A 55,277-nucleotide genomic window follows, 5' to 3' on the forward strand; every position below is an offset into this window, starting at 1 on the left:
CCGCTCCCTGGCCCTGGACACGCGGGACTACCGGGATCATCTGCTGCGCGTCGGGGCGCGCGTGCAGCGGGTCGCCGTCCAGGCCCCCCGGACGGAGCCGGAACCGGCGTCGTGAGCGGAACCGGAGTCTGAGCCTCCGGCGGCGGTCACGTGGCGGGGGCCGGGACACTCCGGCCCCGCCTCCCGTTCCACCCCACGCCCACGCCCACGCCACGGTGACCGTCGGCGGAATTCACCAACCGCCCATAAGCCATCTTCCGGGCTACGGTGGGTGGATGTGCCACTACTGCGGCTGCCGCGAGACCCCGCTGATCAAGGAGTTCATCGCGGAGCACGAGTCCGTCACCGACACGGCGGGCGATGCCCTGCGCGCCCTGGACCAGGGTGACCGCGCGCTGGCCGGAGAGCTGGTCGTGCGCATGGAGCGTGAGCTGGGCGCCCATTGGCAGGGCGAGGAGGCGGGGCTCTTCGCGGTGATGAGCGGCGATCCGGAGTACGCCGGCTACATCGACGCCCTCGTACGGGAACACCGCGAGCTCGCCGCGTTCCTCGGCCGTGTCGATCTGGGCCGCACCGAGGACGTCGTACGCCTGCGAGCGGCGGTGGACGAGTTGCACCACCACATCGCCAAGGAGGAGGACGGCCTCTTCCCGGCCTCGCTCACCGCGCTGTCCGGGGACGAGTGGGACCTCTCGATGGCGGCGTGGCGGACCGCGCACCCTGACGCCCCTGGGGACCTGGGACGGCGGTGACCGCGCCTCGGCCGTGCGGCGGCGTGTCCGCCAGCCGCGTCCGGGCCGCACGGTCGGCCGGACGGCCCGGCCGCCCCCGTGACCCGGCGCACCGGGTCACGGCAGCAGATACCCCCGAAGGGCGGCCACGCCACGGCCGGTCGGCAGCGGCACGGACCGCAGCCCTTCGGCGGGTGGGCCGTCCCCCTCCAGGACCAGGACCGCCGTGGGGACGTCACGCGCGGCGGCGCGCAGGGAGGCGGGGGTCGTGCTCGCGTCGTGGCCGGAGGTCTGGCGTGAGACACAGCCCGCGTAGTACGCGACCGGGACGGCCTGTTCCCCGCTGACCACGCACGGAGGGCGCACCCCCGCCCGGTTCAGCGCCCGTGCCACGGCGGCGAAGTCCGAGGTCGTGGCATGGCTCGTGCGGATCACATGGCTGAGGACGAGGAGCTGGACGGTGAGATGAGCCGTCAGGGTCAGGGCGAGCAGGGCGAGTCCCGCCGGTCTGCGGGCGCGGCGCGCGCGGGTGACGAGGTGGGTGACGCACTCGGCGGCCGGCACGGCCAGGAGCGCGTAGGCGGGGAGGAGGAAGCGTGGCGCGGCGTATCCGACCAGGAAAAGGTAGGGCAGCGCCGTCGAGACCCCGACGACGACCGCCGCCAGTGCGGCGGCACCTCGGCCCGCCCTTCGGGCCGCGACGACCCCACCGGCCGTCAGCAGGGGCAGCGCGGCCCACCAGAGCGCCATGGCGGGGCTCTCCCAGCCGATGTCGCAGGGGCGGCACAGGGTTCGTCCGGCGAGGGCCCGCAGATGGTCGTCGACGGCGATGTTCCATCCCAGTCCGCCCTGGATCTCACCGGCCCTGTGCAGCCGGGTGGCGACGCCCCCGTAGTGGGCGTACGCCTCGGCGGCCCAGGGGGCGCAGCCCGCCACCAGCCCGGCGAGAACCGCGGCGCACAGGCCCGGCCGCCGCCGTCCGGGCAGCGCGACGGCCACCAGGGCCGTCGGCAGTGCGAGCCAGAATCCGTCGGCGGGCCGCATCAGGGCGACCAGTGCCACCGCCGCTCCGGCACCCCTCGTCTCCGCTCCGCCGGTGCCGTCGCGCAGCGCCCTCACGACCCAGCCGGTCGCGGCCAGGGCTCCCAGCGCGCACCACAGGTTGGGCATCGCCGCCGGGCCGTAGAACAGCGTCGGCCACAGGCCGGCGAACAGAGCTCCTGCCCCCACCAGGACGGGCGGGGGCAGGACCTTGCGCCAGATCCACAGGGCGGCGAACAGCCCGGCGGCCGACAGGAGAGCCAGGTAGATCCGCAGCATCGTGGTCGAGTCGGTGAACGCGGCCACGGGGGCCACCAGATAGGTGATCCCCCGGGCGCGCGGGGCGCTGAAGAAGGCGGGCGGGGCGTTGCCACCGACCTGGCTGACGTAGACCGTCTCGTCCCAGGACAGCCCCGATCCCGGTACGACGAAACAGAGTTGCACGGCGGCGAAGACCACGGCGATCCCGGCCGGCCACCGCAGCAGGACTGTTCCCCGCCCCGCCGGGTTGCGAGGGACGGACGTCCGGACGCCCGCCTGCCCGGCGGACTCCGGGACGCCGGAGCCCGGGGCCCCGGAGTCCCGGCCCTCGGATTCCGGGCGTACCCGCGGGGACACGTGCATGACCGCTCCTCACCCCGCCGCACGACAGACGGCGGCCTTGGTCAACGAGGAGAGGTTCCCGAGGTCACGCGGCCTGCCGCTCCGTACGGGCCCGGCCTGCTCCACGGCCGTGGGGTAGGGCTGTCCCCCCACTCCACTCCGGGGTCCACCCCCCAGAAAAGTAGGGGTCTGACCGCCTCGTGGGGTGGACGCGCGGGCTCCAGACTGTCAGGTGGAATCAGAACACCGTTCCGCACTCCGACCGGAGGCCCTTCCAGTGACCGCCCCAGCGCACCGGCCCGCACCGCGCACCACCCATCCGCTCGTCGCGGCCTTCGTACGCTTCGTCGTCTGCGGCGGTGGCGTGGGCCTGGCCTCCAGCGGTGCGCTGGTGCTGCTCGCCGGTCACCTTCCGCTGGTCGTCGCCAACGCGGTCGTCACCGTCGTCTCCACGGTGGTCGCGACGGAACTGCACAGCCGTGTCTCCTTCCGCAGCGACCAGCGGGGGTGGCGGGTCCATCTGCAGTCCGGGCTCACGGTCGCGGTCAGCTACGTCTTCACCACCGCGGCCCTGCTCGTGCTGCACGCCGTGCAGTCCGCCCCCTCGGCCCTGGTGGAGCAGAGCGTGTACCTGTCCGCCTCCGCGGTGGCCGGGGTCGGACGCTTCGCGTTGCTGCGGGTCGTGGTCTTCGCCCCGGCCGCGATGCCGGTGAGCGCCCAGGCACTGACCAAGCCGGCGCTCACCGTGGCGGCCTGACTGGAGGTCAGGTCGCCGTGGGGCGCGCCCCTCACGCCGCCCCGTGCAGGTGGAGCGCCCAGAGCAGGGTGCCGAGGGACAGGGTGTGCAGGACGGCGCGGACGGTGTTCCACCGGGCCCATCGGTCCTCGAACGCCGCACGCGCCTCCCCGAGACGGTCGGCGGACGCGTCCGGCGGCACCTTGTCGAGCGCCTCGTTGAGCGGGACGTTCCGCGTACCGGTGACCAGGAACGCCACCACGTACGCGGCCAGTGCCGCGATGATCCACGGCAGGGCGCCCGGACTGTGTCCCCTCGCGGCCAGGACGGTCGCCAGCACGAGCAGCGGCAGGGGCAGCAGGAAGGGCACCAGGAACCAGCCGTTGACGATGACCCGGTTGATGTTCTGCATGCTCCGCACGAAGGCGCGGTCGTCGGTGCGGGCCAGGCCCGGCATGACGGCGTACGCGAAGGCGCAGAACAGTCCGGCCATCAGGGCGGAGCCCAGGGCCGACGCGAGGAGCGCCACGGTTTGCAACGTTCTCATGTCAGGTTCCTCATCCCTTCCGCGGGACGCACGGGAGATGCCTGCGCGCGTGCGCCGCTCCCGGTGCGGTGGTGACAGCTGTGGTGGTCACGGGCTCGGCTTCCTTCGGCTCGGGCGGGTGCGGGCGCCCGGCGTTCCCGGCACGGTGCTCGGAACGCCTGTGCGCGCGCCGAGTTGGACTACGGGACCCTAGCCGCCTCGAAGCCCCCTGCGCCGACCACCGACGCGGTTCACACATGCGGAATCCCCTCCCCCAGGGGAGGCCGCCCCTGCGACCACAGCCCCGATGCCGCCATTCACTCAAGGATGTCAGTCATTGACTCAGTTCACAAGAAAATTTCACGGCGGCCCTTTTCCACCTTCTGGCTGGTCAGCGCGGGTGTGGACGATCTCCGCGCTGACCTCCGGACATGACCTGAACACAGCAATGTCGCATCCATGCCATACGATGCGCACACCTGTTCACAGATCTTCCGTTGTTTGAGGATGCCCCAGCCATGTTTCTCGGTGTCACGTCTCGCTCCGCACGCGGCATATCCGCCCTTGTAGCCCTTATCGCCGTCGGTGCGGTGGGCTGCTCCGACGCCATCGACAGCGCCACCGCCGGCGCCAAGAAGGTCGTCCGTCAGCGCTCCGTCTTCTCGCTCACCACCGGCGACTGCTACAACCCGAACAGCGGGGCGACCGAGAGCCAGGAGTTCAGCGTCGAGATCGTCCCCTGCGCGGAGGCTCACGAGGGCCAGGTCGTCGGCGAGTTCTCGATCGAGGGCGAGTCGAAGTACCCCGGCGACGAGGGCGCGTCCAAGATCGCCGACGAGCGGTGCCCGGCCGAGTCGCTGAAGTTCATCTCCGACACCTGGGCGGTTCCGGAGGGCGTCGAGCTCTTCTACTACTACCCCACGGCCGAGAGCTGGGCGACCGGCGACCGGTCCGTGAGCTGCACGTACGCCAAGGAGAACGGCACGTTCACGGACTCGCTGAAGAACGAGTCCCTGAACGACGACCAGCTCGCCTACCTCAAGGGTGCGAACGCCGTCTACGAAGCCCTGTGGGCGAACCAGCCGGAGGCGGAGCAGATCGAGGACGACCTGGCCGGCTACAAGAAGCAGGCCAAGGCCGTCTCCACGGCGCTGGACGCCCATCTCGCGAACCTCAAGGGCATCGTCAAGCCGGAGACCGTCAAGCTCACCGAGCAGCTGGAGAAGACCGCCGGTTCGTGGAAGGACGCCGCGTCGGCCGCCGACACGGACGCCTTCTACATCGCGTACGACGTGGCCTTCACCGGCATCGACCCGAACAAGACGGTCGGCGCCCGCAAGGAGCTCAAGCTCGCCACCACCGTCCCCGCCGACGACGCCGAGGTCTGGGCCGGCTGATCCGCCTCCGCCCCGCGCGGGCCGGCCGGGAACGCCGGCCGGCCCGCGCGGCTGCGTGCCCCCTCCCCCACACCTCCCTCGACCTACGGGAGGCATGGCGTCAGCTCAGCCGCACCTCCGCCCAGACGGTCTTCGTCCAGGCGTCGAGGGTCGAGCAGCCCCAGCGGTCCGCGTACGCCTCGACGAGCAACAGCCCGCGCCCGGAGTCGGCCTCCGGGCACCGCGGTCCGGCCGGGGGAACCGGTGGAAGACGTTCCGGACGGGTGTCCGTGACCTCGATCCGCACGCTTCGTGTGCGCAACCGCAGCGTCAACCGGAAGTCGCGCCCCGGCAGGCGGCCGTGCGTGATCGCGTTGGACGCGAGCTCGGCCGTGACGAGGGCGACCGCCCTGACCGCGTCCGTGTCGTAGGGGCCACCGCACCACTCGGCCACGTGCTGCACGGCCAGCGTGCGCGCGAGGCGCGCACCTCGTGGCGTGCCGCTGAGCCGGAGACTGAACCCGGCGTCGGGGAATGAGGTCTCACGTCCGTCCTCCTGTTGCTTCACGGACCTCATCCTTTGCCGCGAGAACCGCCCCGACCAGGCACGTCGCCCGTACGAGGTGGCGCGGTACGGACGGTGCCCTCCGCGCTCCGGCCCTGTTGTACGGGTCTTGTACGGGTCCTCCAGGAGTGGCGGCCGTGTCCCGGGAAACGACCCACCCGTTGAACCTCATCCCGACGGGGCGAATCGGGAATCGGCGCGGGGCGTGCGGAGGACGAGCGGTGGCGGAGAGCGGCATGACGGCGATGCGGGACCCCCGGAGCGGGCGCGCGACCAAGGCGAGGGCCCGGGAGGACGGCGAACTGCCCGGCGTGTGGGTGGCCTACGGCAGGCTCCTCCAGCACCTGCGCCGACGCGCGGGGTTGAACCAGCAGAGCCTCGGCGAGGCCATCGGTTACTCGCTGGAGCAGGTGGCCTCCGTCGAGCAGGGCCGGCGGCCCGCGAAGGAGGCGTTCACCGAGGCCGCCGACCGGGTGCTGGGCGCGTCCGGGGTCCTGTCCGTGCTGCAGGACGACGTGGACCGGGCGAAACTGCCGCAGTTCTTCCGCAACTTCGCGCTCATCGAGGCCGAGGTGGTGAGCCGGTTCTCCTACGATCCGCTGCTGGTTCCTGGGCTGTTGCAGACGGAAGCGTACGCACGGGCGGTCTTCGCGGGACATTGCCCGCCGCTGAGCGAGGAGATCGTCGACCAGCACACGGAGGCGCGGCTGAGCAGGCAGAAACTGCTGACGCGCGTGCCGTTGGCGGAGTTGTCGTTCATCGTGAGCGAGGAGGCGCTGCGCAATCCCGTGGGTGAGGCCGATGTCATGCGGGGCCAGTGGCGCCGTCTCCTGGAGGTGGGCCGGACGCGCAACGTGGAGGTACAGGTCATGCCCGCCGCATCGGGCTTCCACGCGGGCCTGAACGGGCCGTTCGTGGTGCTGGAGACGGAGGAGCACGTGCACCTCGGATACATCGAGTCGCAGGAAGTCGGTTGCCTCGTCCGGGAACCAGCTCAGGTCAGCGCGTTCGGCATGCGTTATGGCAAGCTGCGATCGCAGGCCCTGAACGGCGTGGAGTCTGCGCGGCTCATCGAACGGCTGGTGGGAGAGACATGAGCGTGGAGCGGGTACCCCGGTACACGGACGAACCGGCCTGGTTCAAGAGCAGTTACAGCGGGTCCGGTGGCGGCGACTGCGTCGAGGTCGCGGCCGGTCCCGGCGCGGTGTTCGTGCGGGACACGAAGACCGGGTGCGACGGTCCGGTGCTGAGGGTCGGACGCTCGGGATGGGCGGCGTTCGTGGCGTCGGCCGCCGGCTAGGACGACGGCCCGGCATACGGCGGAACAGCCGCCCGGGGAACGGACGGAGGGGCACGGGAAGTCCTGTGGTCCCTGCTCGATCCGCGCGCACGCCCTCATCGCGCTGTGAACAAAGTCAACGGCGTAGTAGCGTGCCCCCCACAGTGGCTTCCCTTGTCATGCCTTCCAGCACCTTGGAGATCCGATGACGTCCCCCGACGCCGTGCCGGTCAGCCTGGCCGAGATCGCACGGATCGCCGGAGTCGGCCGGGCGGCGGTGAGCAACTGGCGGCGGCGTCACGACTCCTTCCCGGCGCCGGTCGGCGGGAGCGACGTCAAACCGCAGTTCGCCCTGGCCGAGGTGGAGCAGTGGCTCAGGGACAACGGCAAGCTGAAACAGGCCGGGGGGCGCGAGCTGCTGTGGCCACGGTTCGAGACGCTGGCGGGCCGGGACGAGTCGGGCCTGGCCATCGCCGAGGCCGCCTACCGCATGCGCGGCGCGGCTCCCGGGCCGGGCGCCCCGCTCCTCTCCGCACAGGCCCGCGCGCTCGTCACCGAGACCGCTGAGATCGGTGGACGCGAAGGGCCCTCGGAGACCTTCGACTTCCTGCTCCACCGCTGGCTGGACGCCCACGTCCGCCAGATCAGTGCGACACCGCCCCGGCTCGCCTCCCTGATGGCGCGTATCGCGTGGGGCGCCCGGTCGGCACAGGGGCGGGACGGCACCCTGACGGTGTTCGACCCCGCGTGCGGCTCGGCGAACCTTCTCGCGGCAGCCGCCTCGGTGGGGAGCGGGAGCCGTTACGAACTCCTGGGCTGCGAGGCAGACGCCACGCTTGCGGCACTGGGGGCTGCGCGCCTGGAGTTCACCGGGGACGCCCGGGACGTACGGGCGAGGATCGCCACCGGTGATTCCCTGCGCGTCGACCCGTATCCGGACCTGCGCGCCGACATCGCCCTGTGCAACCCGCCGTTCAACGAGCGCGACTGGGGATACGAGGAGCTGGCGACCGACCCGCGCTGGGTCCACGGGCTCCCTCCGCGCACGGAGCCCGAACTCGCCTGGGTGCAGCACCTGCTGGCCCATCTGCGGCCCGGGGGCGCCGCCGTCGTGGTCCTCCCGCCGGCCGTGGCCTCGCGCCGCGCGGGCCGCCGTATCCGTGGTTCACTCCTCCGCCACGGCCTGCTGCGCGCCGTGGTGGCTCTGCCGCAGGGCTGTGCCCAGCCCCACAGCGTGTCGCTCCAGCTCTGGGTTCTGTGTGCGCCGGACGGCGGCTCGGGGCGTGGCGTCGCCGACGCCCTGCTGGTCGACGGTTCGCGGCACGCGAGGCCCGGCGGGCGTGGGCCGGACTGGAGGGCGACCGAGGACCTGGTGCTGTCGGCGCTGGAGAGCCTGGACCGTCCGGCAGCCGCCCTGCCGCACGGAGCGGTCCGTGTCCCGCTGCTGGATCTCCTGGACGACGACGTCGACGTGACGCCCGGCAGGTACGTGGCGGCGGGCCCCGAGGTCCTCGGAAGGGAATCGGTCGCACGCTGGAGCGAACTGGACGCCGTCCTGTCGTCCCTGCGCGAACTGGGCGCGGCTCTCGCCCCTCTGGACGCCGCGATTCCCGCCCAGGGGCGCCACTCCACGGTGACGGTCGGCGAACTGGTCAGGGCGGGCGCGGTCACCCTGAGACCGGGAACGCATCCCCCGGAGTCGGCGGAGGTCTTCCGGGACCCCCGGGAGCAGTCGGTCCCGCTGCTCACGGTGCCCGACCTCCTGCTGGACGGTTCGCCGAGCGCCTGGCTGTCCGGCGACGGGCACCCCTCGGTCGCCGAGGAGGGCGACGTGATCGTGGCGGGTGTGGTCAGGGCCTTCGACGCCTGGGTCCACCAGGGCCCGCCGGTCGCCCTGGGAGCGCAGCTCTTCGCCCTGCGCGTGGATCCGGGAAAGCTGGACGCCCACTTCCTCGCCGGGTGCCTCCGGGCTCCGGCGAACGGCCGCCATGCCGGGACCCACGCGTCGAGTTCGGCCCGCGTGGACGTACGGCGCCTCTCGGTGCTCCAGCTCCCGCTGGAGGACCAGGTCCCCTACAGCGAGACGTTCCGCCGTATCACGTCGTTCGAGCGTCACCTGTCCAGGGCGCGGTCTCTGGGTTCCGCCCTGGCCCATGACCTCAACGACCGGCTCGCCTCGGGCGGTCCGGGCGCGGTCGGCTGAGCCCGGCCGGCCCGCACGAGCCCGTCCTCCGCCCCCTCAGCCGTACAAGGACCTCCTGGTGAGACCCGAACCCCTCCCGTTCCGGCTCGTGCCCGGCGCCGCCGTGTCGCCCGTGCTGCTGCATGTTCCCCACTCCTCCCGGGTCGTGCCACAGCATGTGCGTGACGCCCTCGTGCTCGACGACGCGGCGCTCGCGGCCGAGCTCGACCACATCACCGACGCCCACACCGCCGAACTGGCGGCGCGAGCCTGCGGGACGGGAGCGGTGACCCCCTGGCGGTTCGTCAACGGACTGTCGCGGCTGGTCGTGGACCCCGAGCGCTTCCCCGACGACCGGGAGGAGATGCTGGCCGTGGGGATGGGCGCGGTCTACACACGCACCACCCACGGTGAGCCGCTCCGCGCGCCCGGGGAGGATCCCCGTCCGCTGCTCGACCGCTACTTCCACCCTTACGCACGGGCGATGACCGCGGCGGTCGACGAACGGCTGGACGCCACGGGGCGGGCGATCGTGATCGACGTCCACTCCTACCCCTCCGCGGCGCTCCCCTACGAACTGCACGGTGCCGGGCCCCGCCCTCCCGTCTGTCTGGGCACCGACGGCTTCCACACCCCGCCCGGGCTCCTGGCCCGGGCGGAGGCGGCGTTCGCCGGCTTCGGCGGAACGGGGCTGAACAGCCCCTTTCCCGGTACGTACGTCCCGCTGAAGCACTACGGGAAGGACAGGCGGGTCAGCGCGCTGATGATCGAGATCCGGCGCGACCTCTACATGACCGAGCCCGGCGGGCCGGCCGGCCCGGGGCTCGACGCGCTGGCCTCGGCTCTGGCCGCTCTGGTGGACGGCCTCACGGAGGGCGTCCGCGCGCAGGGCCCCGCCTGGGGGACCTCAGCGTGAGCGGCCTCCGCCTCGCCGGGCCGACGCGAGCGGTTCAGCGGGGCCGGGCGTAGGGCCTCGTCATGATCTCCATGTTGTGGCCGTCCGGGTCCTCGAAGTAGGCACCCCGGCCCCCGAAGAGCCGGTTGATCCGGCCCGGTTCACCGTGCCGGGGGTCCGCGTAGTAGGTGACTCCCAGCGCGACGAGCCGGGCGATCATGGTGTCGAACTGCGCGTCGGGCACGAGGAAGGCGTAGTGCTGCGGCTGCACGGGCTCGTCGCGCAGCTCGTAGTAGTCCAGGGTGACGCCGTTCCCCAGGTCGAGGGGGAGGAACGGCCCGAACGGCCGGCCCACCTCCAGGCCGAGGACGGTGGCGATGAACTCCGCCGACAGGCTTCGGTCCTTGGCGTGGACGGCGTGGTGGTCCAGGTGGACGGCATCGACCCCTTGCCGGGTCTCCTGCGCGTCCGGGTGCTGTGTGTGAGGCATGACTGACGTGTCTCCGTGTCGTGGGTGTCCGCTGGGACGGGGCGACGCACCAGGGCGCCGGCGGGAAGGGCACGACGGGACGGGCGGGGCTCGGGCCCGCCACGCGCTCACGCGTCGGCCGGGCGCCTTACTCGTACATGGCCCATGGCCGACCCGGCAGTCACGCGCGAAGCGTAGCAAGCACACGGGCCGAGAGGGGCGCGTTCGGGGCGCACGTGGGGCGCATGGGGGGCGCCTCGTACGGCAGGGTCTCCGGCGGCACGCCAGAGCGCATAACGTTCTGTGACACGTGAGTTCGAGCGATGCGGAACGGGGAATCGTTCAGTCGGCGGGGGGAGCTGGATGGCCGACGACAGAGCCGGAAGATCGGAACGGGACATCGCCGTGCGCCGGCGCGTGGCCGACATCCTCAGCAGGCAGCAGGGCCCGTTGCGCCCGCTGCCCGCCCTGATGCTGCTGGGGCCGAGAGGGAGCGGCAAGACCGCGCTCACCGGCCATCTGAGCCGCTGGGCCCAGCGGGTCCCGCTGGCGAGCATCGACCTGGAACCCGTGGGCGAGCGGGGCGGGACCCCCATCGACGTGCTGATCGAGCTGGCGTTCCAGCTCGGCGCCCGGCACGACGGCATCCCCCAGCTGGGCTTCCCGGCCCTGGGTTCGCTGATCGCCGCGGTCGGTACCGCCGTGGACGCGCGCAGCCGGGAGCAGGCCGTGCGCGAGATGGCGGAGGCCCTGCGGGCGGGGCGCGCGCGGGAGCACTCGTACGAGGAGCTGCAAGGCATCGTCGACGGGGTCGCCCAGCTCGCGGGCATCGGGCTGCCCGGCTGGAGTTCGGTCGTGATGCCGCTCGTCCAGGGCGGCATACGCATGCGGCTGGGGGTGCGGCTGCGCCGGCGGCTGGCCGACACGTCCGCGTCGGGGCCGGGGCGCGGGGCGACGGCGGATTTCCTCGTCGGCGTGAACCGGCTGTACCACGGCTACCCCGCCCAGCGGGCCGAGGCCGAACGGGTCCTGCTCGACTCCTTCCTGGCCGACCTTCGCGGCGCGTACGCCTCGGGCCGCGCCGACCGGTTACGGACCACGCACTGCCTCGCCCTGCTGGACAACGTCGACTCGGCGGTCGGCGAGGCCTTTCTCACCCTGCTGCTGGAGTCCCGGGAGCGCTCCGGCCGCCCGGATCCGCTCCTCGTCGTGACGACGGCCCGCAAGCGCCCGGAGACGCTGGTCCGCGCGGAGACCGGCAGTGGGCGCCGCCCCGACTACCGCGAGAGCTGGCCGCAGCCGTCCCACTTCCGGCCGCTGTCCGCCGGACCACTGATCGCGGCGGGCCAGTTGCGCGATCTCAGCCGCCGCGAGGTCGAGGCGCACGCGGCGGCCGTGCTGGACACCCTCCCGCCCGGCTCGGTGCTGCCACGCACCGACAACGCGGTGCAGTGGCTCGGCTGGATCGTGTACGAGATCACCCGGGGCCATCCCGCGGGCACCGCGGCCGTGCTCGACCATCTGCGGCGCATGCCCGCGGACCTGCCGTGGGACGACCGCGTGCGCCGGTGCCTCGCTCCGGCCGACGGCAGTGTCCAGCCGGTGCCCTCCCTGTCGGCGGCCCCACGTCTGCTGGACCTGCTGCTCAAGGACTGCTCCTCGCAGCTGGCCCGGCTGATGCCCCGGGCCGCCGCCGGTGTCACCCTCGGCCGGGCGGAGACGTGCGAATCACTCTGGGAGGGTCAGGAACCGGTGCTGCGCGAGTTCGTCGGCTACTGCGCGGACGACCTGCGGACGGTACCGGAACCGGACGGCGGGCTCCCCGCCCTTCACCGGCTCACCCGCTTCCTGCTGCTGCGCCGCCTGGACGGCGCCCCGGACGACGGAGGGCCCGGCTCGTGGAACGGGGCCCACCGGGCGCTGCGCGCGGCAGCCGTCGCCCGGGGCGACCTGCGGGCGGTGGCGTACCACGATCTGGCCCTGGACGACCTGGGTTCCGCCGTCGACTATCTGCGGGACCGCTTCGACGAGGTGGGCGCGGACGAGTGGTGCGCGGACCTGGCCTGGCTCCAGCGGGCCCCGTGCCGCTGGGACGGGGCGCTGCCGGAGGCGGCCCGCGACCGGTACGAACGCCTGGTAGGTGTCGCCGGCGGCGACGCCGCACGGCGCGCGATCACCCGGCTGCTGGCGGCCGGCTGGATCACCCCCCATCCCCGGCCCGACGGGACGGCGCAGCCCTACGGCGATCCGCTGGGTGATCCGTACGCGGAGCTGTATCCCGACATCGTCGAGGAGTTCCTGACGCTCCGTCGGCCCATCGGTGACGAACACGACCGCCATGTGCTGCTGCGTATGGCCCAGCGCTACGAGAGGAAGCCGTGGTGGTAGCCCTCGACGACGACGACACGTTCGTCCCCCCGCGTCCGCCCCGGCCGAAGGCGCCGTGGGTCGTGGCCGGTGTGCTCGTGCTCGCGGGCGCGGTGTGGGGCGGCGTGGAGGCGTACCAGGCCTGGCAGCACAACAAGGTGGAGTGCGCTCCGGGCATCCTCAAGAAAGGCGTCCGCGAGGAGTGCATCGGCGTCACCGACGGCTCGTTCGCCTTCGACCCCTCCCTGACCGAGGTCATGGACAAGATCGAGGCGGAGAACGAGCGCGTCGAGAAGTCCGGCAAGAAGTACGTCTCCATCGCCTACGTCGAGCCGCTGACCACGGTCAAGGGCGAGGAGGAGGCCAAGTACGGGCTGCGCGGTGAGCTGATCGGCGCCTATCTCGCGCAACGGGAGCTCAACGACCCGGACCTGGGTGCCGGACGCGGCGACCTTCCGCAGATCCGTCTGCTCGTCGGCAATCTCGGGCTGCGCTCCGAGCAGTGGCGGACGCTCACCGACGACCTCGTCGCCCTGTCGAAGGACGACAACCGCCTGGTCGCCGTCGCCGGCTTCGGCCAGAGCCGGGGAGGCACCCGGGACGCGGTGGACGCCCTGCGTGACGCGGGCATCCCCATGATGGGGGCGACGGTGACGGCCGACGGTCTCTCCGACGCGGCCCGTCCCGGCTTCTTCCGCACCTCGGCGCCCAACCGCGACCAGGCCAGGGCCGCCGTCAACTACCTCCGCAAGCGGCAGGAGGCGGATCCCGGCTTCAAGGTCGCGGTCATCCGCGACCGCAACGAGGACGACATCTACAACACCTCGATGTCGACGGCCTTCGCCTCGGCGGCGGCCGAGCGGGGTCTGAAGACCGAGGGGGCCCCGCTGGAGTTCCTCTCCGGTGTGGACGGGGTGTCCAACGCCTTCTCGTCCGTCGCCGACAAGGTGTGCGATCTGCGGCCGGACGCGGTGTTCTTCGCCGGGCGGGGCGTCAACGTCCGCAACTTCATCTACTCGATGTCGGCCCCCGACCGACGGTGCCCGGTCACCCTGGTCACCGGGGACGACGCGGTCGGCACGTACTACGGCTCGCTGGAGAGCGAGGCCAAGCGCGAGAAGTTCCGTACGGAGTGGACGGACAGCCGGGTGACCGTCCTGTACACCTCCCTCGGGCATCCCGCCCTCGCGGGTCAGGTCTACGCCGCGCCGAACAACCCGCTGCCCGACTTCCTCTCCCTGTACCGGACGGAGTTCGGCGGGGCCTCCGACACCACGATGCAGGTGCTCCAGGACGGGCAGATCATCCTGGGCCATGACGCGCTGTGGACCCTGGGCGTGGCCGTACGCAACGCGGCGGGCCCCGACGGGAAGGGGCAGGTCAACACGGGTGCCACGCTGCAGATGCTGCTCCAGCTCAGCGGCAGGGAGGCCGTGTCGGGCCTGAGCGGCCCCATCTCCTTCGCCTCCGACGGCAATCCGGACGGGAAGCCGATGGCGCTGGTGCGGATGGAACCGTCGGGCGTCTACACCTTCCGGGAGGTGCTGAAGCCGTAGGCGCACCGGTGCGGCGGCCGGCACCGGGGAGTCGCGGCGGCACGGGTGTTCGGTCCGCGTGCGCACCCGTGACCGCCGCGAGTGCACCCGTCCAGCCCGACCGTTGCCCCCTCCTCCCTAGGTCCGGCATGGCCGCTCGGCCTCGGTACGGGTTACGGCCCCCTGTGGTTGCCGGAGGAACCGGCCCGGGACCTCGATCGGGGCCCGGGAGGAACTGCGGCCGTTCTCACCGAGGCGGGGCGCGACCGGGCGGAGGCCTTACGGGCCCAGCCAGGCGCCCTCCCCTTCGGGCTCACTCGAAGGCGGCGGCGTTGCGCTGCGCCCACGCCGCGAACGTACGGGCCGGGCGGCCGAGGAGCTTCTCCACGTCCGGAGAGACCTCTTGCTCCCCGGGCAGCGGAGCGCCCAGGGTGTCGAGGGTGCTCTCCACGACCTGCTCGGGCATGAAGTGCAGCATCTGCTCCCTCGCCTGGGCCCGGCTCTGTTCCACGAAGTGGATCGTCTCGCCCAGCGCCTGCGCGAGGGCTTCCGTCTGCTGCCGCGGCGTGACGGGCGCCGGCCCGGTCAGTTCGTAGGTCCTGCCCTCGTGCCCCGCTTCCAGCAGGGTGACGGCGGCCACCTCCGCGATGTCGGCGGGGTCCACGACCGGCAGCGCGACATCACCGAAGGGTGCCACGACCGCCCGTCGCGTCCGGATCGTCCCCGCCCACCGGAAGGTGTTGGAGCTGAAGCCGCCCGGCCGCAGCATCGTCCACCCCAGTCCGGACCGCTTGATCGCGTCCTCCAGTACCGGCGGGTGGCGGCGCGTGGCCACCCCCTGGGAGGACAGATGGACGATCCGCCGTACCCCGGCGGACCGTGCGGCGTCGAGGATGCCCTCGGGACCGGCGGACGAGGACATCCAGTCCCCCGTCACCAGGAGGAACAGCGTCCGCGCCCCCTCGAAGGACGGCCCGAGGCTCGCGGGATCGGTGAGGTCGGCCGACCGGTGCCGTACGCCGGCCGGGAGTGCCTCGGCGCCCTCTCGCGGCAGGCTCCGCGAGAGGGCCGTCACCCGCTCGCCGGCTGCGGCGAGTGCCCGCACAAGTGGCCTGCCGACATTGCCCGTCGCCCCTGTCACCACGATCATGATCGCTCCCCTGTTCTCGTTCGCTGTGGACGGGTGAGAAGCTACCGGCGCCGGGATAGTAGGTACCTAGAGGAAAGTAATGGGGAGAGGGGCCTCGTGTGACCGACGCCACACTCCGGACACGGCCGGAGCCCGTACCCGAACTGGCCTGTCCGATCGCGCCGGTGGTCGACATCGTGTTCAGCCGGTGGACCACACCGATCCTTTGGGCCCTGCACACATATGGACGGCAGCGGTTCGTCGAGCTCGAACGCCGTCTGGCCACCATCACCCCGAAGGTGCTGACGCAACGGCTGCGCCAGCTGGAGCGCGACGGCCTCGTCCTGCGCACCTACCACGCCGAGGTCCCTCCCCGGGTGGAGTACGAGATCACCGAACTGGGGGGCAGTCTGGCCCCGTTGTTCGCGACGCTCGCCGAGTGGGCCGCGGACCGGCTGCCCGAGGTCGACCGGGCCAGGGCGGACTACGACGCGAGGGAACAGGGTCCCGGCCGCCGCGCATGACGGCCGCCTGCGCCTGACGGCGGCCGGGCGCGCGGTCAGAAGAAGACGCCGCACCTGAGCAGCACGTTGGCGTGGGGCCGCGCCTCCCCGGTCCGCACCACCAGGCGCGCGGACGCCGTCAGCGCCTTCAGCCGCTCGTGGGGGACGAGGGTCAGGTCCGGGAGGCGGTCGGCCAGGAGGCGGGCGGCTTCCGGGTTGGTCCGCCGCGTCTCCTCCGCCGCGGTCGCCGACTCCACGACCAGTTCGGCGAGCAGGCCGTCCAGGACCTCCGCGAACGCCGGGACTCCGGCGCGGAAGGCCAGGTCCACGACGCGGGGGCCCGGCGGGATCGGCATGCCGGCGTCGCAGATAAGGACGCCGTCGCCGTGGCCCAACTCGGCCACGGCTCCCGCGAGATGACGGTTGAGGATGCCTGCCTTCTTCACAGCGCGGCGACCTCCTCCGCGGTCGGGAAGGACGCCTGCGCCCCCTCCTTGGTGACGGCTGCCGCGCCGACGCGAACGGCGAAGGCGGCGGCCTCGGCGAGGGCCTCGCCGAGGCCGAGCCGCCAGGCGAGGGCCGCGGTGAACGCGTCACCCGCGCCCGTCGTGTCCACCGCGTCGACCCGGGGACTCGGCACGTGCACGGCGCCATCGCCCCGGGTGTCGGCGACGAGCGCTCCCTCCGCACCCAGGGTGATGACGACCGAACGGGGGCCCAGCGCGGTGAGCCCTTGCGCCCAGGCCTCGGGGGTGCCGCCCGCGCTCACCCCGAGGATGAAGCGGGCCTCGTGCTCGTTGACGACCAGGGGATCGCAGGCCGCGAGGACTTCGTCGGGGAGCGGCGCGGGCGGTGAGGGGTTGAGGACCAGGCGCGTGCCCGGACGCAGGGAGCGTGCCGTCGCGGCGACGGTGTCCAGCGGGATCTCCAGCTGTACGGAGACCACACGGGCCGCCGCGATCAGTGCGCCTGCCCCCTGGATGTCCTCGGGGGTCAGCCGGGCGTTGGCGCCGGGCGAGACGACGATGCTGTTGTCCCCCGAGGGGTCGACGGTGATGAGCGCGACGCCGGTGGGCGCCCCGCCCACGAGGACTCCGCCCGTGTCCACGCCCGCCTCCCGCTGCGAGTCGCGCAGCAGCCGCCCGTGGGCGTCGTCGCCGACCCGGGCCAGCAGCGCCGTCCGCGCGCCGAGGCGCGCGGCGGCGACCGCCTGGTTGGCGCCCTTGCCGCCGGGGTGGACGACGAGGTCGGAGCCGAGCACCGTCTCCCCCGGCCCGGGGCGCCGGTCGACCCCGACGACCAGGTCGGCGTTGGCCGAGCCGACGACCAGGAGGTCGTACCGGGAGGGCGCGGCGGGAGCGGGGTCCTCGTGTTCGTACATCAGGGAGTGCCTTCCGTGATCAGGAGAAGTCGGCGACGTTCTGCCGGGTGACGACCTTGACCGGCACCTTCACCATGCTGCCGAGCTTGTCGCCCTCCGCCGCGCGGACGGCGTTCCGCACGGCGATCCTGCCGAGCTCGTCGGGCTGCTGGGCCACGGAGGCGTACAGCGTGCCCGCCTCGACGGCCGTCAGACCGTCCGGGGTCCCGTCGAAGCCCACGACCGCCACCGACTTCCCGGCCTTGCTGCCGAGCGCCTTGACGGCGCCGAGCGCCATCTCGTCGTTCTCGGCGAAGACACCGGTGATCCCGGGGTGGGACTGGAGGACGTTCGTCATGACGTCCAGGCCCTTGGTGCGGTCGAAGTCGGCGGGCTGGGTGGCGACGACCTTGATGCCCGGGTAGGCCTTGATGCCCTCGGCGAAGCCCGCGCCGCGCTCCCGGCTGGCGGAGGTGCCGGCGGTGCCCTGGAGGACGGCGATGCTGCCCTTGCCTCCGAGACGGTCGGCGAGCGTCTTCGCGGCGAGCTTGCCGCCCGCCACGTTGTCGGAGGCGACGAGCGTCGCGGTCTCGGCCTTGTTGACACCCCGGTCGGCGGCGACGACCGGGATGCCGGCCTTGTTGGCGCCCCGGACGCCGGGGCCGACCGCGTCGGAGTCCACCGGGTTGACGATGACGGAGTCCACACCGGAACTGGTGAAGTTCTCCAGCTGGTTCGCCTGCTGCGAGGCGTCGTTCTGGGCGTCGGTGACGGTGAGGTCGACCCCCGCCTTGTCGGCCTCCTCCTGCGCGCCTTCCTTCATCTGCACGAAGAAGGGGTTGTTCAGGGTGGAGAGCGACATGCCCACCTTGGTGGTGCCGCCGGAGGAACCCGACTTGAAGAAGGTCACGGCGGCGATGACGGCGGCCAGGCAGACCACCGCGATGCCGATCTGCATCGCTCCCTTTCGGCCCTTGCCGGGTGCGCCGGGGGCGGCGGACGAGCCGCCCGCGGACGCGGCGCCTGACCCGGCCTTGCGGCGAAGGGTGTCGAGCAGCACCGCGAGGGCGATCACGACACCGATGACGACCTGCTGCCAGAAGGCGGAGACGGAGAGGAGGTTGAGGCCGTTGCGGAGCACCGCGAGGATGAGCGCGCCGATCAGGGTGCCGGATGCCTTGCCGACGCCGCCGGCGAGGCTGGCGCCGCCGATGACGACCGCGGCGATCGCGTCGAGCTCGTATCCCTGCGCCGCCTGCGGCTGCGCGGAGACGAGACGGGAGGCGAGGACGATTCCGGCGACGGCGGCGAAGAGACCGGACAGCGCGTAGATGGCCAGCTTCTGCTTCTTGACCCGCAGTCCGGAGAGACGGGCCGCCTCCTCGTTGCCGCCGATGGCGTACATGGAGCGGCCGATGTAGGTACGGGCCAGGATGAGGGCCGCTATCAGGCCCATCGCGATCATCACGAGGACCGGGACGGGCAGCCAGCCGCCGAGGGTGTCACCGAGCACGGAGACGGAGTCGGGGAAGGGGATCGGCCGGCCCTGGGAGATGACGAGGGACAGCCCCCGGGCCACCGAGAGCATGGCCAGGGTCGCGATGAACGAGGGCAGCTTGCCGTAGGCGACGAGGGCGCCGCTCACGAAACCGCAGGCGATGCCGGTGACGACGGCCAGGATGACCGCCAGCCAGACGGGAACGCCGGCGGACGTCGCCGACCAGGCGAGCACGGTGGCGGAGAGCGCGGCGACCGAGCCGACCGACAGGTCGATGCCCGCCGAGACGATGACGAAGGTGACACCGAACGCGAGGATCGCGGTCACCGCGGCCTGGACGCCGACGTTCAGGAGGTTCTGGGTGGTGAGGAAGTCGCCGGACAGCAGCGACATCGCCACCAGGAGGACGACCAGGGCGCTGAGTGCGCCGTTGTCGAGCAGGAGGCGGCGAAGGGTGTGTCCGGCGCCGCCCGCGCCCGCCTTGCTCGGATGCGTGTCAGTGGCCACGGGGGCCCTCCTCTGCCTTCTCGGTGGGTGTGGTGACGGGAGCGGAGCTGACGGCGAGTGCCATCACCGCGTCCTGGGTGGCTTCGTGTGCGGGGAGTTCCCCGGCGATGCGGCCCTGGGCCATGACCAGGACCCGGTCGCTCATGCCGAGGACCTCGGGCAGGTCGCTGGAGATCATCAGGACGGCGTGCCCGGAGGCCGTGAGCTCGTTGATGAGCTGGTAGATCTCGACCTTGGCCCCGACGTCGATGCCGCGCGTCGGTTCGTCGAGGATCAGCACCCGGGTGTCGGCCAGGAGCCACTTGCCGATGACGACCTTCTGCTGGTTGCCGCCGGACAGGGTGCGGACGTGCTGGCCGAGCCCGGCCATCCGTACGCCGAGCTGTTCGGCGATGCGCGCGGCGGCGGTGCGCTGGCCCTTGACGTCGACGATGCCGGAGCGGGTCGCCGAGCGGAGCGTGACGAGCCCGAGGTTCTCCTGCACGGACGCGTCGAGCACGAGCCCCTGGCCCTTGCGGTCCTCGGGGACGAGCCCGATCCCGGCGCCCATGGCGGCGGTCACGTCGTGCTTGCCCAGCCGTTCGCCGTTCACGTCGACGGTGCCGGTGTCGTACGGGTCGGCGCCGAAGACGGCGCGCGCGACCTCGGTGCGGCCCGCTCCGACGAGTCCGGCCAGACCGACGACCTCACCGGCCTTCACGTCGAAGCTGATGTCGTGGAACACCCCGTCCCGGGTCAGCCCGCGGACGGAGAGCAACGGCGCGCCCGTCTCCGGGCGTTCGCGCGGGTACTGCTGGTCGATGCTGCGTCCCACCATGAGCTGGACGAGTTCCGCCTCGGGGGTCGAGGCGGGCACCTGGTCGATGCTCCGGCCGTCACGCAGGACGGTGACACGGTCGCCCAGGGCGGCGATCTCGTCGAGGTGGTGGGTGATGAAGACGATCCCGACGCCGTCCGCGCGGAGTTGGCGCACGATCCCGAAGAGCTTGTCGACCTCCTCGGAGGTGAGGACTGCGGTCGGTTCGTCCATGATCAGGACGCGTGCGTCCAGGCTGAGCGCCTTCGCGATCTCGACCATCTGCAACCGGGCGATGCCCAGTTCGCGGACCCTGGCCCTGGGCGAGACGTGCAGGCCCACGCGGCGCAGGAGCACCTCCGCGTCGGCTTCCATGGTCCGCCGGTCGATCATGCCGAAGCGGCGGGGCTGGCGGCCGAGGAAGATGTTCTCCGCGACCGTCAGATCGGGCACCAGGTTGAACTCCTGGTAGATCGTGGCGATCCCGAGCTTCTCCGCGTCCTGCGCACCCTGGATGCGCACCTCCTGGCCGCCCGCGAAGATCCGTCCGCTGTCCGGCCGGTAGGCGCCGGAGAGCATCTTGATGAGGGTGCTCTTGCCGGCGCCGTTCTCACCGAGCAGCACGTGCACTTCGCCGCTGCGCAGGTCGAAGTCGACGCTGTCCAGGGCGACGACACCGGGGAAGGTCTTGCGTACGCCTTCGATGCGCAGCAACTCGACCGATTCACTCACTCGTTGCTCCCGGGGTGGAGGTGCGCTCGCCGCAGGAGCTGCGTACGACGAGGCTGGCGGGCAGGGTGACGGACTGCGGGGGGCGGCCCTCGACGATGTCGACCAGGGCGCGCACGGCCGCACGGCCGAGGTCGCCCGTCGGCTGGGCGATCGCGGTGATCGGCGGGCCGGTGTGGAGGAACCACGGGATGTCGTCGAACGCCGCGATCCCGATGTCCTCGGGGACGCGCAGGCCGCGTGCGCGGATCGCGTCCAGGGCGCCGAGCGCCATGAGGTTGTCCGCGGCGAACACGATCTCGGGCGGTTCGGGCAGCGACAGGAAGTACTCGGTGGCGCGCCGGCCGCTGTCGGCCTGGAAGTCGCCCTGCCCGATGTAGGCGTCGGGCAGGGCGAGTCCGTGGGCGCGCATCGCTTCCCGGAAGGCCTCGACCCGCTCGTTGCCCGTGGTGGTGGCCGCCGGGCCCGCGATGATGGCGAGCCTGCGGTGGCCCAGGCCGTGCAGGTGGGAGACCAGGTCCTGGATGGCGTGATGACCGTCCGCGCGCACGACGGGCACGTCCAGCCCGGGGATCCAGCGGTCCACGAAGACCATCGGAGTGCCGGTGCGGGCGACGTCCAGCAGCAGCGCGGACTCACCGTCGGCCGGCGAGACCAGGAGCCCGTCGATCCTGCGGTCCAGGAGCGTGCGGACGTGGTGGTCCTGCTGTTCGGGCTTCTCGTCGGCGTTGCCGATGATCACGCTGTAGCCGAGCGCCCGGGCCTCCTCCTCCACGGAGCGGGCCAGCGCGGTGAAGTACGGGTTGAGCACGTCACTGATGACGAGCCCGAGCGTGCGGGTCTGATCGGTGCGCAGCGAGCGGGCCACGGCGTTGGGCCGGTAGCCGAGGGCTTCGACGGCGGCGAGGACGCGGGCACGCGCGTCCGGGCTGACGGAGGGATGGCTGTTGAGGACACGGGAGACCGTGGCGACAGAGACTCCTGCCTGGGCCGCGACATCCTTGATGCTCGCCATTTCCGGACCACCTCCTTGTGGTTTCCGTAGCCTCGAGACCAGCGGAACGAGCCGTGGAATCGATTACACGGATGATTGGAATCGATTACATGGCCGAAAACAAGTACCTGGATGCCGGACGAGACCGGATCGTGATGCGGGAGCCCCGGGTGTCCCGAGACAGTCATGGAGTGGGCAGGCGCGCCGCGCGCGGAAACCGCCACGCGTACCGCCGTCGCCTCCGCCGGCCGTCGGGCAGCCACCCCGACCCCGGCCGCCCGGCCCACGCGAAAAAGAGCTCCCGGCGCGGACGGATCCGCGCCGGGAGCTCTGTGAAGCCGATCAAGGCAGTTACGGGAACCGCCCCTGGTGGTCAACCGACAGAATCCGTTGACCTGTATCGATTCGCCGTTCCTTCGATGCTCCTTCCCCCACTGACAAAGATCAGTTCCTCCAGTGCAGGCCAACGGCATCTTCGGCCCCAGTGGGCTTGGAGCCGTCGGCGTCCGGCTCCGTACTACCGCCTCTGACGACACCGTCGTCCCCGCCGACTCCGAAAGCAGCGGGGAGCGACTGTGCGGGTGGAGCCGGAGACACGAACCCAGAGCGGGCGCCGCGCCCGAGGCGCCCGCCCGGCGTACGGCCTCTCCGTGTTGTAGGCCGGCCGGCGTCTCGCAGACCAGCGAGGAACAGCGAGCCTGCCAGGTGGAGGGCATAGTCGTCAGTTGTCCGGCGGGTCAGGTCACCGTGCCGGTGGTGGTGTCGATGGTGAGGTCGCCGAGTGAAGTTTCCCCGTGATCTCGGACACGTGATCGTTATGCCGCGAGGGTGTGCTGATGCCGCTCCCTGGTCGGGGTGAGATGGCCGAAGGCCTTGTGCTTGCGCAGGCGGCGGCGGTTGTAGAAGGTCTCGATGAAGGAGAAGACCTCCGTGCGGGCGGTGGCCCGGTCGGGCCAGGTGCGAGTGCCGATCTCCTCTTTGAGCAGGGCCCAGTAGCTCTCCGCGGCAGCGTTGTCGAAGCATGATCCGGTGCGTCCGCAGCTCTGTCGCAGCCCAAACTCCCGTATTCGTTTCGGAATTGGGCCGACGTAGATTCACTGCCGCGATCGCTGTGAACCACGCAGCCGGGCTTCAGCCCGCCCCCGCCGTGGGCCATGTCGAGAGCGTCGACGACGAGCTCGGCGCGGTGGTGGTCGGCCGTGGCATAGCCGACGACCTCGCGGGTGGCCAGGTCCAGCTAGGGACCGTATTGAGTTCCGATCAATGGGTGGCTCGGGTGAGGTCCTTGAGCCAGATCATCGAGGCGCGTACGTGGATGCCGGCGAGGTAGCTGTCGGGAGACTTGTCGTACCGGGTGGCGATGCCACGCCAGGCCTTCATCTTGTTGATCAGCCGCTCGACGGTGTTCCTCTCCTTAGCACGTCAGAGGGCCATGCCTCCCGTTGCGTCGATGACCTGGCCGGTTACCCAGCGTGCGTCGTCGGAGGCGAGGAAGGCCACGATGTCGGCCATGTCTTCCGGCCGCCCGATCCGGCCGAGGGCGGCAAGAGACGCCGCTTGCGCCTCGGCATGCGGATCGCCCAGCAGGGTGGCCGCGCTGGCATCGGTGAGGACGGTTCCGGGGGCCACCGAGTTGACCGTGATGCCCCGGGGGCCCAGCTCCTTGGCGAGGGCGAGACTGAAGTTGTCCAGGGCTCCCTTGGTGGCGCCGTAGGCGATCATTCCCGGCGTGGCCAGGCGGGCCACGGAGCTGGAGATGTTGATGATCCGGCCCCCGTCGCGCAGGCGCGGCAGTCCCTGCTGCGTGACGAAGAACGGTGCACGCACGTTCACGGCGAAGACCTTGTCGAAGGCGTCCTCGGTCAACGACTCCAGGGATGCGAAATCCCCGATGCCGACGTTGTTGACGATGATGTCGAGCTTCCCGTCGGGCACGGGCTCCGTGCCCGCGGCGTCGAAGGCGGCCCAGAGGCGGGCCGCGTCGCCGCGTTCGCCCAGCCCCGCCTGGAGTGCGAAGGCCCGTCCTCCGTTCTTGCGGATGTTTTCGACGGTCTCGCTCGCCGCCGTCTCGTCGCGGGCGTAGGTGACGCCGACGGCGGCGCCGTCCTGGGCGAGCCGCTCCGCGATCGCCCGGCCGATGCCCCGGCTGCCGCCGGTGACCAGTGCGACCTTGTCCTCGAGTGCTCTTGCAGACATGGCGGAAGACCGCCTCCCGTTCATCGAATCGTCTCTTGAGTGCTATGGAGCGCCTAGACCAGCGGCTTGTGTTCGGGCCACCACCGCTGGACGGCTTCGACAGCCGTCGTCGGGCTGACGTTGAAGCAGAGCTTCGCGCCGGGTGCCAGCTCGTGGGTGGTGTTGACCAGCACCTCCAACAGCGGGGTCAGCTCCGGGTCCAGCCGGACGCCGGCGCCGATCAGCACGATGTCGTAGTCCTTGGCGGTCAACGCGGCGCGAAAGACCGCCTCGGCCGTGCGGCCGTAGTCGAGCAGGCAGACATCGACACTGAGGCCGAGCTCCTCGAGCCGAGCCCGGCCCGCGGCCATTCCGGCCCGGACCGCCTCGGCGTCGATTTCAGGGAACGCCGCCCGTGACGACGGCGCGTCGTCCACCAGCGCTGGATCCAGTCCGACGTTGAGCATGGACGGGGACATGTGGGTGTACCTCCGGTGACCTGGGGTTTCTCGGACCCACGGTAGGCGCCTGGAGATCGGGCGGCCCTCCCACATTTCTGGGATACCGTGGCAAGGGTGAGTTCCCCGATGGTCCGGCGCGAGACCGTGCGCGACATCGAGGCGATCTGCCGTCTCGACCTCGACTCCCGAACACTCCGCCGCCGGATCGCCGACCGGCTGACACGCCTCATCCCGGCCGACTCCTACTGCTTCAGCACGATCGACCCGATGACGCTGCTGACCGCCGACCAAGTCAGCGCCGGGCTCGTACCGGAGGCGGCCGCGGCCGCCGCGCACAACGAGTACCTGGTTGACGACGTCCTGAAGTTCGCGGCGCTGGCCCGCTCCGAGGTGTCCGCGGGCACGCTCGGTGCGGCCACCGGCGGTGATCCGGAATCCAGCCACCGCTACCGGACCGTGCTGCAGATGATCGACGCACGGCACGAGCTGCGGGCGGGCTTCGTGGTGGACGGCCGCTGCTGGGGCGTCGTCGCCCTCTTCCGCGGCGGCTGGCGGCCCGACTTCACCCCGGCCGACGTCGGCGTCCTGCGGCGGCTGTCCGCCCCGGTCGGTGCGGCCCTGCGCCGGGCCGCCCACCGGGCACCCGACGACACCGCTGCGGGCCCATCCGAGGCCGGAGTGCTCCTGCTCGACCAGGACTTGCGGCTGTTTTCGGAGAACCTGGCCGCGAAACTCTGGCGGGACGAGCTGGGCCCGTCGCAGGCGGAACTGCCGTCCGCGATCCTGGAGGTGGCCGCACGGGGAAGAGGCGCTGAGCTGCCGGCGTACGGACGCATCCGCGGCCGCTCGGGCCGGTGGCTCTCCGTCCAGGCCTCGCCGCTGAGTGGTGGCCCGCACCCGGCGGCCATCGCCGTGACGGTACATCCGGCGCCGGCCGCCGACGTGGCCGAGATACTGCTGCTCGCGTACGGGCTTACACCGCGCGAGCGGGACGTGCTGGCGCGAGTCGTCGCCGGTCTGCCGTCGCGGACCATCGCCGTGGAACTGCACATCGCCGCAGCGACCGTGCAGGACCATCTGAAGAGTGTGTTCGCGAAGACCGGTGTCCGCAGCCGCAGCGAACTGGTGGCGACGGTCCTGGGCCTGTGACCGGACGAGTGATTACTATGTTTTTCGTTAGGGACCGTATCCAGTTGTGATCAATCGGCGGGATTCGACCTCGCGGCACGGCGTGAGCCGGTAGACCTGGTGTCATGACGCAGGTGCAACTGAGCGACGCTGAATGGGAGTTCATCGAGTCCTATCTGCCGATCGGCCGGTTCGGTCCGTATCCCGAGCGGTTGCGGCAGCAGCTCGAGGGGGTGATCTGGCGGTTCAGGACCGGTGGGCAGTGGCGGGAGATGCCGACTGAGTTCGGTGCCTGGCCCACCGTGCACAACCGCTTTAGGCAGTGGCGCGACGCGGGCGCCTTCCAGGCCCTGCTGGAGGGGCTGATCGCGGAGGCGGCCCGGCGGGACGAGGTGGACCTGTCCCTGGTCAGTATCGACTCCACCACCGTGCGCGCCCACCAGGACGCGGCCGGCATGCACCTGAGCCCAGACGTCCTCACCGCGCTGGAGAAGGCCGCGGCCGAAGAAAAAGCCAGGTCAAAGGGGGCGATAACAACGGACGAACCGGACAGGACATCGACACCGACACCGACCCCGGACGGCAGGAGCGGCGCCGCGTCCGGCGCCGGCACCGGCTGCGGCTGAAGGCCGCTTCGCTGGGCCGCTCCCGGGGCGGGCAGACCAGCAAGATCCACCTCGCCGGCGACCGCAGGTGCCGCCCGCTGGTGCTGTTCCTGACCACCGGGCAGGCCGCCGACAGCCCTCAGTTCATCCCCGTCCTGAACCAGATGCGCGTCCGTCTGCCCGTGGGCCGTCCGCGCACCCGGCCGGACGCCGTGGCGGGCGACAAGGCCTATTCCTCCCGTGCCAACTGCGCCCACCTGCGCAAACGCCGCATCCGTGAGGTCATCCCGGAGAAGAAGGACCAGCTGGCCAACCGCAAGAAGAAGGGCTCCCAGGGCGGTAGGCCCGTCGACTTCGACGCCGAGCTCTACAAGGAGAGGAACACCGTCGAGCGGCTGATCAACAAGATGAAGGCCTGGCGTGGCATCGCCACCCGGTACGACAAGTCTCCCGACAGCTACCTCGCCGGCATCCACCTACGCGCCTCGATGATCTGGCTCAAGGACCTCACCCGAGCCACCCATTGATCGGAACTCAATACGGTCCCTAGTGCTGTGACCGGAAACGATCACCGGGTGCCGACAACTGGACTTGCGCCGATTGGATGTGACAACACGTCCGATTGACACAAGGAGGCGCGATGGCAGGGCCGGTCAGGGTCCGCAAGCTGACCGAGCAAGAGGGGGAGAAGCTCCGGCGGATTGTGCGGCGCGGAAGCACCAGCACCGTGCGCTATCGCAGGGCGATGATGCTGCTGGCCTCGGCTGGCGGGCACGCCGTGCCGGTGATCGCGAATCTCGTCCAAGCGGACGAGGACACCGTCCGGGGTGTGATCCACCGCTTCAACGAGATCGGGCTGGTCTGCCTGGACCCTCGGTGGGCGGGAGGCCGTCCCCGCCTGCTCACGGATGACGACGAGGACTTCGTCATCCAAACGGCCACCACCCGCCCCACCAAGCTCGGCATGCCCTTCAGTCGCTGGTCGATCCGCAAGCTCGCAGAGCATCTGCGGCGCAACGTCGCCCGTCCGATACGCATCGGGCGCGAGGCTCTGCGCTGTCTCCTCGCGCGCCAGGGCGTGACGTTCCAGCGGACCAAGACCTGGAAGGAATCCGCCGACCCGGACTTCGACGCCAAGCTGGACCGGATCGAGTACGCGCTGACCGAGCGCCCCGGTCGCACCTTCGCGTTTGACGAGTTCGGGCCGCTCGGCATCCGTCCCACCGCCGGGTCTTGCTGGGCAAAGGAGGGCAGGCCGAACCGCTTGCCGGCGACCTTCCACCGCACCCACGGAGTCACCTACTTCCACGGCTGCTACTCGGTCGGCGACGACACCCTCTGGGGTGTCAACCGCCGCCACAAAGGGACTGCCCCGTCCCTGGCCGCGCTGCAATCGATCCGGGCCGCCCGACCGGATGGCGCCCGGATCTACGTGATCCTGGACAATCTGTCCGCCCACAAGGGCAGCAAGATCCGCCAGTGGGCCCGGAAGAACAAGGTCGAGCTGTGCTGCACGCCGACCAACGCCTCCTGGGCGAACCCGATCGAGGCGCACTTCGGGCCGTTGCGGCAGTTCACCCTGGCCAACTCGAACCACCCCAACCACACCGTGCAGACGCGTGAGTTGCAGCGGTACCTGCGCTGGCGCAACCAGAACGCTCGCCACCCCTCCGTCCTGGCCGCCCAGCGGCGCGAACGCGCCCGTGTCCGCAGTGAGAGGGGCATTCGGTGGGGCGGTCGACCACTGGCGGCAGCGGCCTGAGGATCGCCACGGCGGTCTACTCGGCCATCTCCTCGGGAGAACGACGGGTGATCTTCTTACCCGCTTCGGTCTCCACCAGGGTCACCGCACCGATCCAGTCACCGTTGGGGTACTCCCAGTTGGCTGGGTCCTCCAGGACTGTCGGAAGCTGATCACGAGGCACTAGTTCTCCGGACTGGAAGCCCTTTTCCCCTGACGGGGACGTCCACGGCGCGACCCGACGAACCTTGATCCATCCACGATCGATGAGAGTCAGCAAGATCCCTGCCAGCTCCTTCACGGGCCGGGACTGATCGGCATCGTCGAGATCTCCCCAGACACCAGCCAGGATGTCGATCTCATACGAATTGACCATGAACGCTTCCTCGGACTTGGTCAACGCCTGCCACTCACGCTCGCTCATTCACCGATCATCGCAGGACACCCCGATGATCCTTTCCGGTCACAGCACTAGCCGAACGGTGGGTTGAACGCCTGCCCCTCGTCGTCGGTCACGACGTAATCCGGTTCGGTCTTCGAGGCGGCCGCGTGAAGCCGGATGATGAGGTCAGTGACAGGCATGATCCGTAGCGACAGGGCTGCGGCCACTTGAGCAGCCTCGTTGCCGATGTCCGGGTTGTGCCTTTCGCGGTCCCGTTTGAGGTGCTGAGCAGCATTCTGCATGACCTCCACATCGCCACCTCTCGAGAATGAGAGGCAGTCCCGCCACTCCAGCCCGATGATGATCTCCAGCGCCTCCGTGAGGTCATCAGCGATCAGCCCGGCTTCCCCGTCAGAACTCGCGAACACCACCGGTCGGCGACCGTCCTGCTCAGCGCCCAGGAAGTACGCCCCACCGGAAAATTCTCCGGCGATCACCTCCAACGGCGCACCCGAGGCAAGTCTGAGGCCCTCGCCGCAATATTTCCGGTGGATGTCGAAGCCGAACGATGACCGCAGCAACAGCTCGATCTCCGGGGTGGTCTGGATCAGGTCGAGCAGATGATCACTTGAGGTCATGGCACGGACGATAGCGACTGTCTCTGACATGTCGGCGCCACGGAAGACAGCGCGCTCGCATCCGGCCGGTGGCGCGACCCCTCGGATGACGCACCCCACGTCCGCGACGGAGATCAAGCCGCGCCTACCCGAGCCCCAACTGATTCTGAAACCACCAGCCACCACACATCGAGCGGTAGGACGGACATCACCGCACATCCAACCGTCCCAACGTCCAACCCGGCGAACCTTCCCGGTCAGAGCACTAGCAGGCGAGGTAGAGCCAGCCCTCCGCGGTGGGGAGGTAGGCGATGTCGCCGACCAACCTGGTCCCGGGGCGCTCGGCATGGAAGACGCGGCCGATCAGGTCCGGGGCCGGCTTCGCCTTCGCATCCGGCCGGGTCAGCGAACGCCTCTTGCGCCGGGTGACGCCACGGATGTCGCGCTCGCGCATCACACGGGCGACGCGCTTGCGGTTCACCCGTCGGCCGAGGGCGGCGCAGTTCGGCGTGGATGCGCGGAGCACCGTAGGTGTGCCGGAAAGCGATGTGCACCACGGTGATCTTGTGCGTGAGCGCGTCGTCGGCGGCCTGCCGGGCACGGCGGGCGGCCTCGCCCTGGTCTACCTTCGTCCGGCGGTACCAGCCGCGCAGGGACTCGGAGCTGATGCCGCGTTCCCGGGCGACGCCGGTGACCGTCTTGTCCGAGGAATCGACGAGCGCGATCGCGTTTCGCTCAACTCCTCGGTGTACCGCTTCGTGTACTTGCTTCCCACCTGGTGCTACTTCCTCTGGAACCTCAAGATCCCAGTCTCCAGGTGTCCACGATCAACGGGAAGCTACACCTGGCCACGGATTCCGCGTCGGCGCATGCCGCAAGCCAGGGGCTTCGATGGCGACAAGAGGGTGACGGCCGAAGCCGCAAGCGGGTCAGGAGCCTGCGAATGTGTCGGTGCCGAACACGGTCAGCAGGGCGAGCTTGTCGTGGCTCTCCGTGCCGGGTGTGGCGGTGAAGATGAGCAGCGACTGTCCTTGGTCGGGGTCGAGCAGTGTCTGGCAGTACACGTCGATGCGTCCGATGTGGGGGTGGACGAAGCGTTTGGCGCTGCTCCAGCGCAGTTTCACTTCGTGGCGGTTCCAGAGCTCGGCGAATTCCTCGTTGTGTTGCAGGTCGGCTACGAGCAGGGCGGCTGAGGACCCGGGCCCTTGTGCGGTGGCGGTGGCGCGCAGGGTGGAGACGTAGACGCGGCTGTGGTGATGGTGGTCTTCGGGCAGGTAGCGATGGCGGGCGGTGGGGTCGGTGAACCATCGGTAGAGGGCGCTGCGCGCGGGGCCGGTGTGGTGCGTTTCGTTGCCGAGCAGTGCTACGGCGGGCGGCGTCTGCTGCAGCGTTTCACCGATCGGGCCCACGATCTGTGCCGGGGTGTCCTGCAGCCGGTCCATGACGCGCAGCAGCCCAGGACTGATGTGCGTTTCGCGCAGGTGCCGTGTCTGGAGGCGGTGCCCACACAGCAGGAACAGGTGGTCACGTTCGTCCGGGGTCAGGCGCAGGCCCCGGGCGATGGCCGCCGCCATCTGCTGTGACGGCTGGGAGCCGCTACCGCGTTCCAAGCGGGCCAGATAGTCGGCCGACATGTCGCACAGCTCGGCGACCTCCTCCCGGCGCAGCCCGATCGTGCGCCGTCGCATACCGCGGCGCAGCCCGACGTCCTCGGGTTGCAGGGACGCCCGGCGTCCGCGCAGGAAATCGGCCAGACCCTCAGCGTCCAGTGCCGTGTCCGCCATCGCACTCCCCACCTCACACGCCGTCTGCCTCCACCTCATTGTCCGGCAGGTGAACACGGGCAGCCACGCCCTGCCATTCAGTGGTTGGGCAGGTCCTTCACCCGACGGCACGGGCCCTCTGTACTGGACGACGTCAGGGACCCGGTAAGAGAGCGTCTGGAGAGTTTCACTATGGGCAAATGGACCGCGGACCGGCTGCCGAGCATGACCGGCGTGACGGTGCTGATCACTGGTGCCGGCGGGGGGATCGGGCTGGTGACCGCCCGCGAACTCGCACGAGCCGGCGCTCACCTGGTGCTGGCCGTGCGCAACGTCGACAAGGCGCGCCGGGCAGTGGCCGGTATGCGCGGAGATTTCGATGTCCGGCACCTCGATGTCGCCGACCTGGACTCGGTCCACGCGTTCGCGGCGTCGTACACCGGTGCCGTCGATGTTCTGATCAACAACGCAGGGGTGATGGACATCCCGGCGGCGCGGACCGCGCAAGGGCTGGACGTGCAGACCGCGACGAACTATTTCGGGCCGTTCGTGCTCACCGGCCTCCTGCTGCCCCGGCTGACCGACCGTGTGGTGACGGTCTCCAGTCAGTTGCATCGCTTTGGCAGGCTCGACCTGGATGACCTCGACTGGCGCACCCGCAAGTACAACGGGCTGGCCGTCTACGAGGCGTCCAAACTCGCCGTGGTGCTGTTCTCACTGGAGTTGCAGCGCCGCCTGACCGCGTCGGGCAGCCATGTCCGCTCGGTCATCGCTCACCCGGGCGTGGCGCGGACCGGCCTGGTCACGCACTCGCCGCTGAGATTCGTCAACCGGCTCCCGTTCCTGGTCCAGGACGTGGAGCACGGAGCGCTGCCGCTCATGTACGCGGCCACGCAAGACGTTCCTGGCAACGCCTACGTCGGTCCGGACGGGTTGTTCAGCTTCACGGGCCTCCCGCTGGTCCGTAAGCCCAGCCGGGCCGGCCTGGACGGGGCCGTCGCCAGGAGGCTCTGGCAGACAACCGCCGAACTCACCGGAACCGGCGTCTGAGACCAGGCACCAGGTGCGACTTCGGGCGTAGCACCGTCGGGTATGAGTTCACCGGCACGAGCCGCGATACGGCGATCGCCCAGAGTGTGTTCGCGTGCGGGATCGGCGCGCAGTCGCCGAGCGGTTCGAGTCCCCCGCGCCGGCGGCTGTCAGGTCCAACCGACAACCGCGTGCACGTCCCGTTGGTGATGACCACGCGTCTCGGCACGGATAGTGACGGGAACTTCAACTGTTCGTGGGGTAGTTGCAGGGGGCGGCATGACGATGGCCAGGTCTCTGCGCACGAACTTGGTTGCGGATGGCGGGCTGCTATCCGGTAATTGGGCGGGTGCGCCGATCCTCCCCCGACGGCAGGCGACGCGTCGGCGGCCGTCGGGGGAGGATCGGCACCTGGCCGACGGCGAAGAGGGATGGAAGCCTGCGGTGACGGTCAGCGCCGTGCATCACGCTTCTGGTTCGGCGCCTGTCATAAGGGCGAGCAGGCTGTGGGGCGCGTGGTCGTCGATCATGGTCGCGTAGATGCCGTCGTCCTCCGCTTCGACGGCGGCGGCGCGGGCGAACATGGTTTCCTCGTGCGCGGCGAGCGCGGTCTCCGCATCGTTGGGGTGGGCGGCGAGGGCGCGGCCGAGTTCGGCGCCGTCCAGCATGGCCAAGTTGGCGCCTTCACCGTTCGGTGCCCGCAGGTGGGCGGCGTCGCCGAGCAGGGTCACCCCTGTCACGCGCTCCCAGTGGTGCCCGGCCGGCAGGGTGAAGATGGGCCGCAGGACCGGCGGGGTGTCGCTATCGGTGATCAGCGCGGTGAGTGCGGGGGCCCACCCGTCGAACTCCTGCATTACCCGTGCGGTGAGGGCTTGGGCATCGGTGGTGTCGAGGTCTGTGAACCAGTCCTGGGGCTTCTTCAGTTGTACGTAGGTGCGAAGGGTTCCGCCGCCTTCACGGTGGGCCAGCAGTCCCCGGCCCGGTGCGAGCGCGAACAGTGAGCCGGCTCCGACTGCCTCCACGGAGGCGGGGTAGCGGGCTTCGGCGTCGAAAAGGAACGTCTCCACGCTGCATATGCCGAAGTACTCCGGCGTGGCCGGCGACAGCAGCGGCCTTACGCGCGACCAGGCGCCGTCGGCACCGACGAGCAGGTCCGCGACCATGGTGGTGCCGGCGGCGAAGCTCACCTGTTGGCGGCCGTCACCGAGGGCCTGGACAGCGGTGACCTTGTGGCCCCAGCGTACGGTTTCAGCGGGCAGGGAGTCGAGCAGTATCTGCCGCAGCGCGCCGCGCGCGGCTTCCGGGCGTTCGCCGGTTCCGACATCGGGCAGGTCGAGCAGCACGTTCCCCGCCCGGTCCAGGATCCGGTACGCCTCGCGGCCCGGGAGGATCAGCTTGCGGAACTCCTCTGTCAGTCCGGCCGCCTCCAGAGCGGCCTGCCCGCTGTGGGGGCGGAGGTCGAGCAGGCCGCCCTGACGGCGCGAGTCCGGTGCGGGCTCGGCCTCGTAGACCGTGGCGGGGATGCCGTGCACGTGCAGCACGCGGGCCAGCGTCAGGCCGCCCAGACCCGCTCCGATGATCGTGACCGGTGTCGTCATGGTGTCCTCCATAGGAAATCTCCGGTGCGTGACACCCTCTTTGGATCGCCACTCCAATGACGCTGACACGGCTTGGATCGACGCTCCACCCATGCGATGCTGGGGCCATGGTGAACAGAACAGCGAAGGGGTCCGCCCGCTCCCCACGGCGGACGGACAGCCTGTCGAGAAGACTGATCATCCAAACCGCGATCGAGATGCTGGACAGCAGCGGCGAGAAGGCACTTACGCTGCGCGCACTCACCGAACGCCTGAGCACCGGCTACGGCGCCATCTACCACCACGTCAAGGACAAGGAAGATCTGCTCGCGACGGCCGCTGACGAGGTCATCACCAGCGTGATGTCCGGCGCGGGCGCCGACGCGGATCCGCGCGCCGCACTGCGCGCCCTCACCCTCGGACTGTTCGACGCGATCGACGCCCACCCCTGGGTCGGTGCGGAATTCTCCCGCCAGCCGTGGCGGCCCGCGCTGCTGGACTTCTACGAGGGTGTCGGTCGCCTGCTGGACGCCCTCGACGTTTCGGAGGAGGCGCGCTTCGACGCCGCCGGCGCGCTCGTGAACTACGTCCTCGGTGTTGCAGCGCAGAACGCCGCGAACGCACGCCTGCGTATGGGCAGCGGCACAGACCGGGAGACCTTCCTCGAGGACGCCGCCACGCAATGGGCGGAGGTCGACCCCGGCCGGCACCCGTTCGTGCACGCAGCGGCGACCCGGCTGAGCGAACATGACGACCGCGAGCAGTTCCTTGTCGGGGTGGACATCTTCCTCGCCGGCATCTCCACCCTGCGCTAGAGACCCCCGGCACCCGTGCACACATCGTTGACGGAGCGGTGTCAGGCCGGGGTGCGTAACGGGCATGGCTCCGATGCCGTTGAGGGAGGTGGTCGACGTCTCAACTCTTGAGCGCAGTCTGCCCGCTGCTCGACCGCTCAGAGGGAACCGGCCTGCAAGCGCTCCATGGCGGCACTTCCAGGGTCCAGAGCTACACCGTTCACACCACCCCCTCGCGTTTTTCGCTACGGCCTCAACAGCCGCTCACGGCCCTGACGCTTTGGGGTTGCACTCCTGATCAGGAGAGAAAAGGCTCTTGCGTGGGCTGAATGATGGGAAACGTCACCTCGGTGAGGTCTTCGGAGACGGCCCACAGTCGTTGCTGGACGGCCACCTCGTACGACTGCGGGCTGGAGGTGACCAGGCGGGGGTGGCCCTTGACCTCATTGCGTCCGCCGGGACCGTAGTACTGGCCGCCGAGCGCGCCGGGGTCGGTGGCGGCGCGCAGGGTTGGCAGCGCGCCCATTGCTGGCGTCTGGGTGATCAGCGGCGCGAGCCAGGTGAGCGGAAGCCGGAGGGCGGCGGGGGTGTTGCGGGCGAGCTCGGTGCTGGACATGCCTGGGTGCGCGGCCACCGCGACGGTAGTGCCGCGCGTGGCGAGCCGACGCTGCAGCTCGTACGTGAACATCAGGTTGGCCAGTTTGGACTGACCGTAGGCGGCGACCCGGCCGTACGACCGCTCCCCATGCAGGTCGTCGAAGTAGATCGCGGCCCGGATGCGGTGGCCGGTGCTGCTGACCGTCACCACGCGCGAGCCCGGCACCGGCAGCATCAAGTCCAGCAGCAGCCCGGTGAGCGCGAAGTGGCCCAGGTGGTTGGTGCCGAACTGCATCTCGAAGCCGTCCCGGGTGGTCTGCTTCGGGGTGTACATCACGCCGGCGTTGTTGATCAGCAGGTCGATCCGGTCGAGCCGCGACCGCAGCGCCGCCGCTGCGGTCCGGACGGACTCGAGCGAGGTGAGGTCCAACGCCTGCACGGTCACGTCGCCGGTCATGCGGGCCGCTGCCAGCTCGCCCTTCTCGACGTCGCGCACGGCGAGCACCACGGAGGCCCCGCGCTCGGCGAGCGCCCTGGCGGTCTCGTACCCCAGTCCGGTGTTGGCCCCGGTCACCACGGCCACCCGTCCGCGCTGGTCCGGAATATCCGCCGTCGTCCACTTCTTACTCATGTCGGGCCCCAACCGATTATCGTACCGAAGGTATCTTCTAGGTCGAAGTTAAAGTACTTTCGGTACGCTGTCAACGTACCGCAGGTACTTAAGTTAGGCTCGTCATCGTGACTTTTCAGCGGGCGCGAACCGAAGAACAGCGGGAGGTCCGGCGACGGGCGATCCTCGACGCGGCGTCGGCGATGCTCGACGAGATGCCGGTAGCCGCGGTCACCCTGAACGAGCTCAGCCGCCGGGTGGGCCTGGCGAAGCCGAACGTGCTGCGCTACTTCGAGTCGCGCGAGGCGGTGCTGCTGGAACTGCTGGACCACTTCCTGCGGGAGTGGCTGACGGACCTGGCAGACGACCTGGCCGCCGGCGTCCACGAAGATCTGCAAATGGCCGAGCGGGCGGCAGCGGTGGCCGAGATCCTCAGCCGCTCACTCTCCGGCCGACCGGTGCTGTGCGACCTCTTCGGCGCACAGGGCAGCGTCCTGGAACACAACGTCTCCGTCGAGGTCGTGGCACGCTACAAGCGCGCTTCCCTGGACCGCCTGACCACCATGACCGCCCTGATCGAGAGGTACCTGCCGGAGCTGGGCGAGAACGCGACCCTGTTCGCCCTGCAAACCATGGTCCTGGCCGGCGCGCTGTCGGCGTACAGCACGCCCCCACCCAGCCTGCGGGCCGCCTACGAGGCCGAGCCGGCCCTGGCCCGCTTCCACCTGGAGCTGGCAGACTCCTTGAAGCTGGCCCTGACCGCGACCCTCATGGGCGTCCTGCCCCGCGGCTGACCTGCGTTGTAGTGAAAGAGCCACATACGCATCCGTCGGCGTCGAAATGCCCGAATTCGCCCGCATCGTGCGCAGCCGCCGGGCGGCCGAGGAATGTTTCCAGGTCGCGAACCTGCGTGAAGAGTGCCGGGCCCTACCCGGGTGTCCGCACCGAGGGCGGCGGCCGGGCTGCGGTCTCGCAGCCCGCAGGAGTGCTGCTGGTCGAGACGGTCCGCGAGGCCGGTTTGGACACTGCGATATCAGCGGCGCCGGCACCGTGGCGGAAGGCTCGGGCGGTGCACGATCCGGGCAAGTTCCTGCTGGACGTGGCCATGGCGGTCGCTAGCCGGGGTTGCCTCGCGGATGTTGCCGTGCTGCGGGCCGAGCTGGCCGTGTTCGGGCCGGTGGCCTCCTATCGACCCGATGGTCTCCCGCCTGAGAAGCCCCGCGATCACCACGCACCGACTGCCGCACCACCCTCCAAGGAGCAACTTCCATACGAACTAGGTGTACTGAGCGTGCGGTCGGACAGCGGGTCACGTTGCCGTGACTCGGTCAGGTGTCACTCGGCCGTCTCGCCCGAGTTCCCGGCTGAGGAACGCCAACAGCGTCGCCATGCTCCGGGCGCGATGCTCTGGTGCCGGCGGAACGCTCGGCTGAAGGCGGCGTCGGTGTCATAGCCGATCGCGAGGGCAATCCGCTGCAGGCTCGATTCCGTGTCACGCAGCAGTGCTTTCGCCCGGTGCATGCGCCAGTAGGTGAGGTAGTTGATGGGCGAGTCACCTGTCTTTCGTCTAAACGCTGCGGCGAACGCCGCCCGCGACATCCCGGCTCGGCGCGCGAGCTCCTCGACCGTCCATGGGTGTGCGAGATCGGTGTGAAGGTCGCGCAGTGCCGGCGCAAGCTGCGGGTCGCTGAGAGCAGAGAGCCATCCGTGTGAACTCTCGGCGGATGAGACGTGGGTACGAAGCGCGTACACAAAAAGAGCGTCGGCCAGGCGGCTCATGATGAACCCGGACCCGAAACTGGAGAACGTTCGCTCCAGCTCCAGCAGTCGGAAGGTGGAACGCAACGCGTCGCCGATCGAGTCGTCGAGGTCGAGCCGCAGTACGGGAGGCAGCACTTTCAACAGCGGCTCGGCGGCACCGGTGTCGAAGGCCAACCGCGCCGAGACAATCTCGGTCACTGGTCCCTCTGTGCCGTGGCGCACAGGAGAACCCGGTTGAGACGCCAGAAGGCTCTCGCAGCTGACCAGGGCTCGCCCCGGTTCGTCCGCGAGGGCGAACTCGGCGCCGGCCCGCACCAGAAAGCAGCTGCCAGGGGCGAGCAGTTCCGGATCAGCGTTCGAGCCGGGCTGCCACCAGCAGCGCCCGCTCCTGATCATCATCACGTAGGTCGTATGAGGCGATCTGAAGGAAATTCCCCAGGTCCCGTGGGCTTCTACGCTGACGTACTGCGAGTCCGCGACAGACCTCGCCGCCAGGACATCATCGATGGGATCCATCTCGTCACCCTAGACGATCAGTCATAAAAGCCAGACGTTCAGCGTTCTTGCGTCTCGACCAGTCGCCGTAGCGTCGACAGTGCACGGGGAGCACGCCGGCGTCAGGGCAGAGTCCGAAGCGATCGGCGACGCACACCCCAGCCGAGCAGATCCGTCTTCCCCCATCGCAGCATCCGACCACTTGAATCGCTGGAGTTCACATGTCTGAGTTCGTCACCCTGCCCCCCTCAGTTGTCGTCGCCTTCCACTCCGGCTACGGCCACACCTCGGTCCTCGCCGAGGCGGTCCGGCGCGGGGCGGCCGGCGCCGGCGCCGAGGTGGCCCTCGTCCCGGTGGACACCATCACCGACGAACAGTGGCAGCGGCTGGACGATGCCGACGCAGTCGTCTTCGGCTCGCCCACCTACATGGGCAGTGCGTCCGCCGCGTTCCACACTTTCGCCGAGGCCACCAGTCGGCGCTTCTCGGAAGGTCGCTGGGCCGACAAGCTCGCAGCCGGCTTCACCAACTCCGCGTCCAAAGCCGGCGACAAGTCCAGCACCCTCGCCTTCTTCGCCACCTTCGCCGCCCAGCACCGCATGCTGTGGGTCAGCCTCGGCCTCGCCGCCGGCTGGAACTCCACCACCGCCTCCGAGAACGACCTGAACCGTCTCGGCTTCTGGGGCGGCGCCGGGGCCCAGACTCCGCTCGACGGTGGCACCGACACCGTCCACACCTCCGACATCAGCACCGCCGAGCACCTCGGTGCCCGCGTCGCCCGCCATGCCGCCCTAGCGGCGACCGGACGCCACGCCATTTCCCTCACCGCCTGACGCGGTGACCGCGCGGCCGCGCCCGCTCCGATACCTGGTTCCTTTCCAGCACCAGGTGTGATGTTCGGCCTTGGTACTGGGGTACGTACTGGTGGCTCTCGTATGCGCCGGTCTCTCTGATGCGTCGGCTAGTGGTCTTGTCGCGTGGTAGCCGAGCGCGTCCACGACGACAGGGCCGGGCAGTTCGAGGAGTCGCTGCCGGATGGCGGCGCCGCGGGCAGCGGCGGCCGGGACCCCGATCTCGTTCAGGAGCGCGGACAGGTGATCCGGGCGGGACGGCTGGCCCGCCCGGCGGCCGGGGAAGAGCCAGCGGGATGCCGGCTTGGTGGCGGTGTACATGTTGTCGCGAGTCGCGATGTGCTCCAGGAGCAGGGCAGCGACCGGTGCGGGACCGGGCGAGGCTGAATCCCCGAGTCGTAGCAACACCATGTCGCCGTCACGAACCACGTCGTTGACGCTGAGCCGAACGATGCGACTCACGGGCTGCGGATAAAGGAGCACGATGACTCCGGCGACTCGGAGACGCATGGGTATGTCCGCGTCGGTCAGCAGTCAGCCAAGGGCATCGAGACGCTCGTCCTCGCTCGGCGCGGCCCGGCGGGAGACCTTCATCGCGGGGATGGAAAGGGAGCGTCGGCAGTGGCGGCTCTGCATGGCCCAGTTGAGAAAGGCTCGCAGGCAGGTGCGGCCGGCTCGGTGTTCTCGGCATACCAGGCGTCGATGTCGAGCTGGCCGCAGAACGCGAGGGTGGTGTTCCGCTCGCCGAGCCATTGCAGGAACGGTCGCGTACGTGATTTCTTCGGCGGCGAACCGTCGGACCCTGGGCGTGATGTGGCTCCGCCGGGCGCGCGCCCGTAGCCGAGGGAGGAGGCGCCGGTCGCGAAGAGCGTGATCGTCTTGACGTTTTCGGGGTCGGCGATGCCGGTCAGGTGTGCGGGCAGCCAGCGCTCGACCGCAGGCAGGACTCCGCACGTCATCGGGGATTCTTCCAGGTGAGGGGCAGCCCGCCAGGTCCAGCTCGCCGCGGGCGGATGACTTCCCAGGCGGTCCCGTGCACCGCATGTACGCCCTCGTGGTCGAAGACTGGTGGCCTGCCGCTCCGGCTCGCCCCCCTCGTGGCCTGCTCAGGGGTTCCAGAAGACGGTGGTGAACACGCGCTCGAAGCGTCGGGCCGCGAGGTCCTCGCGCTGGATCACCCAGTGGACGGTCGCGCCTTCCCGCTTCTCCACATCCCAGCCGGCGTACCAGTCGGCGAGCAGCACCCAGTCGGCCACGTCGGCCGAGACGGGACCGTCCCAGCGGCCGGCGCCCACCGCCTCCGTCGCAAGGGACGCCGCGACGTCGACCGGGTCGAACTCCACGATCTCCTCGTCCGCGTATCCTCCGATCTGCATCTGCGCCGAGGGAGCGATGAGGTTCTTGGTGTCCTCCCAGATCTCGACGAGTTCGGAGCAGTAGGGATGCCCGGGAAGGTATACGGCTTCCTCTTCACCGGGTGGAACGACGAACTGGTGGTGGGGGAGCGACACGTCGGTCCGCGCCCGGAGCGGCCCCTGCGGATAGCTCGCGAACACCCTGTCGTCCTCGACGATGTTCGCCGCGTTCCAGGCGTACCGATCCCGACGTGTGACGGCCGCGTCGGCCGGCACGTGGATCACGGTGCCCATGGAAGTGTCTTCTCCGGGCTCGGGCAGGGCGAAGAACAGCAACCGGCCGTCGGGCGGCAAGGGGAGGTCCGTCGCGCCGGCCGGCAGTGCGGCGAGGTCGACCGAGGCCACGAAGGGGTGTCCGGGGTCCGGGGTGTCGGCCGGAAGCAGCAGGGGGCCGCCGAACCGTCCCACGACCGGTCCGGTGTCGTCGTCGGACAGTGCCAGGGTGGCACAGGGACGGGCTGTGGCCAGCCACCGCTCCACATCGTCGGCCGGCACGCCTCGGGCCAAGGCTTTTTCACGGAAGGGACGGAACCGGTCCTGCATCGCAGACGTCATGGGCGCACCGTACCGAACGAAGCGGAGAGCGGGGGACAGCGCATCTCCCCTGCGGCGCCCACCCGTTGGCGTTCGACGGCAGGCCGCCACGAGCAGACCCAAGGCACCCCCCGGCGGCGGACGTGCCGCTCGCCCGACCGACGTCACGGGCAGCACCGTCAGCCGAACGGCAGGACCACCAGCGGAACCTGACGCAGGGCGCTCAGGGTGAGGGGGAGGCCGGCCAGAGCACAGACGGCACGCATGGTGATGGAGCTGTCGGCCTGGCCCGGCTCGAGGCCTTCCTGCTCCACGGTGCCGGCGGCTTCGAATGCCGCGCGCAGTTCGGCGCGCATACGGGGAAGATCCTCCTCCAGGGCGAGGCCGTCGACGTCGACCCATGCGACCTGCTTGCCGTCGACGGCATAGGTGAGGCTGGCGTCCCCGTTGATGCTGAACACACTCGTGGCCGCCATCCGTCCATCGGCGGACAGTGCCTCCGCCGCGTCCTCGAAGGTGAACCCGGAGTCGTCGTAGACGAAGGCCCACTCGCCGACGCGTCCCGCCAACAGCGCCGCGGACGATCCCGGCTCCATACCGAGAGCCGCGCACGGCAGTGACGTCCACTCGTCCGGCCTGCTGCCGGGCAGTTCGCAGGGCTGCATCAACCTCGTTTTGGCGCCGAGCCTTTCCAGCGCCTCCGCCGGTTCGATGCCGCGCACGACGTGCAGGACGTGGTGCGGGGCTTCGGAGGCCAGATCAGTGATCCATATCGGCGTCCCTTCGGGGTCGAGCGTGTGCGGCGGGAAACCGGGCGTGGGCATCATGGACCTCTTTCCTCAGGGGCACGTGTGGCCTCCCCGGCAGCGGTGCAGCAGGTGACGCTGGGAGGACCTGCGGCTGGCAACGCCCCGATCGTGGAACGACGACCGTTACCGTAGCCTCCCGCCCACCTCTCGCCACATCCCTCAACTGGGCTTTCTCTTACAGATACTGTCGAGGTAGCGCTCCTGACCGCCCGAGCGGCGCGGCGGGACCACCAGTCGGCGGCCAGAGTCCCTGCCGCCTCGTTGCCGTGGTCCGTCCGCACGATGTGGAGAGAATCGTCTCAAGCGCCCGGCATGTCAGCCAAGTTGACAACGCCCACTGAACCGCTCCGGATCGATGGAGACCCGGGTGAGGCTTCGCACTGACAGCGGTGGGTACATCCGCAAGCATGGATGCCGGCGCATGGATATCGCTGATAGCTACAGGGATCGTCTTGCTCATCGGGGCGGGACTCATCTGCTACGAGCATGGGGGTCGGGCGCGAACCAGAGCCGGAAGTATGGCCTCGGTCCCGGACAACACCAGCGGAGGAGGCGGAGGCGGCTGACGACATTCGAGGACCGGGCACTGGCTCGCGCTCGGCCTCGATCCCGGCTAGGCCGTCGACTGGAAACACCAGGTCAGGGACGGACTGGTGGACAACCCCTGGACCAGGTCCGCCGAGCAGGGGGCCTGCGCGTGGCCGCGCACCCGCATGCGCCCTACCCCTTGGGCGACTTCATGTTCCGCTTCCTTGCCGCCGACGTGGTGGAGGTATGGAATGGACTGTGGACCTCGCACGATCCGTCCGGCATTGTGTTCACCGTGGTCGCGGCCACATCCGGGATGGGGCGCGAGTACATCCGCGACCGCACTCTCGAAGGCCATGAGTCCGCCCGAAAGCGTGGCACCATCGGCGGCGCCCGAGGTGTCGTAGCGGCGCTGGTGCCGTTCTTCATCGCTGAGCGTGCCTACACCTACGCGGTCGCCTCGCTGCTGTCTTCGGTGGCGCAGCCGGTGTCCGGCGCGCTCACCAACTGCTTCGCCCGGACCCGCGCTGCCGACCTGCCCTTCGTGCACTCCGTCGCCACCGGCCTGCAACGCGACCGCACCGCCGTCGACGCCGCGCTCACTCTGCCCCACCACAACGGCCGCACCGAGGGCGTCAACTGCAAGATCAAGCGCCTCGAGCGCCAGCGGTACGGCCGCGCCGGCCATCCCCTCCTACGCCGGCTCATCCTGCTCAACTGACCGTCAGCGGAACCGATCATCGCCTACGAAAATCTTGGAAGAGTCGAACGTTTTACAGTCCCGCGTTCAGACCAGGTCCAAGCTGCTTCAGGCGAGGCCGTCGATCAAGGCCTCGAGGCGGCGCTCTCCGTCCCGGGTCTGCGCGCCGGCGGCCAGTGCCGCCTCTCCGCGGCGGCCCGCGTCGGGAGTGCTGACGAGCTGGCCGAACAGTTCGTTCGCCGTGGCCAGGCCACCGGCGGTGGACACCGCTGCGGCGTCCACCGCCTCGACCGTGGCACTGGCAACGCCGGGCGCCAGGGTGGCGATGCGGGCGGCCAGGGTGTCGACGACATGGTCGAGCTCGGCAGCCGGCACGGCCCGGTTCACCCAGCCCATCCGTTCCGCCGTCGGTGCATCGACCAGCCGGCCGCTGAGAATGATCTCCAGCGCCCGTGCGCGGCCGACGAGGCCGGGCAGATAGACGGTGCCTCCCGCGCCCGGGATGATGCCCATCGTGTCTTCCGGCTGAGCCAAGCCGGCATGCTCACGAGCCGCGAACCGCATGTCCATCGCGGACAGCAGTTCCGCACCGCCTCCGCGTGCCAGCCCGCGCAGCTTGGCGATGGTGATCTGCGGCAGGGTCCGGATGCGTTCGTGCAGCCGCATCATCGGATTCAAAGAGGGGTCCTGCTCCGAGGCGACATCAAGCGCCGCGAACGACTGAGGGTCCTCGGCGATGCGCATGTCTCCGTGCGCGATGAAGAAGTCCGGGTCCGCGCTGTCGAAAACGATCACTCGGACGTCGTCGGCGGCGAACATGGCGCCTGTGAACCGGTCCAGGTCCGTCATGAGGGCGGCATCGAGCAGGTTGATGGGAGGGTTGTCGATGATCGCATACGCCACACCGTCGGTGACAGAGACATGCAGGGTCGAGTAGGTGTCGGCCATAGGGAGCCTTTCTCACGGATCGAGCTACTAGATATCAAACGTATATCTAGTAGTCCCGGTACACTGCAACGAAATCAGGTATCCCCGAGGAGACCGGCGTGACCCATCCAGAGCTCGGTGAAAACGGTCGACAACTGCTCGACCAGCTCTTCGACAAGTGGTCGCTACTGGTGCTGGACGCCTTGTGCGATCACCCCCGGCGTTTCAACGAGCTTCGCCAGCACCTGCCCGCGGTCACCCCGAAATCTCTGACGGCGTGCCTGCGGCGGCTGGAACGCAACGGCGTGATCGAGCGAGTGATCCTGTCCACCGAGCCCGTGGCGGTCGAGTACCGCATCTCCCCTCTGGGGCGCACCCTCCAGGACCCTCTGCAGACCCTGCTGAGGTGGGTGGGCAATCACCTCGACACAGTGGACGCCTCCCGCTCCCGCTACGACCAGCGGCATACGCACAGTTGAAGCGAGGCCCACGCCGTCCGTGCAAGGTAAACGCGACCGAAGCGGACCCATCGCATCGTGGGAACGTTTCCCCACAGACGTCGGTGTTCGGAGGCGAAGAGCTACGGAGAAGAGCCGCGGACGGGGCCGAGACGCGGACTCTTCATCCACTTCCTCGGTCGGAGACCCGCCCTGGTGAGCCGGGCTCGGCCTGACAGGTGGAGTGGTCCTGGCGCCGATCGGAGCCAAAGTCTCGGCCATCGGATGCGCCATCGCCCGCACGACACTCCTTGCCCGGCGCCGCGTGCGTCGGCATACTGTGCTCCCGGCTCGACAGACGCGGCCCGGTCGCGTTCGTCACCAGATCATGACGGCGACGACGATAGGGACGACCGCCGCAACGCTACTCGTGCCGACTTGTGGCTCGCGCCGGGCCGCGCCCGACAGGCACAGGCCGGGACCGACGCCCGTGGCGGGAAACGGAACGACGGCGGCGAGCAGGCAGGTCGGGACGGCCTTCGCCGCATACATCCGCGAGTAGAAGGCAATTTGCCATCGCCCAGCTCCGCTAGGGCGACGCCGCGCGTAGGTGGCGTCAGCTGTGAGCGGTGGCCGGCGGGCCGGGGATGGCGGTGAGCCGGAGCTTGGTCTCGTCTTCACTGCCGGGCACGGCGGTCATGACGACGATCTTGAGCTCGGAGTCGCCGTCGGTCAGGACGTCGCAGTCCACCGTGACCGGCCCCACCGATGGGTGGTCGATCGTCTTGTGGTCTTCGTGGTGTGCGGCCACCTTTCCGGTCACCCACAGCTCGGCGAACCTCCTGTTGCCCGCGTTCAGATCGCGGATCAGCGCGGCCAAGCGCCTGTCCTGGGCGAAGCGACCGGTGGCGCGGCGCAGGTCGGAGACGACGGCGGCGTCAGTGGTGTCGCCGCGCGCCTCGGCCATCGGCCACAGCGCGAGGTGGGCGGGGCCAGCCTCCACCGGGAACCTGTCGCGGGCGAAGTTGCGCAGCCGCGTTGGCAAGGCGGAGGGATCGCCCAGAAGGGCGGCCCAACCCCGGTTCCACCACACCAGTTGCCAGTCCGCTGCGAACACGGCCACCGCCACGTCCCCGAGGCGAGCGAGCACCCGTTGCACGCCGGGTGGGAGATGGCCGGAGATGGTGCCGTCCGCCGGCGGTACCAATTGGGCAAGTCTGTGCAGGTGGTCCCGCTCGGCGGTGGACAGTTGCAGGGCTCGGGCCAGGGACGCCACCACTGACGCTGAGGGTGTCGTCGCCCGCCCCTGTTCGATGCGGACGATGTAGTCGACCGATATTCCGGACAGGTCAGCCAGTTCTTCGCGTCGCAGCCCGGCCGCCCGGCGTCTGCGGGCCGTCGGCAGCCCGGCAGCCGATGGGGGTAGCCGTTCCCGCCACGTGCGGATCATCTCGCCCAGCCCGGTTCCGGGTATCGTCGACATGGCCTTTATTCTCCCGCATCTCCAGTCGTGCTCAGGACGCGAGGGTGGTACTGGTTTTCCTACCGTCGAAGCGTCCCTGGTTCACCTCCCGCGTCAGGAGCAGAGTGGAACGCATGACCCTCACCTTGATCACCGGAGCCAGTAACGGACTCGGCAGGACGACGATCGCCGGCTTGCTGCAGCAGATAGTGGCCCTGGTAGCGAACCGAGATATGGCTTATCAAGCGCACATGCGCACTTGGGCGCACCCCCAACTGTGACTGCGTTAGGGGCCATCTCGTTGGGGCGAACTCGGTATTCTGTGAGTCATGGTGGGGATCGTTGAGCGTCTGGTGCCGGACGGGTTGTGGGAGTTGTTCCAGCGGCTGGTGCCGGAGGCGCCGTCGCGGCCGCAGGGTGGTCGGCGTCGGCACGGTGACCGGGAAGTGCTGGCCGCGATTTAGCTGGACTGGTCGGGGCGTGCGATCGACTCGGTGAACATGCGGGCGTTAGAAAGGGGGACCTGACAGGTCCGAATCCTGTAGACCGGGGTAAGTACGGGTCGAAGACCCAACTGATCACCGAGCGGACCGGTCTGCCCATATCCGTCGCAATCTCCAGCGCCAACGTCCACGACAGCCAAGCCCTTATCCCGCTCGTGAAGGGCATACCGCCGATCCGCTCCGCCGACGCCCCCGGCCGAGGCCGGCCCGGCAAGCTCCACGCCGACAAGGGCTACGAATACCGCTACCTGCGACAATGGCTATCCGGTCGCGGAGTCCGGCACCGCATCGCGCGCAAGGGCATCGAGGCCTCGCAGCGACTCGGCCGACACCGCTGGACCGTCGAACGCACCATGTACATGGCTTGCCGGCTGCCGATGAATCCATCGCCGCTATGAACGCCAGGCCGACCACTTCCTGGACTTCACCAGCATCTGCTACCACAGTCTCGCCACATGAGATGACCTCTTAGTTTTGTTTTTCAGGTGACGGCCACGCCCTGCTCCCATGTCAGCGGGTCCATGGTCCATCAGCATGCACTATGGCCCGAAAACCTACTCAGAACGCATCAGGAGTCAAAGCGATGCCCCACGAATCCGAAGCACTTGCGAGCACCGAAGCTCACGGTCCCGCGTCCTATGACCTTGTGATTAGTCGCGCACATGTCTTCGACGGTAGCCAGGCACTCGCCGGACTGTACGACATCGCCATCAATGGATCAGAGATCGCCTCCGTCTCGACCGGGCCACTCCAAGGCAGCCAGCGGGTGGACGCGGCTGAAGGATGGGTCATGCCAGGTCTGATCGACACGCATATTCACCTCTATAATGTACGCGCGGTCTCAGACCTCAATGCGATGCGGGCCTTCGAGGAAAATGAGCTTCCCGGACAGCTCCAGCTCTTTCTCAACCACGGGGTCACCACCATCAAGTCGGTGGGCGACCCGACGGACGGAATCCTGACCACGCGGTCCAAAATTGCTGAAGGGACGCTGCCCGGCCCGCGACTGATAGCGACCGGTAGCGGTATCACCGGACGCGACGGGCATCCTGCCGCCACTATTTTCAGCGGCAGCCCCTGGGCGCGCGATCGTTGGACAGGAGAGGTTGACAGTGTGCAGCAGATCCGCGACTTGGTGCACCATCTCGCCGACCGCAAGGTGGACGCGATCAAACTCCTATCGGAAGGCGCGTGCGCACACTCCGGCGAACCGAAGTACTTCTGGCAGAATCCTGCCTTTCCGGGCAGTGTCGAATTGGAACGGCTTCCCCTCGATCTCCTCCGGGCGGGCATCGAGACCGGGCACGACCGCGGCCTTCGGGTTACCGTCCACACCACCCAGCAAGCCGCAGCGCGCGAAGCGATAGAGGCCGGAGCGGACGGCTTGGAGCACGGTGTTACTGTCGAGCCCCTCACCGACCACTCGCTCATCGACCTGATGCTCGAACGCGGCGTCACCTACACGCCCACGCTCTGGATCGACGATGCCCACCCGGACGCACGTGGCAATCTCAAGAAGGTCGCCGAGGCCGGCGTACACATTGCACTGGGGAGCGACACCTTCAACGGCCGGGGTCTCTTCGGAGCCAACACTCTGGAAGAGGCCGAACTCATGGTTGCCGCAGGGATGACGCCCACCCAGGTGCTGGCCGCAGGCACCAGCGGCGCCTCACGGCAGTGTGTCCGCCCCGACCTCGGCACGGTGGCCCCTGGCAAGCGCGCCGACCTGCTCGTACTGGACGCGGATCCCACCGCGGACATCAGCAGCCTTCGCGACCTCAGTATGGTGATCCTGAACGGCCGCCCCGCTGTCGACAAGCCAGCTCGTAGATGATCAGCTGGTTTCCCCCGTCGTACTCGTAGACGTCCTTCCCGCCGTCCCCGCCGGCACTCTCCGCGGCTGGCGCCCGCGGCCGCAGACGCAACAGCAGCATGGATACCTACGCGGCGTACCGCTTCTCATCCCGCTCCCACTCTCCCCCAAGGCACCCTGACCATCCGGACACGCTAGCCCCGACGACTCGTGCCAGTCAGCCGCTTCCCTGCAACTCCCTGACACCCAGGGTCCGCCGAGCGCTCAGCCCCACCACGACCACACACGCCCGGGGGCACCTGGCAGCTGGTCCGAGCGCCGTCGCCACACCTACCGGCCACGAGAACCGCAGCGGACTCTCACAAGGACCGATACGCAACAGAGCCGGTCAAAGCGACAAACTGTCGCTTTGACCGGCTCCATTTGGTCGATTGACCCTGGTGTCCGAGGGGGGACTTGAACCCCCACGCCCGATAAAGGGCACTAGCACCTCAAGCTAGCGCGTCTGCCATTCCGCCACCCGGACAAGGTGTCTGTCGTCCCGGGGTGTTCCCCGTGGCGACAAAGAAAACAATACCAGGGGTTTGGGGTGCCTCTCACCTGCGTTTTCGGTGGTCAGTGGGGTGCGGGCGCTTCCGCGCGCCCCTGACGCCGACATGCGCACGTACCGTGGCGTGCCGTGTACGCTCAGTCGCGCCGGGCTACCTTCGCGGGCATGAGTGGCAAGAGTGTCCCGAGCGGCGGGAGCGCACACGCCCGTCGGCCGTTCCCCGCGCTGTCCTCGCCGGCTTCGCCGTCCCTGCTCCGGGAGCGGCTGCGGGACACCTTCTGGTTCACGCCGGTCTCGGGGCTGCTGGCCGCCTTCGTCATCTGGTGGGGCCTCTCCGAGCTGGACACCAGGATCGTCACGTATCTGCGGGAGGAGGGGGCGTACCAGGAGATCGAGGACCTGCTCGCCTTCGCCGGGGACGCGCGGACGATCGTCACCACGGTGAGCGCGGCCATGATGACCTTCATCGGCGTCGTGTTCAGCATCTCCCTGGTGGCGGTGCAGATGGCCAGCGGGCAGCTCACCCCGCGGGTGGTCCGGATCTTCGTGCGAAGCAGGATCAGCAAACTCACCCTGACGGTGTTCCTGGCGACCTTCGCCTTCTCGCTGCTCGTGCTGACCTCGTACGAGGGCGGAGCCGCCCCCGACCCCCGGCGGGTGACGTCGGTGCCCCTGGTGCAGAGCCTGCTCACCCTGGGCCTCGTGGGCCTGAGCCTGCTGCTCTTCGTCGCCTACGTCTCGTCCACCCTGCGGCTCATGCAGGTCGGCCCGGTCCTCGACCACATCACCCGTGAGTCGCTCGACGCCCTGAAGCGTCAGCCGCAGGAGCCGGACCGGGCGCCGGAGCTCGGTCCGGAGACAGCGCGGACCGCACACCGGGACCGGGCCGGAGTGCTGCGGAGCGTGCGGGTGGCACGGCTGGTGCGGGCCGCGCGACGGCACGGGGTGGTGCTGCGCCTGGTGCCCCGCGCCGGGGACTTCCTGGTGCCCGGTACCCCCGTGCTGACCGTGCACGGCGGCACCCCGCCGCCACCGGGCGCCCTGCGGCGTGCGGTCCTGGTCGGGGTCGAGCGCAGCCTGTACCAGGATCCGGCGTTCGGGCTGCGGCAGTTGTCGGACATCGCGCTGCGTGCCCTCTCGTCCTCGGTGAACGACCCGACCACGGCGGTGCAGTGCCTGGACCGCATCGTGCAGTTCCTCTCCGTCGCGGTGCGTCTGCCGCTCGGCCCGTTGCACCACCGGGACCGACGGGGCGAGGTGCGGCTGATCCAGGAGGTGCCGGGGTGGACGGACCTCGTGGATCTGGCGTTCGAGGAGATCCGTGGGTGCGCGGCGTCCAGCCCGCAGGTGACGCGGCGGTTCCTGGCGGGTCTGGACGATCTGTTGCTCCTGGCCCCCGAGGAGCGCGGGAAACCGCTGCTCAGGCACCGTGCGCTCCTGGTCGAAGCGGTGGAGCGCACGGTGCCCGAGGCGGCGGGGCGGGCGTTCGCCCTGTGCCCGGACCGGCAGGGGATCGCCTGACCGCCGTGGTTACGGCATGAGGTGGTGGTCCGGGAAGTTGCCCGGCAGCCTCTCCTCCCCCGGCCCTTCGGTCACGGCACGCACGAGCAGTTCGCCGCCCACGAACGCGCCGCGCCAGGACGCCCCGAAGCCGCCGAAGAGCTCCTCACGGTCACCCCGCGAACGGGGCTTGCCGTGTCCGGTCTTGAAGGCCCGGATCTGCGGGGCGAGCCGCTCGTAGGTCGCCGGGTCGTCGGTGGACAGGGTGGCGACGAGGGCGCCGTTCGACGCGTTCATGGCGGCGAGGAGTTCGGCCTCGGTGTCGACCAGCACGATCGTGTCGACCGGGCCGAAAGGCTCGGCGTGGTGGAGCGGTGAGGAGGGCGGCGGGTTCAGGAGGGTGACCGGGTGGAGGTAGGCACTGGTGTCCTGGCCTGGGAGGAAGCGTGCGTCCGCGGCGGATCCCTGATGGAGGGGGACGGCCCCGCGGTCGATCGCCTCGGTGACCTGGTCGTGCAGTTCCTTGGCCTTGGTGGCGTTGATCAGCGGACCGAAGTCCAGGGCGGGGAGCGGGTCGCAGGGGTGTTCCACCGCGAGGGGGTGCCCGGTGCGGAGGGAGCGTACGGCGGGGAGGTAGGCCGCCAGGAAGTCCGCGAAGAGGGTGCGCTGGACGACGAACCGGGGGTAGGCGGTGCAGCGTTGCTTGCCGTAGTCGAAGAGCTTCGGGACCACGGCGGAGAAGGACTGCCAGTCCGTGTGGTTCCAGAAGCCCCAGGTGTTGAGGCCCTCCTGTTCGAGGATGTGCCGCTTCCCGAGGTCGGCGACGGCCGTGGCGATGCAGGCGCCGGTGTCCCTCCCGCCGACGAACGATACGCAGCCGATCTCCGGCGCCCGGACCAGGGGTTCGGAGAGTTCGCTGCCGCTGCCGCTGAGGAGGGTCAAGGGGATGCCTTCGCGGGCGGCGAGCGCGCAGGCCAGGGTGAGGCAGGCGACTCCGCCGTCGGTGGGTGTCTTGGCGATCACGGCGTTGCCGGCCAGGGCTTGTACGAGCATGGCGTGGACCAGCACGGACATGGGGTAGTTCCAGCTGGCGATGTTGGAGACGGGGCCCGCGAGGGGGGTGCGGCCGGCCAGGAGCCGGTCGCTCTGGTCGACGTACCAGCGGACGCCGTCGATCGCCCGGTCCACATCGGCCTGGGCGAGACGCCAGGGCTTGCCGATCTCCCAGACCAGGAGCAGGGCGAGGAGCTCGCGGTGTTCAGTGAGGGCGTCGAGGGTCGCCGACACACGGGCGCGGCGCTCGGGCAGCGGGACGTGGCGCCAGGCCCGGTGGGCGTCGAGGGACGCGCGTACGGCGTGCCGGGCGGCCGGGGCGTCGAGCCGGGGCGGGCCCGTGACGGGGGTGCCGTCCACGGGGCTGGTGGCAGGGAGAGTACGGCCGTCGGGGTGCCAGGCGGCGGCCCAGAGGTTGTGGACGCGGGTGTCCTGGAATGCCTCGGGGGCGGCGGCCAGGCAGCGGTTCCAGGCGTCCTGCCAGGCGGTGCCCGGCTTGAGGATGAGAGGGGTGGGGGCGGGGGGTGCGGGTGGGGGTGCCTTGGTCATGGGGTCTCCGCTCTGAGGGTGCGGGGTGACTGGGGCGGGGGTGCGGGTGGCGGGGGCGGTGCGGAGGTGCGGGCGGGGCGGGGGTGCGGTGGCGGTACGGGCGGGGCGGGGCGGGCGGGGTGTGCGGCTCTGCTCCCGGCGCGGGTCCCGCACCGCCCGACAGGCCGGTTGTCAGCCGCGCAGCCTCTCCTCCGCCAGGCGGGCCGTTTCCGTCGGGGTGGCGCCCACTGCCACTCCCGCAGCTTCCAGTGCCTTCTGCTTCGCCGCCGCCGTGCCGGAGGAGCCCGAGACGATGGCTCCCGCGTGACCCATCGTCTTGCCCTCGGGGGCCGTGAAGCCGGCGATGTAGCCGACCACCGGCTTGGTGATGTGCTGGGCGATGTGTGCCGCGGCGCGTTCCTCCGCGTCGCCGCCGATCTCGCCGATCAGGACGATGAGTTCGGTGTCGGGGTCGTTCTCGAAGGCCGTCAGGCAGTCGATGTGGGTCGTGCCGATCACCGGGTCCCCGCCGATGCCCACGGCCGTCGAGAAGCCGGTCTCGCGCAGTTCGTGCATGAGCTGGTAGGTGAGGGTTCCCGACTTGGAGACCAGCCCGATGCGCCCCGGCTTCGGCGCGATGTCGGCCGGGATGATGCCGGCGTTGGACTGACCGGGGCTGATCACACCGGGGCAGTTGGGGCCCAGGATGCGGGTGCCGCGCGCCCTCGCGTGGGCGTGGAAGGACACCGCGTCGTGCACGGGAATGCCCTCCGTGATGACCACGGCGAGGCCGATGCCCGCGTCCGCCGCCTCCACGACGGCCGCTTCGGCGAACGGCGGCGGGACGAAGACGACCGTGACGTCGGCGCCGGTCGCCTCCATGCCCTCCCGTACCGAGCCGAAGACCGGGACGGTGCGGTCGTCGAGGTCCACGCCGCGCCCCGCCTTGCGCGGGTTGACGCCGCCGACGATCTGGGTGCCCGCGGCGAGCATGCGCCGGGTGTGCTTCATCCCCTCGGCGCCGGTCATGCCCTGGACGAGTACCTTGCTCTCCTTGCTGAGGAAGATCGCCATGATCAGTGCCCTCCCAGGGCCAGTTGGGCTGCCCGGCCGGCTGCGCCGTCCATCGTCGTGACCTGCTGGACCATCGGGTGCGCACGTTCGTCGAGGATCGCGCGGCCCCGCGCGGCACTGTTGCCGTCGAGGCGCACGACCAGGGGCTTGGTCAGGTGGACGGAGTCGAGGGCCTGGACGATCCCCTCGGCGACCGCGTCGCACGCGGTGATCCCGCCGAAGACGTTGACGAAGACGGATTTCACCGAGGGGTCGGAGAGGATCACGGTGAGGCCGTCGGCCATGACACGTGCGGAGGCGCCGCCTCCGATGTCGAGGAAGTTGGCGGGGCGGGCCCCGCAGCCGGCGACCACGTCGAGGGTCGACATGACGAGGCCCGCGCCGTTGCCGATGATGCCGACCTCGCCGTCGAGCTTCACGTAGTTCAGTCCTTTGGCCGCGGCTGCCGCCTCGAGCGGGTCCCCGTGCGGATCGGCGGCGTCCGCGCCCCAACGGGACTGCCGGAAGGCCGCGTTGTCGTCGAGCGTCACCTTTCCGTCCAGCGCGAGGATCCGGCCGTCCGTGGTGCGCACGAGCGGGTTGACCTCGACCAGCAGAGCGTCCTCCTCGGTGAGGACCCGCCACAGCGCCTGGAGCACGGGCGCGACCCCGGCCGGGAGCGAGGCCGCCTCGGTGATGCGGGCGGCGGTGGCGGCGGTGACTCCCTCCGCAGGGTCGACGGGGATGCGTACGACCGCGTCCGGGCAGGTGGCCGCGACCTCCTCGATGTCCATCCCTCCCTCGGCCGAGGCGATGGCGAGGAAGGTGCCGGCGGCCCGGTCCAGGACGTAACTGACGTAGAACTCCTCCTGGATCTCCACGGGTTGGGCGAGCATCACCGAGCGGACCGCGTGGCCCTTGATGTCCGTACCGAGGATCTGGCGTGCGGTGACGACGGCGGCGGCCGGGTCCGCCGCGAGCTTCACCCCGCCCGCCTTGCCCCGGCCGCCCACCTTGACCTGCGCCTTGACGACGACACGGCCGCCGAGCCGTTCGGCCGCGGCGGCGACCTCCGAGGGGTGGTTCACGACCTCGGCGTCCGGCACGGCGATGCCGTGATCCGCGAAGAGTTGCCTTGCCTGGTGCTCGTACAGATCCATAGCCACTCCCGATCGTGCCGATTGTGAAAGTGCCGCACGCCCCCTGGACACCACCCACCGGATGCGGGATAACAAGCTTCATACAGTATTCGTCGACTGTATGCAATGTACCGCGAAAGCGGCGGAGCGGCTCCCGCACTCCCCTACGAAGGGACAGGACATCGCCATGCCCGAGGACAGCCAGGACAGCCAGAACCTCATCTCCGGTGGGCACTTGGTCGCCAAGGCACTCAAGGCGGAGGGGGTGGAACGCATCTACACCCTCTGTGGCGGCCACATCATCGACATCTACGACGGCTGCGTCGACGAGGGCATCGAGGTCGTCGACGTACGCCATGAGCAGGTCGCCGCGCACGCCGCCGACGGCTACGCCCGGATCACCGGCAAGCCGGGGTGCGCCGTCGTCACCGCCGGGCCGGGGACGACCGACGCGGTCACCGGGGTCGCCAACGCCTTCCGCGCCGAGTCACCGATGCTCCTGATCGGTGGTCAGGGAGCGCACACCCAGCACAAGATGGGCTCGCTCCAGGACCTGCCGCACGTCGACATGATGACGCCAATCACCAAGTTCGCGGCCACCGTGCCGGACACCGCGCGGGCGGCGGACATGGTGTCGATGGCCTTCCGGGAGTGCTACCACGGGGCGCCGGGGCCCTCGTTCCTGGAGATCCCGCGCGATGTGCTCGACGCGAAGGTGCCCGCGGCCAGGGCGCGGGTTCCCGAGGCGGGCCTGTACCGCGCGTCCACCCGCGCGGCCGGCGACCCGGCGGACATCGAGAAGCTCGCCGATCTCCTGGTCCACGCGGAGAAGCCCGCGATCCTGCTGGGCAGCCAGGTCTGGACGACCCGGGCCACGGACGCGGCCACCGAACTCGTGCGCACCCTCAACATCCCGGCCTACATGAACGGCGCGGGCCGGGGCACCCTGCCGCCGGGCGATCCGCACCACTTCCAGCTCTCGCGGCGCTACGCGTTCTCCAACGCCGACCTCATCGTGATCGTGGGAACGCCCTTCGACTTCCGGATGGGCTACGGGAAGCGGCTCTCCCCGGACGCCACCGTCGTCCAGATCGACCTCGACTACCGCACCGTCGGCAAGAACCGCGACATCGACCTCGGCATCGTGGGTGACGCGTCGATCGTGCTGAAGGCGGTGACCGAGGCCGCGAGCGGACGTCTCAACGGCGGATCGGCCCTGCGCAAGGCCTGGCTGGACGAGCTGCGGGCCGCCGAGCAGACGGCGATCGAGAAGCGGCTGCCCCAGCTGAAGTCGGACGCCTCGCCCATCCACCCGTACCGGCTGGTGAGCGAGATCAACGACTTCCTGACCGAGGACTCCGTCTACATCGGGGACGGCGGCGACATCGTCACCTTCTCCGGTCAGGTCGTCCAGCCCCGCACCCCCGGTCACTGGATGGACCCCGGCCCTCTCGGCACGCTCGGCGTCGGGGTGCCCTTCGTGCTCGCGGCCAAGCAGGCCCGCCCGGACAAGGAGGTGGTGGCGCTGTTCGGGGACGGCGCGTTCTCCCTCACCGGGTGGGACTTCGAGACGCTGATCCGCTACAACCTTCCCTTCGTCGGCATCGTCGGCAACAACTCCTCGATGAACCAGATCCGTTACGGCCAGAAGGCCAAGTACGGCGACGAACGCGAGCGCATCGGGAACACCCTGGGCGATGTCCACTACGACAAGTTCGCCCAGATGCTGGGCGGTTACGGCGAAGAGGTGCGCGACCCCGCCGACATCGCACCCGCCCTGCGCAGGGCCAGGGAGTCGGGGCTGCCCTCGCTGATCAACGTCTGGGTCGACCCGGACGCGTACGCCCCCGGAACGATGAACCAGACCATGTACAAGTAGCAGAGGAGCCGTTGGCATGACCAAAGCTCTTGAGGGCGTG

Annotated in this window: 51 protein-coding genes, 1 tRNA gene and 6 pseudogenes (2 of these 58 cut by a window edge); 27 read left to right on the forward strand and 31 right to left on the reverse strand. The window is 70.0% G+C overall.

Annotation, left to right across the window (positions count from 1 at the left end; genetic code table 11):
• Both ACFY8O_RS23845 and ACFY8O_RS23850 read left to right on the forward strand, forming a co-directional pair.
• A protein-coding gene (locus ACFY8O_RS23845) for a YbaK/EbsC family protein (RefSeq protein WP_387905494.1) crosses the window boundary here: on the forward strand, positions 1–115 show its 3' end. Its footprint begins 455 nt before the window's first position; the window shows 115 of its 570 coding nt (coding positions 456–570); its start codon lies beyond the left edge, outside the window; the stop codon is at positions 113–115.
• A gap of 160 nt (positions 116–275) precedes the next feature.
• Complete coding sequence (locus ACFY8O_RS23850; RefSeq protein WP_387905496.1) at positions 276–752, forward strand: hemerythrin domain-containing protein; 477 nt, start codon at positions 276–278, stop codon at positions 750–752.
• Positions 753–848: 96 nt separating this feature from the next.
• On the opposite strand, the gene ACFY8O_RS23855 is transcribed toward ACFY8O_RS23850, so the two are convergent.
• Positions 849–2,396, reverse strand: a complete 1,548-nt coding sequence (locus ACFY8O_RS23855; RefSeq protein ID WP_387905499.1) for a hypothetical protein — start codon at positions 2,394–2,396, stop codon at positions 849–851.
• A gap of 256 nt (positions 2,397–2,652) precedes the next feature.
• Between ACFY8O_RS23855 and ACFY8O_RS23860 the strand changes: the two genes are divergently transcribed.
• Positions 2,653–3,132, forward strand: coding sequence for a hypothetical protein (locus ACFY8O_RS23860; protein ID WP_387905501.1), 480 nt, complete (start codon positions 2,653–2,655; stop codon positions 3,130–3,132).
• 31 nt (positions 3,133–3,163) lie between these two features.
• On the opposite strand, the gene ACFY8O_RS23865 is transcribed toward ACFY8O_RS23860, so the two are convergent.
• The gene (locus tag ACFY8O_RS23865; RefSeq protein WP_145811839.1) at positions 3,164–3,658 is read right to left on the reverse strand and encodes an anthrone oxygenase family protein; all 495 of its coding nucleotides are present in this window, start codon (positions 3,656–3,658) and stop codon (positions 3,164–3,166) included.
• Between the two features lie 497 nt (positions 3,659–4,155).
• On the opposite strand from ACFY8O_RS23865, the gene ACFY8O_RS23870 reads away from it, so the two are divergent.
• Positions 4,156–5,034, forward strand: a complete 879-nt coding sequence (locus ACFY8O_RS23870; protein WP_145811837.1) for a septum formation family protein — start codon at positions 4,156–4,158, stop codon at positions 5,032–5,034.
• A gap of 100 nt (positions 5,035–5,134) precedes the next feature.
• Here ACFY8O_RS23870 and ACFY8O_RS23875 read toward each other — a convergent pair whose 3' ends face one another.
• Complete coding sequence (locus ACFY8O_RS23875; protein ID WP_387905504.1) at positions 5,135–5,581, reverse strand: ATP-binding protein; 447 nt, start codon at positions 5,579–5,581, stop codon at positions 5,135–5,137.
• A 242-nt stretch (positions 5,582–5,823) separates the two neighbouring features.
• Here ACFY8O_RS23875 and ACFY8O_RS23880 point away from each other — a divergent pair, with 242 nt between their 5' ends.
• The 4 genes from ACFY8O_RS23880 (at position 5,824) to ACFY8O_RS23895 (ending at position 9,955) form a co-directional block, all read left to right on the forward strand.
• Positions 5,824–6,675 (forward strand): helix-turn-helix domain-containing protein, encoded by an 852-nt coding sequence (locus ACFY8O_RS23880; protein ID WP_387906088.1) that lies wholly within the window; start codon positions 5,824–5,826, stop codon positions 6,673–6,675.
• Complete coding sequence (locus tag ACFY8O_RS23885) at positions 6,672–6,878, forward strand: DUF397 domain-containing protein (protein WP_145811832.1); 207 nt, start codon at positions 6,672–6,674, stop codon at positions 6,876–6,878. The genes ACFY8O_RS23880 and ACFY8O_RS23885 overlap by 4 nt, the downstream gene beginning before the upstream one ends.
• 184 nt (positions 6,879–7,062) lie before the next feature.
• Positions 7,063–9,060 (forward strand): N-6 DNA methylase, encoded by a 1,998-nt coding sequence (locus ACFY8O_RS23890; RefSeq protein WP_387905506.1) that lies wholly within the window; start codon positions 7,063–7,065, stop codon positions 9,058–9,060.
• Positions 9,061–9,115: 55 nt separating this feature from the next.
• On the forward strand, positions 9,116–9,955 hold the full coding sequence (locus tag ACFY8O_RS23895; RefSeq protein ID WP_387906090.1) for an N-formylglutamate amidohydrolase: 840 nt from the start codon (positions 9,116–9,118) through the stop codon (positions 9,953–9,955).
• Between the two features lie 34 nt (positions 9,956–9,989).
• On the opposite strand, the gene ACFY8O_RS23900 is transcribed toward ACFY8O_RS23895, so the two are convergent.
• Positions 9,990–10,424, reverse strand: a complete 435-nt coding sequence (locus tag ACFY8O_RS23900) for a VOC family protein (RefSeq protein ID WP_145811826.1) — start codon at positions 10,422–10,424, stop codon at positions 9,990–9,992.
• Positions 10,425–10,766: 342 nt separating this feature from the next.
• Between ACFY8O_RS23900 and ACFY8O_RS23905 the strand changes: the two genes are divergently transcribed.
• Together ACFY8O_RS23905 and ACFY8O_RS23910 are read left to right on the forward strand one after the other, a co-directional pair.
• Positions 10,767–12,791 (forward strand): ATP-binding protein, encoded by a 2,025-nt coding sequence (locus tag ACFY8O_RS23905; RefSeq protein ID WP_145811824.1) that lies wholly within the window; start codon positions 10,767–10,769, stop codon positions 12,789–12,791.
• Entirely contained in the window at positions 12,782–14,326 is a 1,545-nt protein-coding gene (locus tag ACFY8O_RS23910; RefSeq protein ID WP_387905511.1) for an ABC transporter substrate-binding protein, read from the forward strand. Before ACFY8O_RS23905 ends, ACFY8O_RS23910 begins: the two co-directional genes overlap by 10 nt.
• Before the next feature lie 292 nt (positions 14,327–14,618).
• On the opposite strand, the gene ACFY8O_RS23915 is transcribed toward ACFY8O_RS23910, so the two are convergent.
• Positions 14,619–15,455, reverse strand: a complete 837-nt coding sequence (locus ACFY8O_RS23915) for an NAD(P)H-binding protein (protein WP_387905514.1) — start codon at positions 15,453–15,455, stop codon at positions 14,619–14,621.
• A 98-nt stretch (positions 15,456–15,553) separates the two neighbouring features.
• On the opposite strand from ACFY8O_RS23915, the gene ACFY8O_RS23920 reads away from it, so the two are divergent.
• On the forward strand, positions 15,554–15,958 hold the full coding sequence (locus tag ACFY8O_RS23920) for a winged helix-turn-helix transcriptional regulator (protein WP_387905517.1): 405 nt from the start codon (positions 15,554–15,556) through the stop codon (positions 15,956–15,958).
• A gap of 35 nt (positions 15,959–15,993) precedes the next feature.
• Here the strand turns inward: ACFY8O_RS23920 and rbsD are convergent, their stop codons facing one another.
• The 9 genes and pseudogenes from rbsD to ACFY8O_RS23965 all read right to left on the reverse strand — a co-directional run bounded on the left by rbsD (position 15,994) and on the right by ACFY8O_RS23965 (position 24,475).
• On the reverse strand, positions 15,994–16,383 hold the full coding sequence (gene rbsD / locus ACFY8O_RS23925) for a D-ribose pyranase (RefSeq protein WP_145811817.1): 390 nt from the start codon (positions 16,381–16,383) through the stop codon (positions 15,994–15,996).
• Positions 16,380–17,318, reverse strand: a complete 939-nt coding sequence (locus ACFY8O_RS23930; protein WP_387905520.1) for a ribokinase — start codon at positions 17,316–17,318, stop codon at positions 16,380–16,382. The genes rbsD and ACFY8O_RS23930 overlap by 4 nt, the downstream gene beginning before the upstream one ends.
• A 19-nt stretch (positions 17,319–17,337) precedes the next feature.
• Positions 17,338–19,302 carry an ABC transporter permease/substrate-binding protein gene (locus tag ACFY8O_RS23935; RefSeq protein WP_145811813.1) on the reverse strand — a complete coding sequence of 655 codons (1,965 nt, stop codon included), beginning with the start codon at positions 19,300–19,302 and terminating at the stop codon, positions 17,338–17,340.
• Positions 19,292–20,830 (reverse strand): sugar ABC transporter ATP-binding protein, encoded by a 1,539-nt coding sequence (locus ACFY8O_RS23940; protein ID WP_387905523.1) that lies wholly within the window; start codon positions 20,828–20,830, stop codon positions 19,292–19,294. The genes ACFY8O_RS23935 and ACFY8O_RS23940 overlap by 11 nt, the downstream gene beginning before the upstream one ends.
• Positions 20,823–21,842 carry a LacI family DNA-binding transcriptional regulator gene (locus ACFY8O_RS23945; protein ID WP_145811809.1) on the reverse strand — a complete coding sequence of 340 codons (1,020 nt, stop codon included), beginning with the start codon at positions 21,840–21,842 and terminating at the stop codon, positions 20,823–20,825. Before ACFY8O_RS23945 ends, ACFY8O_RS23940 begins: the two co-directional genes overlap by 8 nt.
• A gap of 794 nt (positions 21,843–22,636) precedes the next feature.
• Complete coding sequence (locus ACFY8O_RS23950) at positions 22,637–22,915, reverse strand: integrase core domain-containing protein (protein ID WP_387906092.1); 279 nt, start codon at positions 22,913–22,915, stop codon at positions 22,637–22,639.
• A gap of 166 nt (positions 22,916–23,081) precedes the next feature.
• Positions 23,082–23,237 (reverse strand): annotated as a pseudogene (locus ACFY8O_RS23955) (IS5/IS1182 family transposase); the annotation flags it as partial.
• A 6-nt stretch (positions 23,238–23,243) separates the two neighbouring features.
• On the reverse strand, positions 23,244–24,017 hold the full coding sequence (locus ACFY8O_RS23960; protein ID WP_145811807.1) for an SDR family oxidoreductase: 774 nt from the start codon (positions 24,015–24,017) through the stop codon (positions 23,244–23,246).
• A gap of 53 nt (positions 24,018–24,070) precedes the next feature.
• A complete protein-coding gene (locus ACFY8O_RS23965; RefSeq protein ID WP_056792618.1) occupies positions 24,071–24,475 on the reverse strand; it encodes a hypothetical protein in 405 nt (134 codons plus the stop codon).
• 96 nt (positions 24,476–24,571) lie between these two features.
• Here ACFY8O_RS23965 and ACFY8O_RS23970 point away from each other — a divergent pair, with 96 nt between their 5' ends.
• The 3 genes and pseudogenes from ACFY8O_RS23970 (at position 24,572) to ACFY8O_RS23980 (ending at position 27,952) form a co-directional block, all read left to right on the forward strand.
• Positions 24,572–25,606 carry a helix-turn-helix transcriptional regulator gene (locus ACFY8O_RS23970; protein WP_387905528.1) on the forward strand — a complete coding sequence of 345 codons (1,035 nt, stop codon included), beginning with the start codon at positions 24,572–24,574 and terminating at the stop codon, positions 25,604–25,606.
• Between the two features lie 104 nt (positions 25,607–25,710).
• A pseudogene (locus ACFY8O_RS23975) lies at positions 25,711–26,717 on the forward strand (IS5 family transposase).
• 113 nt (positions 26,718–26,830) lie between these two features.
• Complete coding sequence (locus tag ACFY8O_RS23980; RefSeq protein WP_387905531.1) at positions 26,831–27,952, forward strand: IS630 family transposase; 1,122 nt, start codon at positions 26,831–26,833, stop codon at positions 27,950–27,952.
• 16 nt (positions 27,953–27,968) lie between these two features.
• Here ACFY8O_RS23980 and ACFY8O_RS23985 read toward each other — a convergent pair whose 3' ends face one another.
• The 4 genes from ACFY8O_RS23985 to ACFY8O_RS24000 form a co-directional block, all read right to left on the reverse strand.
• Complete coding sequence (locus tag ACFY8O_RS23985; protein WP_387905533.1) at positions 27,969–28,355, reverse strand: hypothetical protein; 387 nt, start codon at positions 28,353–28,355, stop codon at positions 27,969–27,971.
• A 47-nt stretch (positions 28,356–28,402) separates the two neighbouring features.
• The gene (locus ACFY8O_RS23990) at positions 28,403–28,951 is read right to left on the reverse strand and encodes a hypothetical protein (protein WP_387905535.1); all 549 of its coding nucleotides are present in this window, start codon (positions 28,949–28,951) and stop codon (positions 28,403–28,405) included.
• A gap of 244 nt (positions 28,952–29,195) precedes the next feature.
• A complete protein-coding gene (locus ACFY8O_RS23995; protein ID WP_387905538.1) occupies positions 29,196–29,456 on the reverse strand; it encodes a hypothetical protein in 261 nt (86 codons plus the stop codon).
• Positions 29,457–29,859: 403 nt separating this feature from the next.
• Positions 29,860–30,714: a helix-turn-helix transcriptional regulator gene (locus tag ACFY8O_RS24000; RefSeq protein ID WP_145811801.1), complete on the reverse strand. Its 855-nt coding sequence runs from the start codon at positions 30,712–30,714 to the stop codon at positions 29,860–29,862.
• 171 nt (positions 30,715–30,885) lie between these two features.
• On the opposite strand from ACFY8O_RS24000, the gene ACFY8O_RS24005 reads away from it, so the two are divergent.
• Entirely contained in the window at positions 30,886–31,743 is an 858-nt protein-coding gene (locus ACFY8O_RS24005; RefSeq protein ID WP_145811799.1) for an SDR family NAD(P)-dependent oxidoreductase, read from the forward strand.
• Between the two features lie 443 nt (positions 31,744–32,186).
• On the opposite strand, the gene ACFY8O_RS24010 is transcribed toward ACFY8O_RS24005, so the two are convergent.
• Complete coding sequence (locus tag ACFY8O_RS24010; protein WP_387905542.1) at positions 32,187–33,320, reverse strand: FAD-dependent oxidoreductase; 1,134 nt, start codon at positions 33,318–33,320, stop codon at positions 32,187–32,189.
• A 107-nt stretch (positions 33,321–33,427) separates the two neighbouring features.
• On the opposite strand from ACFY8O_RS24010, the gene ACFY8O_RS24015 reads away from it, so the two are divergent.
• Positions 33,428–34,114 (forward strand): TetR/AcrR family transcriptional regulator, encoded by a 687-nt coding sequence (locus ACFY8O_RS24015; protein ID WP_145811795.1) that lies wholly within the window; start codon positions 33,428–33,430, stop codon positions 34,112–34,114.
• Positions 34,115–34,391: 277 nt separating this feature from the next.
• Here ACFY8O_RS24015 and ACFY8O_RS24020 read toward each other — a convergent pair whose 3' ends face one another.
• Positions 34,392–35,321 carry an SDR family NAD(P)-dependent oxidoreductase gene (locus ACFY8O_RS24020; protein WP_387905545.1) on the reverse strand — a complete coding sequence of 310 codons (930 nt, stop codon included), beginning with the start codon at positions 35,319–35,321 and terminating at the stop codon, positions 34,392–34,394.
• A 107-nt stretch (positions 35,322–35,428) separates the two neighbouring features.
• Between ACFY8O_RS24020 and ACFY8O_RS24025 the strand changes: the two genes are divergently transcribed.
• Positions 35,429–36,094, forward strand: a complete 666-nt coding sequence (locus tag ACFY8O_RS24025) for a TetR/AcrR family transcriptional regulator (protein WP_387905547.1) — start codon at positions 35,429–35,431, stop codon at positions 36,092–36,094.
• 116 nt (positions 36,095–36,210) lie between these two features.
• Positions 36,211–36,486: pseudogene (locus tag ACFY8O_RS24030) on the forward strand (IS1380 family transposase); the annotation flags it as partial.
• A 149-nt stretch (positions 36,487–36,635) separates the two neighbouring features.
• Here ACFY8O_RS24030 and ACFY8O_RS24035 read toward each other — a convergent pair.
• Complete coding sequence (locus tag ACFY8O_RS24035; RefSeq protein ID WP_387905550.1) at positions 36,636–37,577, reverse strand: AraC family transcriptional regulator; 942 nt, start codon at positions 37,575–37,577, stop codon at positions 36,636–36,638.
• Positions 37,578–37,777: 200 nt separating this feature from the next.
• On the opposite strand from ACFY8O_RS24035, the gene ACFY8O_RS24040 reads away from it, so the two are divergent.
• A complete protein-coding gene (locus ACFY8O_RS24040; protein ID WP_387905552.1) occupies positions 37,778–38,389 on the forward strand; it encodes a flavodoxin family protein in 612 nt (203 codons plus the stop codon).
• 608 nt (positions 38,390–38,997) lie between these two features.
• Here ACFY8O_RS24040 and ACFY8O_RS24045 read toward each other — a convergent pair.
• From ACFY8O_RS24045 to ACFY8O_RS24060, 4 genes and pseudogenes are all read right to left on the reverse strand, one after another.
• The gene (locus tag ACFY8O_RS24045; protein WP_387905555.1) at positions 38,998–39,366 is read right to left on the reverse strand and encodes a hypothetical protein; all 369 of its coding nucleotides are present in this window, start codon (positions 39,364–39,366) and stop codon (positions 38,998–39,000) included.
• Positions 39,367–39,513: 147 nt separating this feature from the next.
• Positions 39,514–40,377, reverse strand: a complete 864-nt coding sequence (locus ACFY8O_RS24050) for a DUF1963 domain-containing protein (RefSeq protein WP_387905558.1) — start codon at positions 40,375–40,377, stop codon at positions 39,514–39,516.
• A 158-nt stretch (positions 40,378–40,535) separates the two neighbouring features.
• Positions 40,536–41,183 carry a hypothetical protein gene (locus tag ACFY8O_RS24055; RefSeq protein ID WP_387905561.1) on the reverse strand — a complete coding sequence of 216 codons (648 nt, stop codon included), beginning with the start codon at positions 41,181–41,183 and terminating at the stop codon, positions 40,536–40,538.
• 168 nt (positions 41,184–41,351) lie between these two features.
• A pseudogene (locus ACFY8O_RS24060) lies at positions 41,352–41,464 on the reverse strand (AraC family transcriptional regulator); the annotation flags it as partial.
• A 728-nt stretch (positions 41,465–42,192) separates the two neighbouring features.
• On the opposite strand from ACFY8O_RS24060, the pseudogene ACFY8O_RS24065 reads away from it, so the two are divergent.
• Positions 42,193–42,414: pseudogene (locus ACFY8O_RS24065) on the forward strand (transposase); the annotation flags it as partial.
• Positions 42,415–42,501: 87 nt separating this feature from the next.
• Here ACFY8O_RS24065 and ACFY8O_RS24070 read toward each other — a convergent pair.
• Positions 42,502–43,341, reverse strand: a complete 840-nt coding sequence (locus tag ACFY8O_RS24070) for an enoyl-CoA hydratase/isomerase family protein (protein WP_387905564.1) — start codon at positions 43,339–43,341, stop codon at positions 42,502–42,504.
• A 98-nt stretch (positions 43,342–43,439) separates the two neighbouring features.
• Here ACFY8O_RS24070 and ACFY8O_RS24075 point away from each other — a divergent pair, with 98 nt between their 5' ends.
• Positions 43,440–43,799: a winged helix-turn-helix transcriptional regulator gene (locus ACFY8O_RS24075; protein ID WP_208766132.1), complete on the forward strand. Its 360-nt coding sequence runs from the start codon at positions 43,440–43,442 to the stop codon at positions 43,797–43,799.
• A gap of 574 nt (positions 43,800–44,373) precedes the next feature.
• Here ACFY8O_RS24075 and ACFY8O_RS24080 read toward each other — a convergent pair.
• Positions 44,374–45,240, reverse strand: a complete 867-nt coding sequence (locus tag ACFY8O_RS24080) for a helix-turn-helix domain-containing protein (RefSeq protein ID WP_387905567.1) — start codon at positions 45,238–45,240, stop codon at positions 44,374–44,376.
• Between the two features lie 113 nt (positions 45,241–45,353).
• Here ACFY8O_RS24080 and ACFY8O_RS24085 point away from each other — a divergent pair, with 113 nt between their 5' ends.
• The 3 genes and pseudogenes from ACFY8O_RS24085 (at position 45,354) to ACFY8O_RS24095 (ending at position 47,556) form a co-directional block, all read left to right on the forward strand.
• On the forward strand, positions 45,354–45,500 hold the full coding sequence (locus tag ACFY8O_RS24085; protein WP_208766131.1) for a hypothetical protein: 147 nt from the start codon (positions 45,354–45,356) through the stop codon (positions 45,498–45,500).
• A 48-nt stretch (positions 45,501–45,548) separates the two neighbouring features.
• Positions 45,549–46,100: pseudogene (locus tag ACFY8O_RS24090) on the forward strand (transposase); the annotation flags it as partial.
• Positions 46,101–46,305: 205 nt separating this feature from the next.
• The gene (locus ACFY8O_RS24095) at positions 46,306–47,556 is read left to right on the forward strand and encodes an amidohydrolase family protein (protein WP_387905570.1); all 1,251 of its coding nucleotides are present in this window, start codon (positions 46,306–46,308) and stop codon (positions 47,554–47,556) included.
• Between the two features lie 417 nt (positions 47,557–47,973).
• Here ACFY8O_RS24095 and ACFY8O_RS24100 read toward each other — a convergent pair.
• Positions 47,974–48,061, reverse strand: a tRNA-Leu gene (locus tag ACFY8O_RS24100).
• A 189-nt stretch (positions 48,062–48,250) separates the two neighbouring features.
• On the opposite strand from ACFY8O_RS24100, the gene ACFY8O_RS24105 reads away from it, so the two are divergent.
• The gene (locus ACFY8O_RS24105) at positions 48,251–49,606 is read left to right on the forward strand and encodes a DUF2254 domain-containing protein (RefSeq protein WP_387905572.1); all 1,356 of its coding nucleotides are present in this window, start codon (positions 48,251–48,253) and stop codon (positions 49,604–49,606) included.
• A gap of 9 nt (positions 49,607–49,615) precedes the next feature.
• Here ACFY8O_RS24105 and ACFY8O_RS24110 read toward each other — a convergent pair whose 3' ends face one another.
• The 3 genes from ACFY8O_RS24110 to sucC all read right to left on the reverse strand — a co-directional run bounded on the left by ACFY8O_RS24110 (position 49,616) and on the right by sucC (position 53,379).
• Complete coding sequence (locus tag ACFY8O_RS24110; protein WP_387905575.1) at positions 49,616–51,187, reverse strand: aldehyde dehydrogenase family protein; 1,572 nt, start codon at positions 51,185–51,187, stop codon at positions 49,616–49,618.
• A 171-nt stretch (positions 51,188–51,358) separates the two neighbouring features.
• The gene (gene sucD, locus ACFY8O_RS24115) at positions 51,359–52,240 is read right to left on the reverse strand and encodes a succinate--CoA ligase subunit alpha (protein ID WP_387905578.1); all 882 of its coding nucleotides are present in this window, start codon (positions 52,238–52,240) and stop codon (positions 51,359–51,361) included.
• 2 nt (positions 52,241–52,242) lie between these two features.
• Complete coding sequence (gene sucC, locus ACFY8O_RS24120; protein WP_387905580.1) at positions 52,243–53,379, reverse strand: ADP-forming succinate--CoA ligase subunit beta; 1,137 nt, start codon at positions 53,377–53,379, stop codon at positions 52,243–52,245.
• 166 nt (positions 53,380–53,545) lie between these two features.
• On the opposite strand from sucC, the gene ACFY8O_RS24125 reads away from it, so the two are divergent.
• Together ACFY8O_RS24125 and frc are read left to right on the forward strand one after the other, a co-directional pair.
• Positions 53,546–55,237: a thiamine pyrophosphate-binding protein gene (locus ACFY8O_RS24125; protein WP_387905583.1), complete on the forward strand. Its 1,692-nt coding sequence runs from the start codon at positions 53,546–53,548 to the stop codon at positions 55,235–55,237.
• A 16-nt stretch (positions 55,238–55,253) separates the two neighbouring features.
• A protein-coding gene (gene frc / locus ACFY8O_RS24130) for a formyl-CoA transferase (protein WP_145811770.1) crosses the window boundary here: on the forward strand, positions 55,254–55,277 show its 5' end (the start). The gene runs 1,215 nt beyond the window's last position; 24 of the gene's 1,239 nt are visible here — the first part of the coding sequence; it begins with the start codon at positions 55,254–55,256; its stop codon lies off the right edge, out of view.

Source organism: Streptomyces argenteolus (genome assembly GCF_042902585.1).
Lineage (GTDB): Bacteria > Actinomycetota > Actinomycetes > Streptomycetales > Streptomycetaceae > Streptomyces > Streptomyces argenteolus.

What these genes read in the sequence shown, in the direction of transcription:
- ACFY8O_RS23850 (WP_387905496.1), top strand. Translation starts at nt 276, where the DNA reads ATGTGCCACTACTGCGGCTGCCGCGAGACCCCGCTGATCAAGGAGTTC.
- ACFY8O_RS23855 (WP_387905499.1), bottom strand. Translation starts at nt 2,396, where the DNA reads ATGCACGTGTCCCCGCGGGTACGCCCGGAATCCGAGGGCCGGGACTCC.
- ACFY8O_RS23865 (WP_145811839.1), bottom strand. Translation starts at nt 3,658, where the DNA reads ATGAGAACGTTGCAAACCGTGGCGCTCCTCGCGTCGGCCCTGGGCTCC.
- ACFY8O_RS23870 (WP_145811837.1), top strand. Translation starts at nt 4,156, where the DNA reads ATGTTTCTCGGTGTCACGTCTCGCTCCGCACGCGGCATATCCGCCCTT.
- ACFY8O_RS23880 (WP_387906088.1), top strand. Translation starts at nt 5,824, where the DNA reads ATGCGGGACCCCCGGAGCGGGCGCGCGACCAAGGCGAGGGCCCGGGAG.
- ACFY8O_RS23885 (WP_145811832.1), top strand. Translation starts at nt 6,672, where the DNA reads ATGAGCGTGGAGCGGGTACCCCGGTACACGGACGAACCGGCCTGGTTC.
- ACFY8O_RS23890 (WP_387905506.1), top strand. Translation starts at nt 7,063, where the DNA reads ATGACGTCCCCCGACGCCGTGCCGGTCAGCCTGGCCGAGATCGCACGG.
- ACFY8O_RS23900 (WP_145811826.1), bottom strand. Translation starts at nt 10,424, where the DNA reads ATGCCTCACACACAGCACCCGGACGCGCAGGAGACCCGGCAAGGGGTC.
- ACFY8O_RS23905 (WP_145811824.1), top strand. Translation starts at nt 10,767, where the DNA reads ATGGCCGACGACAGAGCCGGAAGATCGGAACGGGACATCGCCGTGCGC.
- ACFY8O_RS23915 (WP_387905514.1), bottom strand. Translation starts at nt 15,455, where the DNA reads ATGATCGTGGTGACAGGGGCGACGGGCAATGTCGGCAGGCCACTTGTG.
- ACFY8O_RS23930 (WP_387905520.1), bottom strand. Translation starts at nt 17,318, where the DNA reads ATGTACGAACACGAGGACCCCGCTCCCGCCGCGCCCTCCCGGTACGAC.
- ACFY8O_RS23945 (WP_145811809.1), bottom strand. Translation starts at nt 21,842, where the DNA reads ATGGCGAGCATCAAGGATGTCGCGGCCCAGGCAGGAGTCTCTGTCGCC.
- ACFY8O_RS23960 (WP_145811807.1), bottom strand. Translation starts at nt 24,017, where the DNA reads ATGTCTGCAAGAGCACTCGAGGACAAGGTCGCACTGGTCACCGGCGGC.
- ACFY8O_RS23965 (WP_056792618.1), bottom strand. Translation starts at nt 24,475, where the DNA reads ATGTCCCCGTCCATGCTCAACGTCGGACTGGATCCAGCGCTGGTGGAC.
- ACFY8O_RS23980 (WP_387905531.1), top strand. Translation starts at nt 26,831, where the DNA reads ATGGCAGGGCCGGTCAGGGTCCGCAAGCTGACCGAGCAAGAGGGGGAG.
- ACFY8O_RS23985 (WP_387905533.1), bottom strand. Translation starts at nt 28,355, where the DNA reads ATGAGCGAGCGTGAGTGGCAGGCGTTGACCAAGTCCGAGGAAGCGTTC.
- ACFY8O_RS23990 (WP_387905535.1), bottom strand. Translation starts at nt 28,951, where the DNA reads ATGACCTCAAGTGATCATCTGCTCGACCTGATCCAGACCACCCCGGAG.
- ACFY8O_RS24000 (WP_145811801.1), bottom strand. Translation starts at nt 30,714, where the DNA reads ATGGCGGACACGGCACTGGACGCTGAGGGTCTGGCCGATTTCCTGCGC.
- ACFY8O_RS24005 (WP_145811799.1), top strand. Translation starts at nt 30,886, where the DNA reads ATGGGCAAATGGACCGCGGACCGGCTGCCGAGCATGACCGGCGTGACG.
- ACFY8O_RS24010 (WP_387905542.1), bottom strand. Translation starts at nt 33,320, where the DNA reads ATGACGACACCGGTCACGATCATCGGAGCGGGTCTGGGCGGCCTGACG.
- ACFY8O_RS24015 (WP_145811795.1), top strand. Translation starts at nt 33,428, where the DNA reads ATGGTGAACAGAACAGCGAAGGGGTCCGCCCGCTCCCCACGGCGGACG.
- ACFY8O_RS24020 (WP_387905545.1), bottom strand. Translation starts at nt 35,321, where the DNA reads ATGAGTAAGAAGTGGACGACGGCGGATATTCCGGACCAGCGCGGACGG.
- ACFY8O_RS24035 (WP_387905550.1), bottom strand. Translation starts at nt 37,577, where the DNA reads ATGGATCCCATCGATGATGTCCTGGCGGCGAGGTCTGTCGCGGACTCG.
- ACFY8O_RS24040 (WP_387905552.1), top strand. Translation starts at nt 37,778, where the DNA reads ATGTCTGAGTTCGTCACCCTGCCCCCCTCAGTTGTCGTCGCCTTCCAC.
- ACFY8O_RS24045 (WP_387905555.1), bottom strand. Translation starts at nt 39,366, where the DNA reads ATGACGTGCGGAGTCCTGCCTGCGGTCGAGCGCTGGCTGCCCGCACAC.
- ACFY8O_RS24050 (WP_387905558.1), bottom strand. Translation starts at nt 40,377, where the DNA reads ATGACGTCTGCGATGCAGGACCGGTTCCGTCCCTTCCGTGAAAAAGCC.
- ACFY8O_RS24055 (WP_387905561.1), bottom strand. Translation starts at nt 41,183, where the DNA reads ATGATGCCCACGCCCGGTTTCCCGCCGCACACGCTCGACCCCGAAGGG.
- ACFY8O_RS24070 (WP_387905564.1), bottom strand. Translation starts at nt 43,341, where the DNA reads ATGGCCGACACCTACTCGACCCTGCATGTCTCTGTCACCGACGGTGTG.
- ACFY8O_RS24080 (WP_387905567.1), bottom strand. Translation starts at nt 45,240, where the DNA reads ATGTCGACGATACCCGGAACCGGGCTGGGCGAGATGATCCGCACGTGG.
- ACFY8O_RS24085 (WP_208766131.1), top strand. Translation starts at nt 45,354, where the DNA reads ATGACCCTCACCTTGATCACCGGAGCCAGTAACGGACTCGGCAGGACG.
- ACFY8O_RS24095 (WP_387905570.1), top strand. Translation starts at nt 46,306, where the DNA reads ATGCCCCACGAATCCGAAGCACTTGCGAGCACCGAAGCTCACGGTCCC.
- ACFY8O_RS24105 (WP_387905572.1), top strand. Translation starts at nt 48,251, where the DNA reads ATGAGTGGCAAGAGTGTCCCGAGCGGCGGGAGCGCACACGCCCGTCGG.
- ACFY8O_RS24110 (WP_387905575.1), bottom strand. Translation starts at nt 51,187, where the DNA reads ATGACCAAGGCACCCCCACCCGCACCCCCCGCCCCCACCCCTCTCATC.
- sucD (WP_387905578.1), bottom strand. Translation starts at nt 52,240, where the DNA reads ATGGCGATCTTCCTCAGCAAGGAGAGCAAGGTACTCGTCCAGGGCATG.
- sucC (WP_387905580.1), bottom strand. Translation starts at nt 53,379, where the DNA reads ATGGATCTGTACGAGCACCAGGCAAGGCAACTCTTCGCGGATCACGGC.
- ACFY8O_RS24125 (WP_387905583.1), top strand. Translation starts at nt 53,546, where the DNA reads ATGCCCGAGGACAGCCAGGACAGCCAGAACCTCATCTCCGGTGGGCAC.